Annotated in this window: 56 protein-coding genes, 1 pseudogene and 1 riboswitch (1 of these 58 running past the window's edge); of the genes and pseudogenes, 26 read left to right on the forward strand and 31 right to left on the reverse strand. The window is 72.9% G+C overall.

From position 1 onward, the window contains the following. Together AC1DW8_RS18470 and AC1DW8_RS18475 are read right to left on the reverse strand one after the other, a co-directional pair. Nucleotides 1–384, reverse strand: the 5' portion of a protein-coding gene (locus tag AC1DW8_RS18470; protein WP_478095438.1) for a YqjF family protein. Its footprint begins 375 nt before the window's first position; the window shows 384 of its 759 coding nt (coding positions 1–384); it begins with the start codon at nucleotides 382–384; its stop codon lies off the left edge, out of view. 44 nt (nucleotides 385–428) lie between these two features. After that, entirely contained in the window at nucleotides 429–911 is a 483-nt protein-coding gene (locus tag AC1DW8_RS18475) for a P-loop nucleotide/nucleoside kinase family protein (protein ID WP_478095439.1), read from the reverse strand. A 56-nt stretch (nucleotides 912–967) separates the two neighbouring features. Here AC1DW8_RS18475 and AC1DW8_RS18480 point away from each other — a divergent pair, with 56 nt between their 5' ends. The 6 genes from AC1DW8_RS18480 to AC1DW8_RS18505 all read left to right on the forward strand — a co-directional run bounded on the left by AC1DW8_RS18480 (nucleotide 968) and on the right by AC1DW8_RS18505 (nucleotide 7168). Beyond that, complete coding sequence (locus AC1DW8_RS18480) at nucleotides 968–1948, forward strand: L-lactate dehydrogenase (protein ID WP_056822669.1); 981 nt, start codon at nucleotides 968–970, stop codon at nucleotides 1946–1948. A gap of 7 nt (nucleotides 1949–1955) precedes the next feature. Then, on the forward strand, nucleotides 1956–3014 hold the full coding sequence (locus tag AC1DW8_RS18485; protein ID WP_478095440.1) for a glycerophosphodiester phosphodiesterase family protein: 1059 nt from the start codon (nucleotides 1956–1958) through the stop codon (nucleotides 3012–3014). Nucleotides 3015–3048: 34 nt separating this feature from the next. Continuing rightward, nucleotides 3049–3759: a TetR/AcrR family transcriptional regulator gene (locus AC1DW8_RS18490; RefSeq protein ID WP_478095441.1), complete on the forward strand. Its 711-nt coding sequence runs from the start codon at nucleotides 3049–3051 to the stop codon at nucleotides 3757–3759. A 30-nt stretch (nucleotides 3760–3789) separates the two neighbouring features. Continuing rightward, nucleotides 3790–4614, forward strand: a complete 825-nt coding sequence (locus AC1DW8_RS18495; protein ID WP_478095442.1) for a thioesterase family protein — start codon at nucleotides 3790–3792, stop codon at nucleotides 4612–4614. Nucleotides 4615–4798: 184 nt separating this feature from the next. Next, nucleotides 4799–6175 (forward strand): L,D-transpeptidase family protein, encoded by a 1377-nt coding sequence (locus tag AC1DW8_RS18500; RefSeq protein WP_478095443.1) that lies wholly within the window; start codon nucleotides 4799–4801, stop codon nucleotides 6173–6175. Between the two features lie 69 nt (nucleotides 6176–6244). Further along, nucleotides 6245–7168 carry a helix-turn-helix transcriptional regulator gene (locus AC1DW8_RS18505; RefSeq protein ID WP_478095444.1) on the forward strand — a complete coding sequence of 308 codons (924 nt, stop codon included), beginning with the start codon at nucleotides 6245–6247 and terminating at the stop codon, nucleotides 7166–7168. A gap of 32 nt (nucleotides 7169–7200) precedes the next feature. On the opposite strand, the gene AC1DW8_RS18510 is transcribed toward AC1DW8_RS18505, so the two are convergent. Then, nucleotides 7201–7665 carry an OsmC family protein gene (locus AC1DW8_RS18510; RefSeq protein WP_478095445.1) on the reverse strand — a complete coding sequence of 155 codons (465 nt, stop codon included), beginning with the start codon at nucleotides 7663–7665 and terminating at the stop codon, nucleotides 7201–7203. Nucleotides 7666–7714: 49 nt separating this feature from the next. Continuing rightward, nucleotides 7715–8728 (reverse strand): LLM class flavin-dependent oxidoreductase, encoded by a 1014-nt coding sequence (locus AC1DW8_RS18515; RefSeq protein WP_478095446.1) that lies wholly within the window; start codon nucleotides 8726–8728, stop codon nucleotides 7715–7717. Between the two features lie 160 nt (nucleotides 8729–8888). Here AC1DW8_RS18515 and AC1DW8_RS18520 point away from each other — a divergent pair, with 160 nt between their 5' ends. Continuing rightward, nucleotides 8889–10418, forward strand: a complete 1530-nt coding sequence (locus AC1DW8_RS18520; RefSeq protein WP_478095447.1) for a hypothetical protein — start codon at nucleotides 8889–8891, stop codon at nucleotides 10416–10418. A 51-nt stretch (nucleotides 10419–10469) separates the two neighbouring features. On the opposite strand, the gene AC1DW8_RS18525 is transcribed toward AC1DW8_RS18520, so the two are convergent. Beyond that, nucleotides 10470–10919, reverse strand: a complete 450-nt coding sequence (locus AC1DW8_RS18525; RefSeq protein ID WP_056772209.1) for a DUF732 domain-containing protein — start codon at nucleotides 10917–10919, stop codon at nucleotides 10470–10472. A gap of 15 nt (nucleotides 10920–10934) precedes the next feature. Between AC1DW8_RS18525 and AC1DW8_RS18530 the strand changes: the two genes are divergently transcribed. Then, nucleotides 10935–11216 (forward strand): hypothetical protein, encoded by a 282-nt coding sequence (locus AC1DW8_RS18530; protein ID WP_478095448.1) that lies wholly within the window; start codon nucleotides 10935–10937, stop codon nucleotides 11214–11216. Between the two features lie 10 nt (nucleotides 11217–11226). On the opposite strand, the gene AC1DW8_RS18535 is transcribed toward AC1DW8_RS18530, so the two are convergent. The 7 genes from AC1DW8_RS18535 to AC1DW8_RS18565 all read right to left on the reverse strand — a co-directional run bounded on the left by AC1DW8_RS18535 (nucleotide 11227) and on the right by AC1DW8_RS18565 (nucleotide 18942). Further along, nucleotides 11227–12441, reverse strand: a complete 1215-nt coding sequence (locus AC1DW8_RS18535; RefSeq protein ID WP_478095449.1) for a pyridoxal phosphate-dependent aminotransferase — start codon at nucleotides 12439–12441, stop codon at nucleotides 11227–11229. A gap of 186 nt (nucleotides 12442–12627) precedes the next feature. Continuing rightward, nucleotides 12628–13161: a hypothetical protein gene (locus tag AC1DW8_RS18540; RefSeq protein ID WP_478095450.1), complete on the reverse strand. Its 534-nt coding sequence runs from the start codon at nucleotides 13159–13161 to the stop codon at nucleotides 12628–12630. A gap of 75 nt (nucleotides 13162–13236) precedes the next feature. Further along, nucleotides 13237–14793 (reverse strand): polyprenol phosphomannose-dependent alpha 1,6 mannosyltransferase MptB, encoded by a 1557-nt coding sequence (gene mptB / locus AC1DW8_RS18545; protein WP_478095451.1) that lies wholly within the window; start codon nucleotides 14791–14793, stop codon nucleotides 13237–13239. Further along, nucleotides 14786–15382 carry a histidine phosphatase family protein gene (locus tag AC1DW8_RS18550; protein WP_056822682.1) on the reverse strand — a complete coding sequence of 199 codons (597 nt, stop codon included), beginning with the start codon at nucleotides 15380–15382 and terminating at the stop codon, nucleotides 14786–14788. Before AC1DW8_RS18550 ends, mptB begins: the two co-directional genes overlap by 8 nt. A gap of 1 nt (nucleotide 15383) precedes the next feature. Continuing rightward, the gene (locus AC1DW8_RS18555) at nucleotides 15384–15920 is read right to left on the reverse strand and encodes a hypothetical protein (protein ID WP_478095452.1); all 537 of its coding nucleotides are present in this window, start codon (nucleotides 15918–15920) and stop codon (nucleotides 15384–15386) included. A 54-nt stretch (nucleotides 15921–15974) separates the two neighbouring features. Further along, nucleotides 15975–18305, reverse strand: a complete 2331-nt coding sequence (locus tag AC1DW8_RS18560; RefSeq protein ID WP_478095453.1) for an ATP-binding cassette domain-containing protein — start codon at nucleotides 18303–18305, stop codon at nucleotides 15975–15977. 22 nt (nucleotides 18306–18327) lie between these two features. Beyond that, on the reverse strand, nucleotides 18328–18942 hold the full coding sequence (locus AC1DW8_RS18565) for an ECF transporter S component (RefSeq protein ID WP_056772225.1): 615 nt from the start codon (nucleotides 18940–18942) through the stop codon (nucleotides 18328–18330). A gap of 89 nt (nucleotides 18943–19031) precedes the next feature. After that, a riboswitch (TPP riboswitch) is annotated at nucleotides 19032–19148 on the reverse strand. A gap of 63 nt (nucleotides 19149–19211) precedes the next feature. Here AC1DW8_RS18565 and AC1DW8_RS18570 point away from each other — a divergent pair. After that, nucleotides 19212–19679 (forward strand): DUF4235 domain-containing protein, encoded by a 468-nt coding sequence (locus AC1DW8_RS18570; RefSeq protein WP_442276123.1) that lies wholly within the window; start codon nucleotides 19212–19214, stop codon nucleotides 19677–19679. An 18-nt stretch (nucleotides 19680–19697) separates the two neighbouring features. Here AC1DW8_RS18570 and AC1DW8_RS18575 read toward each other — a convergent pair whose 3' ends face one another. Beyond that, a complete protein-coding gene (locus tag AC1DW8_RS18575) occupies nucleotides 19698–20375 on the reverse strand; it encodes a response regulator transcription factor (RefSeq protein ID WP_478095454.1) in 678 nt (225 codons plus the stop codon). Beyond that, nucleotides 20372–21556, reverse strand: coding sequence for a sensor histidine kinase (locus AC1DW8_RS18580; RefSeq protein WP_478095455.1), 1185 nt, complete (start codon nucleotides 21554–21556; stop codon nucleotides 20372–20374). The genes AC1DW8_RS18575 and AC1DW8_RS18580 overlap by 4 nt, the downstream gene beginning before the upstream one ends. 167 nt (nucleotides 21557–21723) lie before the next feature. On the opposite strand from AC1DW8_RS18580, the gene AC1DW8_RS18585 reads away from it, so the two are divergent. Both AC1DW8_RS18585 and AC1DW8_RS18590 read left to right on the forward strand, forming a co-directional pair. Continuing rightward, a complete protein-coding gene (locus tag AC1DW8_RS18585) occupies nucleotides 21724–23136 on the forward strand; it encodes an MBL fold metallo-hydrolase RNA specificity domain-containing protein (protein WP_478095456.1) in 1413 nt (470 codons plus the stop codon). Nucleotides 23137–23227: 91 nt separating this feature from the next. After that, nucleotides 23228–23437, forward strand: a complete 210-nt coding sequence (locus tag AC1DW8_RS18590; RefSeq protein ID WP_056772237.1) for a DUF1918 domain-containing protein — start codon at nucleotides 23228–23230, stop codon at nucleotides 23435–23437. On the opposite strand, the gene hutI is transcribed toward AC1DW8_RS18590, so the two are convergent. From hutI to AC1DW8_RS18605, 3 genes are read right to left on the reverse strand one after another with little or no spacing between them, the layout of a single operon-like run. Beyond that, nucleotides 23434–24630 (reverse strand): imidazolonepropionase, encoded by a 1197-nt coding sequence (gene hutI / locus AC1DW8_RS18595; RefSeq protein WP_478095457.1) that lies wholly within the window; start codon nucleotides 24628–24630, stop codon nucleotides 23434–23436. The genes AC1DW8_RS18590 and hutI overlap by 4 nt on opposite strands. Next, nucleotides 24627–25973 (reverse strand): formimidoylglutamate deiminase, encoded by a 1347-nt coding sequence (locus AC1DW8_RS18600; protein WP_056772242.1) that lies wholly within the window; start codon nucleotides 25971–25973, stop codon nucleotides 24627–24629. The genes hutI and AC1DW8_RS18600 overlap by 4 nt, the downstream gene beginning before the upstream one ends. Then, complete coding sequence (locus AC1DW8_RS18605; RefSeq protein ID WP_478095458.1) at nucleotides 25970–27235, reverse strand: allantoate amidohydrolase; 1266 nt, start codon at nucleotides 27233–27235, stop codon at nucleotides 25970–25972. The genes AC1DW8_RS18600 and AC1DW8_RS18605 overlap by 4 nt, the downstream gene beginning before the upstream one ends. A 53-nt stretch (nucleotides 27236–27288) precedes the next feature. On the opposite strand from AC1DW8_RS18605, the gene AC1DW8_RS18610 reads away from it, so the two are divergent. Together AC1DW8_RS18610 and AC1DW8_RS18615 are read left to right on the forward strand one after the other, a co-directional pair. Continuing rightward, on the forward strand, nucleotides 27289–27822 hold the full coding sequence (locus AC1DW8_RS18610; RefSeq protein ID WP_478095459.1) for an aminoacyl-tRNA deacylase: 534 nt from the start codon (nucleotides 27289–27291) through the stop codon (nucleotides 27820–27822). A gap of 34 nt (nucleotides 27823–27856) precedes the next feature. Beyond that, complete coding sequence (locus tag AC1DW8_RS18615; RefSeq protein ID WP_056822699.1) at nucleotides 27857–28234, forward strand: DUF2256 and DUF3253 domain-containing protein; 378 nt, start codon at nucleotides 27857–27859, stop codon at nucleotides 28232–28234. Nucleotides 28235–28271: 37 nt separating this feature from the next. Here the strand turns inward: AC1DW8_RS18615 and hutU are convergent, their stop codons facing one another. Together hutU and hutH are read right to left on the reverse strand one after the other, a co-directional pair. After that, nucleotides 28272–29927 carry a urocanate hydratase gene (gene hutU, locus AC1DW8_RS18620; RefSeq protein WP_056772246.1) on the reverse strand — a complete coding sequence of 552 codons (1656 nt, stop codon included), beginning with the start codon at nucleotides 29925–29927 and terminating at the stop codon, nucleotides 28272–28274. 43 nt (nucleotides 29928–29970) lie between these two features. Continuing rightward, entirely contained in the window at nucleotides 29971–31554 is a 1584-nt protein-coding gene (hutH, locus tag AC1DW8_RS18625) for a histidine ammonia-lyase (RefSeq protein ID WP_478095460.1), read from the reverse strand. A 100-nt stretch (nucleotides 31555–31654) separates the two neighbouring features. Between hutH and AC1DW8_RS18630 the strand changes: the two genes are divergently transcribed. The 5 genes from AC1DW8_RS18630 (at nucleotide 31655) to AC1DW8_RS18650 (ending at nucleotide 35623) form a co-directional block, all read left to right on the forward strand. After that, nucleotides 31655–32428, forward strand: coding sequence for an IclR family transcriptional regulator (locus AC1DW8_RS18630; protein WP_056823824.1), 774 nt, complete (start codon nucleotides 31655–31657; stop codon nucleotides 32426–32428). Nucleotides 32429–32466: 38 nt separating this feature from the next. After that, nucleotides 32467–33183, forward strand: coding sequence for a Type 1 glutamine amidotransferase-like domain-containing protein (locus AC1DW8_RS18635; protein ID WP_056772251.1), 717 nt, complete (start codon nucleotides 32467–32469; stop codon nucleotides 33181–33183). A 10-nt stretch (nucleotides 33184–33193) separates the two neighbouring features. Further along, on the forward strand, nucleotides 33194–34171 hold the full coding sequence (locus AC1DW8_RS18640) for an NAD(P)H-quinone oxidoreductase (RefSeq protein ID WP_478095461.1): 978 nt from the start codon (nucleotides 33194–33196) through the stop codon (nucleotides 34169–34171). 110 nt (nucleotides 34172–34281) lie between these two features. Beyond that, nucleotides 34282–34893, forward strand: coding sequence for a hypothetical protein (locus AC1DW8_RS18645; protein ID WP_056772773.1), 612 nt, complete (start codon nucleotides 34282–34284; stop codon nucleotides 34891–34893). A 97-nt stretch (nucleotides 34894–34990) separates the two neighbouring features. Continuing rightward, complete coding sequence (locus tag AC1DW8_RS18650) at nucleotides 34991–35623, forward strand: proteasome activator (protein WP_478095462.1); 633 nt, start codon at nucleotides 34991–34993, stop codon at nucleotides 35621–35623. Between the two features lie 10 nt (nucleotides 35624–35633). Here the strand turns inward: AC1DW8_RS18650 and AC1DW8_RS18655 are convergent, their stop codons facing one another. Together AC1DW8_RS18655 and AC1DW8_RS18660 are read right to left on the reverse strand one after the other, a co-directional pair. Next, the gene (locus AC1DW8_RS18655; protein WP_056772258.1) at nucleotides 35634–36317 is read right to left on the reverse strand and encodes a histidine phosphatase family protein; all 684 of its coding nucleotides are present in this window, start codon (nucleotides 36315–36317) and stop codon (nucleotides 35634–35636) included. After that, entirely contained in the window at nucleotides 36314–36538 is a 225-nt protein-coding gene (locus AC1DW8_RS18660) for a hypothetical protein (protein ID WP_478095463.1), read from the reverse strand. The genes AC1DW8_RS18655 and AC1DW8_RS18660 overlap by 4 nt, the downstream gene beginning before the upstream one ends. A gap of 103 nt (nucleotides 36539–36641) precedes the next feature. Between AC1DW8_RS18660 and AC1DW8_RS18665 the strand changes: the two genes are divergently transcribed. Continuing rightward, a complete protein-coding gene (locus tag AC1DW8_RS18665) occupies nucleotides 36642–38315 on the forward strand; it encodes a metallophosphoesterase family protein (protein WP_478095464.1) in 1674 nt (557 codons plus the stop codon). Here the strand turns inward: AC1DW8_RS18665 and AC1DW8_RS18670 are convergent. From AC1DW8_RS18670 to AC1DW8_RS18690, 5 genes are read right to left on the reverse strand one after another with little or no spacing between them, the layout of a single operon-like run. Further along, nucleotides 38305–40068 (reverse strand): AMP-binding protein, encoded by a 1764-nt coding sequence (locus AC1DW8_RS18670; RefSeq protein ID WP_056772267.1) that lies wholly within the window; start codon nucleotides 40066–40068, stop codon nucleotides 38305–38307. The two genes, AC1DW8_RS18665 and AC1DW8_RS18670, sit on opposite strands and share 11 nt — an antisense overlap. Nucleotides 40069–40119: 51 nt before the next feature. Then, on the reverse strand, nucleotides 40120–40809 hold the full coding sequence (locus AC1DW8_RS18675; protein ID WP_056772270.1) for a PH domain-containing protein: 690 nt from the start codon (nucleotides 40807–40809) through the stop codon (nucleotides 40120–40122). Nucleotides 40810–40861: 52 nt separating this feature from the next. After that, the gene (locus AC1DW8_RS18680; protein WP_478095465.1) at nucleotides 40862–42562 is read right to left on the reverse strand and encodes a SulP family inorganic anion transporter; all 1701 of its coding nucleotides are present in this window, start codon (nucleotides 42560–42562) and stop codon (nucleotides 40862–40864) included. Nucleotides 42563–42605: 43 nt separating this feature from the next. Continuing rightward, a complete protein-coding gene (locus tag AC1DW8_RS18685; RefSeq protein ID WP_478095466.1) occupies nucleotides 42606–42941 on the reverse strand; it encodes an SHOCT domain-containing protein in 336 nt (111 codons plus the stop codon). Further along, complete coding sequence (locus tag AC1DW8_RS18690; RefSeq protein ID WP_156415439.1) at nucleotides 42938–43387, reverse strand: DUF6325 family protein; 450 nt, start codon at nucleotides 43385–43387, stop codon at nucleotides 42938–42940. The genes AC1DW8_RS18685 and AC1DW8_RS18690 overlap by 4 nt, the downstream gene beginning before the upstream one ends. A gap of 238 nt (nucleotides 43388–43625) precedes the next feature. Here AC1DW8_RS18690 and AC1DW8_RS18695 point away from each other — a divergent pair, with 238 nt between their 5' ends. The 3 genes from AC1DW8_RS18695 to AC1DW8_RS18705 all read left to right on the forward strand — a co-directional run bounded on the left by AC1DW8_RS18695 (nucleotide 43626) and on the right by AC1DW8_RS18705 (nucleotide 47561). Further along, a complete protein-coding gene (locus AC1DW8_RS18695; RefSeq protein WP_235508520.1) occupies nucleotides 43626–44642 on the forward strand; it encodes an AI-2E family transporter in 1017 nt (338 codons plus the stop codon). Nucleotides 44643–44807: 165 nt separating this feature from the next. Further along, complete coding sequence (locus AC1DW8_RS18700) at nucleotides 44808–45896, forward strand: SGNH/GDSL hydrolase family protein (RefSeq protein ID WP_478095467.1); 1089 nt, start codon at nucleotides 44808–44810, stop codon at nucleotides 45894–45896. 108 nt (nucleotides 45897–46004) lie between these two features. Beyond that, nucleotides 46005–47561, forward strand: a complete 1557-nt coding sequence (locus AC1DW8_RS18705) for a phytoene desaturase family protein (protein WP_478095468.1) — start codon at nucleotides 46005–46007, stop codon at nucleotides 47559–47561. A gap of 3 nt (nucleotides 47562–47564) precedes the next feature. On the opposite strand, the gene AC1DW8_RS18710 is transcribed toward AC1DW8_RS18705, so the two are convergent. Together AC1DW8_RS18710 and AC1DW8_RS18715 are read right to left on the reverse strand one after the other, a co-directional pair. Continuing rightward, a complete protein-coding gene (locus tag AC1DW8_RS18710) occupies nucleotides 47565–48152 on the reverse strand; it encodes a DNA-3-methyladenine glycosylase I (protein ID WP_478095469.1) in 588 nt (195 codons plus the stop codon). Between the two features lie 9 nt (nucleotides 48153–48161). After that, nucleotides 48162–48740: a GNAT family N-acetyltransferase gene (locus AC1DW8_RS18715; RefSeq protein WP_478095470.1), complete on the reverse strand. Its 579-nt coding sequence runs from the start codon at nucleotides 48738–48740 to the stop codon at nucleotides 48162–48164. Nucleotides 48741–49080: 340 nt separating this feature from the next. Between AC1DW8_RS18715 and AC1DW8_RS18720 the strand changes: the two genes are divergently transcribed. After that, nucleotides 49081–49575 carry a CAP domain-containing protein gene (locus tag AC1DW8_RS18720; RefSeq protein WP_478095471.1) on the forward strand — a complete coding sequence of 165 codons (495 nt, stop codon included), beginning with the start codon at nucleotides 49081–49083 and terminating at the stop codon, nucleotides 49573–49575. Between the two features lie 73 nt (nucleotides 49576–49648). Here the strand turns inward: AC1DW8_RS18720 and AC1DW8_RS18725 are convergent, their stop codons facing one another. Beyond that, nucleotides 49649–49753 carry a hypothetical protein gene (locus AC1DW8_RS18725; RefSeq protein WP_369793453.1) on the reverse strand — a complete coding sequence of 35 codons (105 nt, stop codon included), beginning with the start codon at nucleotides 49751–49753 and terminating at the stop codon, nucleotides 49649–49651. 194 nt (nucleotides 49754–49947) lie between these two features. On the opposite strand from AC1DW8_RS18725, the gene AC1DW8_RS18730 reads away from it, so the two are divergent. The 3 genes from AC1DW8_RS18730 to AC1DW8_RS18740 are packed head-to-tail and all read left to right on the forward strand — an operon-like array spanning nucleotide 49948 to nucleotide 51166. After that, nucleotides 49948–50265, forward strand: a complete 318-nt coding sequence (locus AC1DW8_RS18730) for an ArsR/SmtB family transcription factor (protein WP_056822740.1) — start codon at nucleotides 49948–49950, stop codon at nucleotides 50263–50265. Further along, nucleotides 50262–50786 (forward strand): SRPBCC family protein, encoded by a 525-nt coding sequence (locus tag AC1DW8_RS18735; protein WP_478095472.1) that lies wholly within the window; start codon nucleotides 50262–50264, stop codon nucleotides 50784–50786. The genes AC1DW8_RS18730 and AC1DW8_RS18735 overlap by 4 nt, the downstream gene beginning before the upstream one ends. Then, nucleotides 50786–51166 (forward strand): VOC family protein, encoded by a 381-nt coding sequence (locus tag AC1DW8_RS18740; RefSeq protein WP_056772301.1) that lies wholly within the window; start codon nucleotides 50786–50788, stop codon nucleotides 51164–51166. Before AC1DW8_RS18735 ends, AC1DW8_RS18740 begins: the two co-directional genes overlap by 1 nt. Before the next feature lie 6 nt (nucleotides 51167–51172). Here AC1DW8_RS18740 and AC1DW8_RS18745 read toward each other — a convergent pair whose 3' ends face one another. After that, nucleotides 51173–52633, reverse strand: coding sequence for an HNH endonuclease signature motif containing protein (locus AC1DW8_RS18745; RefSeq protein WP_478095473.1), 1461 nt, complete (start codon nucleotides 52631–52633; stop codon nucleotides 51173–51175). 33 nt (nucleotides 52634–52666) lie between these two features. After that, nucleotides 52667–52880 (reverse strand): annotated as a pseudogene (locus AC1DW8_RS18750) (IS1595-like element ISUnb3 family transposase); the annotation flags it as partial.

Genomic DNA, 52880 nt, shown 5'->3' on the forward strand with positions numbered 1-52880 from the left:
GGCGCGAGCGCCGAGGACGACGAGGGACCGCTCGGTCTCGAGCGAGCGGAAGAGCACACCGTGGTGCCCGGCGTCGTCGACCGAGTAGAGCCGGATGTTCGTCTCGAGGAAGCTGCCGAGCCAGGGCAGCCGAGGTGAGGGCGCCCGACCGAGCCGCATGCCGTCCATGACGAAGGGGACGAGCGCGACGTACGTGCGCCCGTCGGCGAAGACGTCCGGGCGCGTGCCCGCAGGGAAGAGGTGGCGCACGGAGCCCGGGTCGACGGGCCAGTGGACGAACGTCAGGTCGCGCCAGACCTGGTCGAAGACGACGGGCGGGCGCAGCGGCGGGGGCGCCACGGGATAGCCGTCCATCGACGGGACGGCATCCACGGGCAGGTCCACGACCCCATCGTCACACGCCGGGACCCGCCGACCCTCGACACGCCTCAGGAGCCCGGAGGGGCGTCGTAGCGGGACCGCTCCTCCTCGGACGGGGCGTGCCACCACGGCAGGTAGGCGTCGAGCTGCGCGCGCGTGATGGGCACGGAGCCGGGGGAACCGTCGCGGTTGCGACGCTCGATCCGCGCCCAGAGCTCCTCGACGGGCAGGTCGAGCACGTGCAGCTCGACCCCGACGCCGAGGGCCCGGGCCGCGACGCGCTTCTCCTCACGCTCGGCTTCCGCCCAGAGCCCGTACTCGAGCACGACGCTCACGCCGAGGCGCAGGAGCCGTCGGGTGTCGTCCCAGAGCCGGTGCTCGAGCAGGTCGCGGAAGGTGCCGTCGAGCGGGTCGATGCGCAGGTCGCGCAGCCACTCGTCGGGGCTCATCCGCACGGCGGGACGCTCGGTCTCGAGACGCCTCGCCAGCGTCGTCTTGCCCGCGCCGGGCAGCCCGACGACGAGGACGAGCCGCGGTCCCTCACCAGTCATGCCGTCAGGCTGACACACTCGCAGCGACGACGTGCACGAGCGACGGAGGACCGACGATGACCGTGGAGACACCGGCAGGCAGCACCCGCCGCCGCACGACGAAGCTCGGGATCGTCGGGGCCGGCGCCGTCGGCGCCACGCTGGCGTATGCCGCGTTGATGCGTGGTGTCGCCCAGAACGTCGCGCTGTTCGACGTCAACAGCGCCAAGGTGCGCGCCGAGGCGCTCGACCTCAGCCACGGCATCCAGTTCGTCCCGATGGCTCACGTCGACGGCTCCGACGACGTCGAGGTGCTGGCCGACTCCGACGTCATCGTCTTCACGGCGGGGGCCAAGCAGAAGCCCGGGCAGTCCCGGCTCGACCTCGCCGAGTCGACGATCGGCATCATGCGGGCGATCCTGCCGCGGCTCGTCGAGGTCGCTCCCGACGCCGTGCACGTCATGGTGACCAACCCCGTCGACGTCGTGACGTATGCCGCGCTCCAGGTGTCCGGGCTGCCGGCCGAGCGGCTCTTCGGATCGGGCACGGTCCTCGACTCGTCGCGGCTGCGCTTCCTCCTCGCCGGGCACACGGGCGTCGCAGCCCAGAGCGTGCACGCGTACGTCATCGGCGAGCACGGAGACTCCGAGCTGCCGCTGTGGTCGTCCGCGACCATCGGCTCCGTGCCGCTCCTGCAGTGGCGCACGTCGGACGGACGCATCGCCCTCGACGAGGAGGCCCGCGACCGCATCGCGACCGACGTCGTGCAGTCGGCCTACCGCGTCATCGAGGGCAAGGGCGCGACGAACTACGCGATCGGCCTCGCCGCCACGCGCATCATCGAGGCGGTCCTCTACGACGAGCGCCGCATCCTGCCCGTCTCGTCGCTGCTCGACGACTACTACGGCATCAGCGACGTCTGCCTGTCGGTGCCGGCGATCGTCCACGCCGGCGGCGTCGGTGACCGGGTCGAGGTGCCGATGACCGACGATGAGCTGTCGGGCCTGCGGGCGTCCGCGGATGCCGTGCGTGCGACGGCCCGGCGCTTCGGTTTCTGACGACGTGGTGGACACGCGAGGAGTGCCGCGTCCGGGTGCCGTGACGGCGCTCGGCGGCGGGATCGTCCTTGCCCTCGCTCTCGGCGTGGCCGGCTGCGCGGGCGACGGAGGGGCTCCCGCGGACGCCCCGACCAGACTGGCCCGCACCTTCGACCTCCAGGCGCACCGCGGCGGCGCGGACCTGACCTCGGAGAACACCCTGGAGGCCTTCTCGCGCGCGCTCGACATCGGCGTCACGACCCTCGAGCTCGACGCGCAGGTCACCCGCGACGGTGCCGTCGTCGTCGCCCACGACAACCGGGTCAACCCCGACACGTGCCGCGACACGTCGCCGGCGGCCCCGTCCGACGACCTCTTTCCTTACTCCGGCAAGCCCTTCCGGCTCCTGACGCTCGCGCAGGTGCGCACGCTCGACTGCGGCTACCAACCGACCCCCGAACACCCGGACCAGCGCGCCGTGTCCGGCGCGACGGTGCCCGAGCTCCGCGAGGTCGTCGACCTGCTGCGCGAGCGCGGCGCCGACGACGTCGGGCTCAACGTCGAGATCAAGGTGCAGGCGGACGACCTCGGGCTCACCGTGCCGCGTGCCGCGTACGCGGCGAAGGTGTGGGCCGTGCTCGACGAGGGCGGCGTCGCGGGCCGGGCGACGATCCAGTCGTTCGACTGGGCGAGCCTGACCGCGGTCCACCGCATCGCGCCCCGAGCCCGGCTCGTCGCCCTCGTCTCCCCCGAGCGGCTCGAGCGGGGCAAGGAGGGCGCGTCCCCGTGGCTGGGCGGCATCGACATCGACGACGTGGGCGGCGACGTCGTGCGCGCCGCCTCCCGCATCGCCGGTGTCGTCGCCCTGTCGCCGCGGCAGGACCTCCCCGTCGATGCCGCGCTCGTCCGTTCGGCGCACGCCGCGGGGCTCGCCGTCGTGCCGTGGACCGTCGACGACGAGGACGACATGGGTCGTCTCGTCGACCTCGGCGTCGACGGCCTCATCACCAACCGCCCCGACCTGCTCCGCACCGTGCTGACCCAGCGCGGCCTCGCGACACCCCCGTCCCATCCCGCAGCCGGGTGAGGCCCGCCGGGACGCCCCGGAGCATGATGGGGCTGTGAGCACGTCCGCCGCCTTCGACGCCGACCCGGCACCCGGCACGGCACCCGACCCGTCGGGCACCCCGCCGGCGCGGGCGACGTACCACCACGGTGACCTGCGCCGGGCCCTGCTCGAGGCGGGCACCGACCTCGCCCGCGAGGGCGGGCCCGACAAGGTCGTCCTGCGCGAGGCGACGCGCCGCGTCGGGGTCTCGGCCAACGCGGCATACCGCCACTTCGCCGACCGTGACGCGCTGCTGGGCGAGGTCGTCTCCCGCGCCCAGGCGCGTGCCGCGGACGTCATCGGCGCCACGATGGACGCCGTGCCCGACGACCTCGAGGCGGGCCAGCGGGCGCGTGCCCGCTTCCGGGCCGTCGGCGTCGGCTACCTGCGGTTCGCGATGGACGAGCCGGGCCTGTTCCGTGCGGCGTTCGCCGTGCCGGTCGACCTCAGCCGGGCCGCCTCCCCGGACGCGGCCGGCGCGAGCGGGCGCACCCCCTTCCAGCTGCTCGCCGACTCCCTCGACGCCATGGTCGACGCCGGCGTCATGTCCGACGACGAGCGTCCCGGTGCCGAGCTGCTCGCGTGGTCGGCCGTCCACGGCATGGCCATGCTCGCCCTCGAGGGGCCGCTGCGCGACCTGCCGCCCGGCGCCGTCGACGAGCTCGCGCCGCGTCTCGTCCGCATGGTCGACCTCGGGCTCGGCCTCTCCGACGGCGCGGTCTGAGCGGCACCCACCGACACCTAGGGTGGGCGGGTGACCAGCGAGACCCGCGACAGCACCGGCTTCGAGCTCGACCGCGACACCCCGGCCTTCTACCGCCGGCTGGACCGCGGCCTCTACGCCCCGACCGTGCACGTGCAGGGCGCCTGGCGCGACGACGAGCAGCACATGGCTCCCGTCAGCGGCATCCTCGCCCACGAGATCGACCTCCACGAGCCACGCGAGGGGATGCAGCTGGCCCGCATCTCCTTCGACATCCTCGGCATGATCCCGGCTCGACCGAGCCGGGTCGAGGTGCGCACGACGCGCCCCGGTCGCACCATCGAGCTCGTCGAGGCGACGATGCTCGTCGACGACCGCCCCGTCGTGCGCGCCCACGCGTGGAGGCTCGCCGCCCACGACTCCGAGCCCGTGGCCGGCGTCGAGCTCGAGCCGATCCCCGGACCCGACGAGATGCGCCCCTGGGAGGGGGCCGACACGTGGGAGGGCGGCTACATCGAGGGGCTTGAGTTCCGGGTCGACGCCGAGCGTCGCCCGGGCCGGACCCGGGCCTGGATCCGCGCGCTCAACCCCCTCGTCGACGGCGAGACCTGCTCTCCCACAGCCGATCTCGTGCGCCTCGCCGACACCGCCAACGGCATCGCCGTGCGCGTCTCGCCGCGGGAGTGGATGTTCCCCAACGTCGACCTCAGCGTGCACCTCTTCCGCGAGCCGGTCCGCGGGTGGGTCGGTTTCGACACCCGGGTGACGATGGGCCTGACAGGTCTCGGGCTGACCTCGACGACGTTGCACGACGAGCGCGGCCCCGTCGGTCGCGCCGAGCAGATCCTCACGGTCCGCCGCCTCCCGGGGGCCTGAGCCCCTCCCCTCCGGACCGGTCGCCGGACCGCGACAACCTTTCGGCGCGCCGACGCGTCTGGGGAGGTGTCGGCACGCCGCGCCAAAGCCCGGTCGGCCTGCCACAATGAAGGGCGCGATCGCGCCGACTCACACCCGCCGTCGCGCGGTCAGGACACCAGGGGACACCATGAGGACCATCCGCATGGACAGGAATCGCACCGTGGGCAGCGTCGCTGCCTCGCTCGCGGTCATCGCACTCGCCGTGACGGCTCCGGCCGCCCGTGCCGACGACCTGACCGGCACGCCGACACCGCCCGGCACCTCGACGTCCACGGGCTCGACCGGCTCGACCGGCGGAAGCACCGTCGCCGACGCGACGACGACCACGACCTCCAGCAGCACGGCGACGACCACGACGACGCCGTCCACCACGACGTCGACCACGACGACGTCGAGCCCCACGACGACGACCCCGCCGCCGCCCGCACCGAGCCCCGTCGTCATCGCGGCCGGCAGCTCCGGCTGGAAGGTCAAGGACCTCCAGGTGCGCCTGCGCCTCGTCAAGGCGTCGTACTGGACGTATGCCGTCTCCGGCTACTACGGGTGGACGCTCGGCCAGAAGGTCCTCGCCTTCCAGACCGACCAGTCACTGCCCCGCACCGGCGTCGTCGACCAGCGCACCTGGAGCCGGCTCGTCGCCCTCACCGCGACCACGACCCGTCTCAAGGAGGGCTCGTCCGGCTACGCCGTCAAGGACCTCCAGTCGCGCCTGCGCGCCGTCAAGGCGTCCTACTGGTCCTACGCCGTGTCCGGCTACTACGGCTGGACCCTCGGTCAGAAGGTGCTCACCTTCCAGCGCGACCAGAACCTCCCCCAGTCCGGGGTGCTCGACCAGCGCACGTGGAGCCGGCTCGTCTCGATGTCGACGTCCCCGGTCGTGCTCAGCAGCACGGCGGCCGCTGCCAACGTCCGCGAGCTCCAGCGACGCCTCGGCGCCAAGGGCCTGTGGCCGTATGCGTTCTCCGGCACCTACGGCTGGACGCTCGGCCAGAAGGTGCTCGCCTTCCAGCGCGCCTACGACGTGCCGCAGTCGGGTGTCGTCGACAGCCGCACGTGGGCGCGCCTGCGGGCCCTGACCTACACGCCCGGCACCTTCGACCAGCACCGCTACTACGCGGGCCTGCGCCCGCTCGTGCCGACGCTCTCCTCGCTCGACAAGCGCTGCCGCACCGGCCGGGTCATGTGCGTCGACAAGTCGACGCGCACCCTGACGTGGGTCGTGAACGGCAAGCCGCTCACGGCCATGTGGGCCCGCTTCGGTCGTCCGGGCAAGGAGACGCGCGAGGGCACCTTCAGCGTCTCCCGGAAGTACGAGTACGTCATCTCCAACCTCTACTTCACGCCGATGCCCTACTCGATGTTCTTCTCCGGCGGACAAGCCGTGCACTACTCGTCGAACTTCGCGCGGCTCGGCTACGCCAGCGCGAGCCACGGCTGCGTCAACATCGCCGACCACGCGCAGGTCAAGGCGCTCTTCTTCGCGGTGCGCATCGGTGACAAGGTCGTCGTCTACCCCTGAGCGGGCGGCCTTGCCGACAGAGCAAACCCGATCAAGTACGCGTGGGGCCGGGTCGCGCAGGATCGTGACGTGACCGGCTCCCGTGACACCTTCAGCGCCTGGCTGGACGTGCTCGTCGACACCCTCGACGAGCCCGATCTGACCGATGAGCAGATCGCGGGCCGGCTGCACCTGTCACGGTTCCACCTCGACCGCATCGTCAGCGCGGGCGCAGGCGAGGCGCCGAGCTCCCTGCGCCGCAGGGTGCTGCTCGAGCGTTCGGCCTACCGCCTCGCGGCGAGCCGCCTCTCCGTCCTCGACGTCGCCGTCGAGGCGGGCTACGGCTCGCACGAGGCGTTCACCCGGGCGTTCCGTCGCGCCTACGGCACGACGCCGAGCGCGTGGCGCGGACGTCCGGGGACGATCCGTCTCGAGGCGGCCAACGACATCCACTTCCACCCGCCCGGCGGCATGCGCCTCCCGGCCCAGCGAAAGGTCACTGCCATGGACCTCGTGCAGAGGATGGTCGAGCACCACATCTGGCTGACCGGCCAGCTCATCGAGTGCGCCGGCCAGCTCACCGACGAACAGCTCGACGAGCCGATCGTCATCAACGTCGACGACGATCCCGACCCGTCGACCCTGCGGCGCATCATCAGCCGGCTCGTCGGCCAGATGGCGATGTGGAACGCGACGATGGCGAGCCGCGACTACGACTTCTCCGTCGAGGAGCACGAGTCGCTGACGTCGGCGCGCCGCCGTCTCGCCGACGCCGCACCCGTCTTCCTCGGCCACGTGCGAGACGCGATCGAGGAGGGTCGGCTCGACGACGTCTTCGTCGACGCGTCGTGCGACCCGCCCTACGTCTGCTCCAACGGCGCGATGGTCGCGCACGTCCTGACGTTCGCGGCGCACCGGCGCACCCTCGCGGTGCGCGCGCTCGACAAGCACGGGGTCAGCCGGCTCGGGTGGGGCGACCCCATCGAGTGGCTCGACGCCGCCCACCACGCCTGACGGCATACGCCCCCGGGGACGGCGGGTCTCGGTCACTCGACGGTGGTCGTGACCTGCTGCCCGAGCTCGACGGTGCGGCTCACGGTGCACCACTCGTCGTGCGAGCGCTTGACGAGCTTGGGCAGCATCTCGCGCGCCGCGTCGCCGCCGTCACCCTCGGGGAAACGCACCCGGAAGCGCACCTCGATGTCCTGGAGGTGGTTGCCGTGCTCGTCCTTGACCTTGTCGGCCGTCACCTCGATCTCGAACTGCTCGGGCTCGGCGCGGCGCGTCGTCACGGTGTCGACGTCGACCGCGGTGCAGCCGGCGATGCCGGCGAGGAGCAGCTCGACCGGCGAGAGCTCCTCGGTGCCGGAGCTCAACGTGATCGAGCCTCCGCGGTCGTTGCGGGCCGTGTAGCGGCCGACGCTGTCGCGGGTCAGGGTGACGCGGCGCAGGTCCTTCGGGTCTCTCGCGGTCGTGCTCGCGGTCGTGCTCTCGGTCGTGCTCTCGGTCATGGTGCAAGCCTCTCAGAGGTGGGGGGTGGCGGCTCGTCGCGTCCGTCGCTCAGAGCCAGGCGTCGGCGAGCAGCTCGTAGGAGCGCAGCCGTGCCTCGTGGTCGTGGGCGCCGCACGTGACGATGACCTCGTCGACGCCCGTGGCCTCGACGAAGCCGGCGAGACCGTCGCGCACCTCGTCGGGCGTGCCGACGAGCGAGACCCGCGTCATCTCGCTCACGGCCTGGCGCTCGGCCGGCGACCACTGCGCCATGAGGCTCGCGATGTCGCCCTCCGGCTCGGGCAGACCGGCCCGTCGGCCGGTGACGATGCCGTGGAAGCGCTGGAGCACGCTCGTGAAGAGCCGCTCGGCCTCGGCCGTCGTGTCGGCGACCATGACGTTGACGCCGGCCATCGAGCGGGGGGCGTCGAGGCCGCCTGGCTCGGTCGACGGGGTGAAGCGGGAGCGGTAGACCTCGAGCGCGCTCATCAGCGCGGCCGGCGCGAAGTGCGAGGCGAAGGAGTAGGGCAGGCCGAGGGCGGCGGCCGCCTGGGCGCCCCCGTGGCTCGACCCGAGGATCCAGATCGGCACGTGGGTGCCTTCACCGGGGATGGCGCGGACCTTGGCGTCGGGGTCCGGGTCGCCGAGGTAGCCGATGAGCTCCTCGACCTCGCCGGCGAAGTTCATCGCGGCGGCCTCGTTGCGGCGCAGGGCGCGGGTCGTGAAGGGGTCGGTGCCCGGAGCGCGGCCGAGCCCGAGGTCGATGCGGCCCGGGTGGATCGTGGCGAGCGTGCCGAACTGCTCGGCAACGACGTACGGCGCGTGGTTCGGCAGCATGATGCCGCCGGCGCCGACGCGGATGGTCTCGGTCTGGTCGGCGACGTGGCCGATGAGCACGGCTGTCGAGCTCGACGCGACCCCGCGCATGTTGTGGTGCTCGGCCATCCAGTAGCGCTGGTAGCCCCACTTCTCGGCGTGCCTCGCGATGTCGACCGTCGAGGCGATGGCCTCACCGGCCGTGCCACCGTCGAGGACGGGGACGAGATCGAGGATGTTCAGCTGGGCTCTCGGGGCAGGACTCACGTGGGTGCCAACGGGCCGGCCGGGCCGCCGTATTCCGGGACGCGCGGTCCGGGCCGGCCCCTGCGAGCGTCTGCGAGGCGGGCACCGGATGCGGTGGAGGCACTCTTTGGGTACCTATGGATCACCGACACCGACGGCAGGTCCGTGTCGTCCCGACCCCGTGAGCGCCACCACCATGTCGACCGAGACCATCGCCCCCGCCTCCGAAGGCCGAGGTGTGCGCCTGCCGGGCGCCACGCCGCGACTCGGCGTGCGCCTGCGCGTCGTCGCCGTCATCGCCGCCGCGTTCCTCGTGACCGAGGGGGTCGCTCAGGCGGTCACTCCCTTCATCCGCCAGGACGACTGGGCGTTCCTGCTGCCCGAGGGCTCTCCGGGGGCGGTCCCCCCGTCGTACTACAACGTCAGCGAGGGGCGCTGGCTCAACTCCGGCTGGTGGTGGCTGGTCGGTCAGCACGGCACCGTCACGACCGCCGCCCTGACGTATGCCGCCGCCTACGCGCTGCTCGTGGCGGGCATCTGGCGGCTGCTCCACCGGGCCGGGGTGCGCCCGCGACCCGCCGTCGACGCTCTCCTCGGCGTGGCGCTCTTCGCCTCGCCGGTCTGGGTCCAGCTGCTCTACTGGCCCGGGGCGCTGACGCCCTCGGCCCTCGTGGCCGCCGGGGCGGTCTGGCTCCTGCCCCGAGCCGCTCGCTCGGGGCGGTGGCTCGCGGTCTGGCTCGTCCTGAGCGGCATCGCCGCCGTGCTCACCTATCCGCCGATCGCCCTCGTGCTGCTCGTCCTCGCCGTCGTGTCGCTCCGTGACGCCCCGTGGCGCAAGGTGCTTCTCGTCGTCGTCGGCTGGGCCGCCGGGTTCGCCGCTGGTGTCGCGGTGGCCTACGCGCTCAACTGGGTCGTCAACGGGCACTTCGGCATCGAGGTCGCCGCCTGGCGTCAGGCCAACCCGTTGACCTCGCTCGACGCCCTCGGCGTCAACGCCGGTCGGTGGCTGTCGGCCACGGGCTCGCTCTGGGCCGCGCAGTGGTGGGTCGCACTCGTCGCCGTCGTCGCCGTCGCCCTCGGCTGGAGGGACCCGCTCGTCCGCCCCCGGCTGCAGCGTCTCCTCCTCGCTCTCGCCGTCGCGTGCGGCGTCGACGCCGCGCAGACCCTCGCGACCGGCCTCGTCACCGAGGCCCGCGGTCAGCTGTGGACGTGGTTCGCGGCGGTGCTGGCCGTCGCGCTGCTCCTCGTCGACCGCGGTGCGGGCTCCAGGGCGCACGTCGGACCAGTGCCCACCAGGCAGCCCGGGATACCGCCCACCGCACGCGTCGCGACGGCGCTGCTCGCGGTGCTCGCCGGGTGCGGGGTCCTGACGTGGCGCGCCGACATCGGCAGGCACCAGGACACGCGCCGGCAGTATGCCGCGATGGCCGAGGCCGCGACGGCGCACCCGACCGGGACCGCCCCGCCGACCGTCGTCGTCTACCAGGACCCCGCGCTCAAGGACACCCGCTCGGGCCGGCTCATGGCGAGCACCCTGTTCATGGCCGTCCGTCTCGAGCAGGACGGCCGCGTGCCACGCTGGTGCATCGGCATCGAGTGCCGGGAGATCGCGGCGCGGTCGACGGCGGGGCCGGTCGTCGACCTGGGTCGGGCCGGGAGCCTGCCCGGCATCGTCGGCATCGTCGTGCCGGCACCGCCCGGCTGGATCTGACGATCCGGGGCCGACCTGAGCCCGACCCGAAGACGGCCTCGCGGCGTGCCCTCAGGGCAGCTTCAGCTGGGAGACCTGGTCGTCGTAGTCGGGGCAGAACGCCTGCACGCCGGCGGCCATCAGCTGCTTCGCGCGCAGCGCGTCCCCGGTGTTGCCGAGCGGCTTGTCGCCGTCGTCGACCGCGATCTGGGCCAGCTCGACGCCGCCGTTCTTCAGGGCCCAGCACGTCGTCGTCCCGGTCTCGATGTCGTCGTCGACGGTGGCGCCCGTCACCGACGCCCCGAGCTTCTGCGCGGCGAGGACGAACTGCGCCTCCTCAGCCGAGATGCTCGGCCGAGCGTCTGCGATCCCCGCCGGCAGGTCCCCGAGGGTCGGGTCCGACCCGCCACAGGCGGCGAGGGACAGGACGACCACGAGGCCGGCCCCGGCAGCGAGCGTCCCGCGCAGTGCCGAGCGGACGGCATACGGCCGCGGAGCGTGCGCCGGTGTCTTCGTGTTCATCGTTACCCTGAACGCGTGAGCGAGCCCGATCGTCCCCGCGGCGCCGCGTCCGCGCGGCTGGCCGCCGAGGCGCCGATCGCCCGGGGTGCGGTCGTCGCGTCGCTGTCGGCCGTCGTGTTCGGGTTCGTCTTCCTGCCGCAGCTGCTCGGTCTGGCGCTCGCCGGGCTCAGCCTCGTGCGCCGCGAGCCGGGCGGACGCCGACCCGCGCTGCTGGCCGCCGGCATCAGCCTGCTGCTCACCGTCGTGTGGGGCGTCGTGCTCGCCCTGCTCCTCAAGTGGTGGGCCACCTCCCGCTGACCCGACCCGCCTACTGGGAGTACGTCGAGAGGAACTTCTCGAGGCGTCCGACGGCGTCCTCGAGGTCCTCGACGCGCGGCAGGAACACGAGCCGGAAGTGGTCGGGCGTAGCCCAGTTGAAGCCGGTGCCGTGCACGATGAGCATCTTCTGGTCGCGCAGCAGGTCGAGGGCGAAGCGCTCGTCGTCGCGGATGTCGTGGATTTTGGGGTCGAGCCGCGGGAAGAGGTAGAGCGCCCCCTCGGGCTTGGTCACCGACACGCCAGGGATCTGGTTGAGCATCTCCCAGGCGACGTTGCGCTGCTCGAGCAGGCGGCCGCCGGGCAGGATCAGCTCGTTGATCGACTGGTAGCCGCCGAGCGCCACCTGGATCGCGTGCTGCGCCGGGACGTTGGCGCACAGGCGCATGTTGGCGAGGATGTCGAGGCCCTCGAGGTAGTTGCGCGCGTGCTCCTTGGGCCCGGTGATGACGAGCCAGCCCGACCGGAAGCCGGCGACGCGGTAGGCCTTGGAGAGGCCGTTGAAGGTCAGGCAGAGCAGGTCGGGCGCGAGGGCCGCGATCGAGGTGTGCGTCGCGCCGTCGTAGAGGATCTTGTCGTAGATCTCGTCGGCCATGATGATCAGCTCGTGCTCGCGCGCCACCTGGGCGATGGCGTCGAGCACCTCGCGCGGGTAGACGGCGCCGGTCGGGTTGTTCGGGTTGATGACGACGATGGCGCGCGTGCGGTCGGTGATCTTGCTGCGGATGTCGTCGAGGTCGGGCGCCCAGCCGGCCTGCTCGTCGCAGACGTAGTGGACGGCGTTGCCGCCGGCGAGGCTCGCGGCCGCGGTCCACAGCGGGTAGTCGGGGGCCGGGATCAGCACCTCGTCGCCGTTGTCGAGCAGGCCCTGCATCGCCATGACGATGAGCTCGCTGACGCCGTTGCCGAGGTAGATGTCCTCGACGCCGACCGGCGGGAAGTCGCGGACCTCGTAGTGCTGCTTGACGGCGCGCCGGGCCGAGAGGATGCCCTTGCTGTCGCTGTAGCCCTGCGCCGTCGGCAGCTCCTGGATCACGTCGACGAGGATGTCCTCGGGCGCCTCGAAGCCGAACGGAGCCGGGTTGCCGATGTTGAGCTTGAGGATGCGGTGCCCCTCGTCCTCGAGCCGCTTGGCCTCGGCCAGCACGGGACCACGGATCTCGTAACAGACGTTCTGCAGCTTCTTGCTCTGGGTCACCGCGCGCATGTGGACCAGCGTCCCACCGCCGTGTGCCGTCGGCCGCGTCATTCCCACCATGTGACCCGTGCGGTGGATCACGCATCGGTCACGGTCCGTCGTGGGACGCGTGTGACGACGCGGCCACTCGAGTGTGACTGGGCGCTCACTCGAGTGGGGCGGGGCGCTCACTCGAGTGGGGCGGCGGTCAGGCGGTCAGCGCAGGAGGCAGCCGAAGCCACCGGCCGGGCTCGTCGCCGTCAGCGACTCGACGAGCGAGGACTCGGTCGCCGCGACCACGTCGATGGTCAGCGTGTGCCCCGACGCCGTGCGCGTCAGGTGGGCGAAGGCCGGCGGGGCGGCCGGCCGGACGGTCCAGCCGGACTGCTCGAGGTAGCCGACGAGCTCGGCGGCCTGCGGCCCGGTCGAGGGCGGGTAGGTGCGGGTGATGCGCCCGTCGACGCCCTCGCGGCACGGCGGGAGCTCGCTGTGCCCGAGCGGGACGATGGAGCGGTCGAGCACGTCGACCTCGCGCGCGAGCGACTCGTAGGCGGCAACGTCGTCGGCGTGGACGCGGCTCGACCAGGCCCAGCCACCGAAGGCGACCAGGCCGACGAGGAGCACGCCGAGGACGATGGCCGCCGGGCCCGGACGCCGTCGCCTCCGTGCGACCCGCGCGCGCTCAGCGCCGTCGGAGGCGCCGTCAGGGGCGCCGATGGGGGCCTCGTCGACGAAGCCGGAGTCACTCACCGGGACAGTGTCCGGCACCGGGCCCCGTGCCGTCAGGGACCCCGGCAACTGTCGCCGATCCGTGACCCGGCGGCCTCAGCGTCGGACGAGGGGTCGGTCGAGGTCGAGCAGGTGGCGCCAGTCGGTGCGGCGGGCGGTGCGCAGGCCGCGGCGCAGCAGCAGCACGAGGACGACGAGCGCGACCGGGACGCCGACGGCCGTCGTCGTGAGGCCGAGGCTGTAGCCCTCGGGGAGCGTCGCGAAGCAGACGACGGAGGCGACGACAGCGAGGGGCCGTTCGAGCCGCTCCTGCCAGAGGGCCCCGAGCGACACCGCGAAGAACGGGAGCGCCCAGAGGTAGTACCACCCGAGGAAGACCGGGGCGAGCACGACGACGGCGAGCATGGCCCAGGCGATGCCGCGCACCGGCCGCAGGAGCGGCTCGGCCGCGGCATCCTCCGCCGCCAGGCCGCGGGTGTCCGCGGGCTTGAGCGCCGCGAGCCAGACGAGCGCGAGGAGCAGGGCCAGCACGACGAGTCCCACGGCCCGCGCCATCGCGATGCCCGGGTCGCGCCACTCGTCGTGGCCGAGCAGGTGCCCGACGGCACCGACGGCGATACCGATCGAGGTCGGCAGGGAGGTCCACTGCTCGTTCTTGCCCGGGGTCCCCGTCGGGTTGAGCCACGAGAACCCGAGCCCGGTCACGACGCCCCCGAGCGCCAGGGGGACACCCGAGCACAGCACCGTCAGGGCGCCCGCGCGCACGACGTCACCCCAGCGGGCGTATGCCGTGCCGTCCGTCCCCGGGGCCCGTACGGTCGCGACGTGGCGGGCCCAGAGGATGACGACGAACGGCAGCGCGATGACGGCAGTGACCTTGACCATGGCCCCGAGCGCGACGACGACGCAGGCGACGACGAACCGCCCGCGCAGCGCGAGGGCGAGTCCGCCGAGCGCCGCGGCCACCATGAGGGCGTCGTTGTGGGCTCCTCCGACGAAGTGCGCGCCGACGAGCGGCACCGCGACGCCGAGCCAGAGCGCCCGGACCGGTGACCAGCCGATCCGGCGGGCGACGTCGGGCACGGCCCAGGCCATGATGACGACCCCGGCGACGGCGAGCAGGCGCAGCAGCAGGAGCGCGACCCACAGCTCACCCGAGACCGACGCGGCGGCCCGGGCGAGGAGCAGCCAGACGGGTCCGTAGGGTGTCGGGCTGTCGAGCCACGTCGGCGCCGTCGAGGCGCGCCACGGCGAGTCGAGCTCGCGGACGACGTGGTCGTAGGGGCTGAGGCCCTGGTCCCAGAGCAGACCCTGGGCGGCGTAGGAGTAGAGGTCGCGGCTGTAGAGCGGCATCGCGGCGACGAGCGGCGCGAACCACAGGGCGATCGTCACCCACCACCAGCGCACCGACACGTCGGCGTCACGGAGTCGCCACCAGGCGAGGACGAGCAGGCCCATCGCGAGGACCGCGACGGTGGCGAGCAGGGGTGAGCCACCCTTCGGCGTCCACCAGGCGACGCCCGGCCAGAGCACCCCGGTGTTGAGCCGCGGCAGGGCACCCGAGCCCCACGAGGCGACCGCGAGCACGACGCCGGCGACGGCACCGGCCCAGCGCCACCGGCCGGGGGCGAGGGCAGGCCGCGCCTCAGCCATGCGTGACCGGTTCGTCACCCCACGCGAGCAGGCGCCACCCGGCCTCGGGGTCACCCTCCATCGTCACGACGTGCGCGTTGTCGAGCCTGCGACCGTCGAAGAAGTCGGCCGGCAGGCTGAGCGCGGCCGAGCACCACACGCGCATGGCGGCCCCGTGGCTCACGGCGAGGGCGGACTCGTGGCCGTCGGCGGCGATGCGCGCGATCGCCGCGTCGTAGCGCTCCATGAAGCCGGCACCGCTGTCGCCGCCGGGGATCGTGTGGTCGGGCTCGTCGCGCCAGCGGATGACCGCGTCGATGTAGGGCTGCCACTCGGTCGACATCTCGTAGTCGCCGGCCTGGATCTCGCGCAGCCCGGGCAGCACGACCATCTCGAGACCGAGCATCTCGGCGAGCGGCGCCGCGGTCTGCTGGGTGCGCACGAGGTCCGAGGTGTAGATCGCGCCGAGGTCCTCACCGCCGAGGCGGTCGGCGAGGGCCCGCGCCTGAGCCCGGCCCTCGTCGGTGAGGTCGAGGCCGGGGACGGCCGTGTCGAGCTGACGGGCGACGTTGGCGTGGGTCTGGCCGTGTCGCACGAGGTAGAGCCGCACGTCAGAGACCCTTGACGGTGACGCCGCTCAGGCACTCGACACCCTTGCTCGGCCCGGTGTGGAAGTCCTTGATGGAGACCGGCGCGGTCGCCCCGGCGGCGAGCGTGACGTCGACCTCCTTGCTGGCGACGTCGGAGCCGTCGGAGCTCTTGACGATGAAGACCGCCACGGTGAACGTGTGCTCCTGCGTGTCGGAGTTGGTGAGGGTGCCGGTGAAGCTCCACGACTCACCCGTGGGCGCACACGTCGCGCCCGTGAGGCTCGAGGCCGCGTCGAAGAGGCCACCGTCGCCGGGGTCGGTCGTGTCGACCGGGTCGGGCACGTCGTCGCTCGGGGTCTCGGCCGTGATGGTCGGCTGCACGGGGACGCTCACCGTCGGGGCCACGGAGTCGTCCGGCGACGACGGGGCGGGCTGGCCGCACCCCGCGAGCGCGAGCACGAGCGAGGTGGACAGGCCCAGCGCGACGGTCGGGACGGCATACGCCCGGGGTGTGCGGATGACCCGGGTGGCGGTGCGGGGTCGGCCTGGCATGGGCACGTGCGGCCCCTTCCTGTCGGCAGGTGTGCGCGGCCCATTGTGCCCCGCGAGTCGTCAGGGCAGCGTCAGGCGGGCCGCGACGGCCGCGGCGACCACGACCAGACCGGCGCCGACGGCCAGCGTGTCGGCCGGACGCCACGGCGCTGGACCCGCCCACGTGCGGCGGCGGGCCTCGGCGAAGCCCCGGGCGTCCATCGCGAGCGCGAGCGTCGAGGCCTGCCCGAGCGCGCCGATGAGGAGTCCACCGGTGACGACGACCGCCTCGCGGCCACGGGCCAGGGCTCCGCGGTCGGCCCGGATGCCGCGCACCCGGCGGGTCGTCATGAGCTCGCCCCACAGGGTGTCGAAGGACTGGAGCCGCTGGAGCGCCGCAGTCGCGGCCACGACGGGCCGGGCCGGGAGACGGAGCCGCTGCGCGAGGTGGTCGCCGAGACCCTCCGGGTCGATGAAGCCGACGACGAACGCGGAGGGCACGAGCAGGCAGAGGACGCGCAGGGCAGCCGCCGCGGCGACCTCGACGTCCCGGCCGCCGAGGAGCCACGCCGACCAGGCGACCCCGACGACGGCGAGCGCGGCAGGGGCGAGGCGCGCGAGGACGCCTCGGAGGCGACCCTCCGGCGCGCGGCCCCGGCCCGGGGCGAGGAGGCCGACGAGGCCGAGGACGACCTCGACGGCGAGGACGGCGAGTCCCTGGCGCCACGTCTCGAGCAGCGCGGGCAGGGGCAGGACGCACAGGGCCGCCCCGAGCAGGGCCAGGGGCCCGACCCGGGAGAGCAGCGGGTGCCGCTCGGGCTCCGGGTCGGCGGGTGGCTGGGTGGGTGCGGCGAGCCGGACGACGCGGTCGGCGTCGTCGACGACCCCGGAGTCGTGGGTCGTGACGACGACGGCAGCGCCCTCGTCGCGGGCCGCGGCGAGCACGCCGGACACGGCGGCCCACGTGAGCCGGTCCTGCCCGACCGTCGGCTCGTCGGCGAGGAGGAGGGCCGGACCGTGCGCGACGGCGGACGCCATGGCCAGGCGACGCTGCTCACCGCCGGAGAGCTGGCGCGGGTCGGCCTGCGCGAGGTGCGCGAGCCCGAGGGCCGCGAGCAGGGCGTCGGCCCGCCGGCCGGCGGCCTCGGGCTCCTGCCCGAGCGCGAGCGGGGTGGTGAGCACGTCGTCGCGCACCGTGCGGCCGACGATCGAGGTCGCCGCGCGTTGCGGCACCCAGGCGACGACGCGTGCGAGGTCGAGCGAGGACCACTCGTGCGGGGGCGTGAGCCGGTCCCGCGCGGGGGCGCCGTCGCCGGTCTCGGCCGGGGTGAGCTGCAGCGCGAGGTCGACGGAGCCGCGCGACGGCTCGACGAGCCCGCCGAGGGCGGCCATGAGCGAGGACTTGCCGGCGCCGCTCGGGCCGACGAGGGCCAGGGACCGACCGGCCCGGGCCTCGAGGTCGGCGCCGTCGACGGCGAGCGTCGTGCGGGACCGCTCCCCCAGTCGCCGGCTCCGGTGCTCGACCCGGACGTCGGAGGCGGCTGCGACGACGCGGCCTTGGGGCACGCGCCCGGCTGCCGCGTGCGGCGCCGGCTCGAGGTCGAGCGGCAGCGGCTCGGGGTCCGGCACCCCGGGGACCCAGATGCCCTGCGCCACAAGGGACTCACCGTGGGCGGCAAGGACCGCGTGTGGCTTGCCGTCGGCCACGACCGAGCCGGTCGCGTCGAGGACGACGAGCCGGTCGACGAGGTCGAGCCACCCGTCGAGACGGTGCTCGACGACGACGAGGGTGAGACCGCGCCGCTCGACGACGTCGGCCACGACGGCCCGCACGTCCGCAGCCGTGTCGGCGTCGAGCATGGCCGTCGGCTCGTCGAGCAGGAGCACCGAGGGCTCCATGACGAGCGCCCCGGCGAGCGCGAGCCGCTGGGACTCGCCCCCGCTCAGGGTCGACGGCGCGCTGTCGGGCGACATCGTCAGCCCGACCTCGCGCAGCGCGGCCGCGACGCGGGACGGCATCCCGTCCCGCGGCAGCACGACGTTCTCCAGACCGAAGGCGACGTCACGACCGATGCTCGAGGCGACGGTGCCCGCACCCGGGTCCTGCAGGACGAGGCCCACCGATCCCGGAACCTCCTGTGGCGCATGGCCGCCCACGGTGACCGTGCCCGAGAGCTCGCCGGCGTCCGCGGTGAGCAGCAGCCCGGCGACGCCCCGGAGCAGGGTCGACTTGCCCGACCCGCTCGGCCCGGCGAGCAGTACGCGCTCGCCGGGCTCGAGGGTGAGGTCGAGGCCGTCGAGGACCGGACGGGAGCGCCCGAAGGGTCTCCACGTCAGGTCCTCCACGCGCACGCCGACGCCCGAGGACACCGACGGCGACCGCGCGTCGAGGTGTTCGGTTTCTCGTGCCACCGGCGCCTCCGTCCCCGACGGGTCAGACGGCCCGCTGCTCCCGGACCTCCTGGCCCGGCGGGAACGGGTTGAGCGCACCCGCGGCCGCGAGCAGGCGCGTCAGGCCGACGGCGAGGAGCGAGCCGAGGACGGCGACGGACGCACCGAGCAGGAGCAGGTAGGAGAGCTTGTAGCCCCAGCCCCAGTCGGTCCAGTAGGAGTACCACTCGTAGACGGCCTCGAACGCGCCGCCGAGGAAGCCACCGAGCAGCAGCGGCGCCCAGCTGTAGACGGCATACGCGAAGACGGCGAAGCCGAGCTCGACACCGAGGCCCTGCACGAGGCCCGACACGAGCGTGGTCAGGCCCCACTGCGTGCCGATGAGGGCCGACACGACGGCCGCGAGGAGCTCGGTGAAGACGGCCGCGCCGGGGCGTCGGATGATGAGCATGCCGACGATGCCGGCGACGAGCCAGGGCCAGTTGAAGAGGGCACCGAGGGGCGGGAAGGCCGCCGACACGGCGTTCGACGGGACGGCGTAGACGAGCCCCCAGGCCCAGTACGCGACGCCGAAGGCGACGCCGAGGAAGGCGCAGGTGAGCAGGTCGATGGTGCGCCAGCGGGTCAGCGGACCGCTCGCGGTGATGGTCGTGGACATGGTGTGTCTCCCGGGTTCCAGTGGATACGTGTGGATACCTGGGGGAAGCCAGCCGGACGGCACGCGTCGATGACGTGTGCCGTGCGGTGGCCTGAGAAATACCGACTTCCTTCGCCGGTGCTAACCGGAGCAGGTTCGAGGGTCTGCGGCTCGGCCCTTCGGGCTGCCGCACTCTCAGCGCGTGACGCGCTCCCCTGTCGTGATGGGTGGGTGGTGCTCTTCAGTTGTCGGGGTGACTCTACTCCGCAGCACGTGGGTACAGTCACGGCATGGGATCCAAGGACTCGAAGAAGGCCACCAAGGCGCTCGGCAGGGCGAAGGCCAAGGCCGAGGACGCCGCCACACCCCGCACGCCGCTCGGCGGCCCGGTGTGGAAGATCCTCAGCGTCGGCTCGACGATCCTCGCCACGAAGATCGCGACGGACGCGACGCAGAAGGGCTGGAAGCTCGCGACCGGCCGCAACGTGCCCGTCAAGGGTGACTTCGAGCGCGAGCGCACCCGCGACGTCATCCTCTTCACGGCGCTCTCGTCGATGGCCGTGGCCACGGCCCGGGTCGCCGTCGAGCGCGGCGCCGCGAGCTACTACCGCCGCTCGACCGGTCACCTGCCCAAGGCTCTCGAGGACGAGAAGGTGTCGCCCACCGACAAGAAGGCCTCGAAGAAGGTCGCCAAGGGCAAGGCCAAGGCCGAGCGCGCCACGAAGAAGGCCATCGACAAGGCCACCGGCGGCCGCTGAGCCCCGAGGCGTCGTCCCTCAGGGGTCGCCGACGCGGACGAGCCCCGTCTCGTACGCCAGCACGACCATCTGCACCCGGTCGCGGAGTCCCAGCTTGGCGAGGATGCGCCCGACGTGGGTCTTGACCGTCGCCTCGGCGACGAAGAACGTGGCGGCGATCTCGGTGTTGTTCAGGCCCTTGCCGACCGCCTCGAGCACCTCGCGCTCTCGCTCGGTCAGGACGTCGAGCCGCTCGAGGCCGGACGGCTGCGCCGGGCTCGCGAGCACCGGCAGGAAGCGGTCGAGCAGCCGCCGGGTCGGGCCCGGGGCGACGACGGCGTCGCCGGTGTGGACGGCCCGGATCGCCGAGAGCAGCTCCGACGGGCCGGCGTCCTTGAGCAGGAAGCCGGCCGCCCCCGCCCGCAGGGCCGCGTAGACGTACTCGTCGAGGTCGAAGGTCGTCAGGACGAGCACCTTGGGGGTGTCGCCGCGCTCGACGACCCGGCGCGTCGCCTCGATGCCGTCGAGCCGCGGCATCCGGATGTCCATGAGCACGACGTCGACGTCGCGGCCGGGCAGCGCGTCGAGCGCGGCCAGCCCGTCGGCGCACTCCGCGACGACGTCGATGTCGGGCTCGGCGTCGAGGACCATGCGGAAGCCGGCCCGCACGAGGGCCTGGTCGTCGACGATCATGACCCGGGTCGGTGGGTCGGTCATCGCTGCCCCTCCGTCGGCATCGTCGCGAGCACCTCGAAGCCGCCACCGGCACGCGGCCCTCCCGTCAGCGTGCCACCGTGCACGGCGACCCGCTCGCGCATGCCCGGCAAGCCGTGTCCGCGCCCGTCGTCGACGCTGCGCGCACCGACCCCGTCGTCGCACACCGAGATCCGCAGCGCCTCGTCGGTCTGCTCGACGTCGACGACGGCGCCCGCGGCCGGACCGGCGTGCTTGATGACGTTGGTCAGCGCCTCCTGGACGACGCGGTATGCCGCGAGGTCGAGTCCCACGGGCCGGGCGCGCTCGGTGCCGCGGACCGTCAGCGTCACCGGGACCCCGGCCGCGCGGACTCCTGCGACGAGGTCGTCGAGCTGGGCGACCCCACCCGTCGGTGCCAGCTCGACGCCCGACTCCGGGTCGCGCAGCACGCCCACGAGACGGCGGGTCTCGGTGAGGGCGTCCCGGGCCGTCGACCCGATGGTCTCGAGCGCGCCCACCGACCGGGCGAGCGCGCCCTCGGGACTGCGCTCGGCCGCATACGCGGCGCCGTCGGCCTGCACGACGATGACCGACAGCGCGTGCGCCACGACGTCGTGCATCTCGCGGGCGATGGCCGCGCGCTCCTGCTGGGCGGCCAGCCGGAGGGCCTGATCGCGCTCGCGCTCGACCCGCTCGGCGCGGTCCTGGAGGTCGGCGAGGCGCTGGAGGCGAGCGCGCTTGAGGTCGCCGAGCGCCCACGCCGCGAGGGAGGCCGCGGCGCACGCGACGAAGGTGAAGACGAACTCGCCGGGACCGGGCACGCGGCCGCTGACGGCGGTGAACCGTGCACCGGCGATGGCCGACCCGAGCGCCGCGACGCCGAGACCGGCGAGGCGCACGGCGCGACGACGGTCGTAGGCGGCGAGCGAGTAGAGCGCGACGAGGAAGGCGATGTCGCCGGGCAGCAGGCTGCTCGTCGGGACGACCCGGATCGCGAGCGCGATGCTGACGACCGAGAACGCCGTGGCCGGGTGGGAACGCCTCCAGATGAGGGCGAGGTCGGCGAGGCCCACGACCGCCCAGCCGATGCCCTGGCCCTCGCCGAGCACGACGAGCCCGAGGAGCGCGAGGAAGACCGCGAGCGGGACGTCGAGGAGCAGCGGCCGGCGCTGCAGCCAGTCGTAGACGCTCCCCTCGCTCACGTCCCGAAGCCTACGAGGACGACGGGGTCGGGTCGTCAGACCGTGGTCGCAGATGCCGGCACCGACACGCGGGCACGGACGGCGCGGGTGTCTCCATCGTCACGCCCCGAACCCGGGTCGTCGGCTCCGGGCCGGGAGGACGATGGAGGTGGACCCGAGGAGGGGCCATGAGCAGTCACGGGAGACCCGAGCGGCACGGACCGGCGCCGGCACTGACGTTCCTCGGCGCGGCCGGGACCGTCACCGGCAGCAAGTTCCTCGTCGAGGGCGAGGGGGCGAGACTCATGGTCGACTGCGGCCTCTACCAGGGCGAGCGGCGCTGGCGGTCGCTCAACTGGGAGCCGCCTCCCGTCGACCCGGCCTCGGTCGACGCCGTGGCCCTGACCCACGCCCACCTCGACCACTGCGGCTACCTGCCGGCGCTCGTCCGGGGCGGCTTCGACGGGCCGGTGCACGCGACGTCCGGGACCGCGGCGCTCGCGGCCGTCATCCTGCGCGACAGCGCGCACCTGCAGGAGGAGGAGGCCGAGGGCGCCCGGCGGGGAGGCTGGTCGCGGCACGACCCGCCACTGCCGCTCTACACCGTCGGCGACGCCGACGTGGCCGTCGCGGCACTGCGCCCCGTCGGCGACGACGCAGCAGTCCGCGTGGGCGGCTCGAACGGGTCGACCGTGACCTTCGTGCCGGCCGGCCACATCCTCGGCAGCTCGAGCGTGCTCGTCGAGGTCGACGGGGCGAGCGTCCTCTTCTCCGGTGACCTCGGGCGGCCGGACCACCCGGTGCTGCTGCCCCGGGCCCGACCGCCGGCTGCCCGCACCGTCGTCGTCGAGTCGACGTACGGCGACCGCGCCCACCCCGAGGTCGACCCCGAGCACCACGCCATGGCCGACGCGATCCGGCGCACGATCAGGCGAGGCGGCAGCGTCGTCGTGCCGGCCTTCGCCGTCGACCGCACCGAGATCGTCCTGCTCGCGATCGCCGACCTCGTCGCGAGCGGCGCGATCCCCGACGTGCCGGTGTGGGTCGACAGCCCGATGGCCCTCGCGGCGCTCGAGATCTACCGCGACCCGACCCACGCAGCGGAGGTGCGGCCGGGCGCCCTCGACCGGCTGCGCCGCCTGTCCGGTCTGCGGACCGCGCACAGCGCGGAGGAGTCGATCCGGCTCAACACCCCGGGCACGCCCTGCATCATCGTGTCGGCCTCCGGCATGGCGACCGGCGGACGCGTCGTGCACCACCTGCGCCACCTGCTGCCCCAGGCGCGCAACACCGTGCTGCTCACCGGCTACCAGGCCATCGGCACCCGAGGCCGCGACCTGCAGGCGGGGGCGCGCGAGCTCAAGATGGCCGGGCGCTACGTGCCGGTCCGGGCCGAGGTCGTCACCCTCGACGACTTCTCGGTCCACGCGGACGCCGACGAGCTGCTCACTTGGATCGGCGAGATGCCGCACCCTCCGGAGAGCGTCCACGTCGTCCACGGGGAGCCCGCGGCCGCGCGGGCGCTGGCGGACGGCATACGCGAGCGGTTCGACTGTGCCGTCTCGGTGCCGCGCCTCGGCGAGCGGGTCCTGCTCGACTGAGGTCTCGTCGGTCACTCGGCCCGCGAAGTCCTTCCCGCCGGGGCGAAGAGGTGGTGTCCTTGGAGGACAGCCCAGCGCGAGGAGGTGTGCCATGGAGGCACGGGTCGGTGACCGCATCACGATGGCCGCGGAGCACGTCGGTCAGAGCACGCGCGAAGGGACCATCCTGGAGGTGAAGGGTGAGGGCGGCGGCCCGCCCTACGTCGTCGAGTGGTCCGACGGGCACACCGGGATCATCCATCCCGGACCCGGTTCGGTGCTGCGCTGTGAGCACCCCGCCGACGACGCCGCCGGTTCCTAGAGGTCGAGCGCTCGCACGATCGGCACCCCGGCCCGGTAGGCCAGGTGCAGGTGGCTCGGCGCGTCGATGACGGCCAGCTCGGCGGGCTGCCCCGGGGCGATCCGACGGTCGAGGCCGAGCGAGCGCGCCGAGACGGCCGTCGCGGCGTGCAGCGCCTCAGCGGGCGTCATCCCCATCTCGCGCACGGCGAGGGCGATGGCGAAGGGGATCGACGACGAGTAGCACGTGCCGGGGTTGCAGTCGGAGGCGAGCGCCACGTCCACACCGGCGTCGATGAGGGCCCGCCCGTCGGGGTAGGGCGATCGCGTCGAGAACTCGACGCCCGGCAGCAGGGTCGCGACGGTCGTGCCCCGGGCGGCGGCGAGCGCCTCGACGTCGGCGTCGTCGAGGAACGTGCAGTGGTCGACGCTGCGCGCGCCGAGCTCGCAGGCCAGACGGACGCCCGGGCCGGGGCCGAGCTGGTTGCCGTGGACGCGAAGGGCGAGTCCGGCCGCGCGGCCCGCCTCGAGGATCGTGCGCGCCTCGTCGCCGTCGAAGGCGTGGGCCGAGTGCGGCTCGCAGAAGACGTCGATGCTCTCCGCGAGGCTCGTCGGCCCGTCCGCGGTGACCGCGTCGAGCATCGGGCCCGTGACGAGGTCGACGTAGGCCGCCCGGTCCGACGCGTACTCGGGCGGCACGACGTGCGCGCCGAGGAAGGTCGTGTGCGGGGTGACCTCACGGGCGATGCGGAGGCTGCGCAGCTCGTCATCGAGGGTGAGGCCGTAGCCGCTCTTGATCTCGACGGTCGTCGTGCCCTGGGCGCGCATCTCGGCGACCCGGGCCGCGACGAGGGCTCGCAGCTCGTCGTCGCTCGCGGCCCGGGTGGCGGCGACCGAGACGGCGATGCCGCCACCGTCGTAGGGCGTGCCGGTCATGCGCGCCGCGAACTCCGCCGAGCGGTCACCGGCGAAGACGAGGTGCGTGTGCGAGTCGACGAAGCCGGGGATGACCGCGCGGCCGCCGAGGTCGCGGCGGGTGTCGGCGTCGGGGGCCTCGTCCGCCGGTCCGACCCACTCGACCAGGCCGTCGGTCGAGACGACGAGGGCCGCGTCACGGACGACGCCGAGGAGGGCGTCTCCGCGGTCGGCGTGGCCGTCACCGCGGGCCGGGTCGTTCGTCGTCAGCTCCGCGATGCCCGTGAGGAGCAGGCTCACGCGTGCACCCCTCCGACGACCCCTCCCGCGACGCGGTCGATGGCGCCGACGAGCATCCGGCCGACGTCGCCCATCCGGTGGTGGCCGTCGCTGACGACGACGTCGCCCCCGACGACGACGGTCGACACGTCGGACGCGACGCATGCGTAGATGATCTGGTCCTGCGCGGCGCCCGCGGTGTTGACCGTGTCGGTGCGCACCGTGACGAAGTCGGCGAGCGCCCCCTTGCTCAGGTGGCCGCCGTCGGACCAGCCGAGGGAGCGGTAGCCGTTGAAGGAGGCCGCGAGGAGCAGGTCGTTGGCCGAGAAGCGGTCGCGCTCGTTCGTGACGAGCCGCTCGTGCATCTCGAGCCCCCGCAGCTCCTCGAACGGGTCGATGACGACGTGCTGGTCGGAGCCCAGCGAGAGCGGGCTGCCGGCGTCGTGGAGCGCCCGTGCCGGGCCGATGCCGTCGGCGAGGTCGCGCTCGGTCGTGGGGCAGAAGCACGCACCCGTGCCGGTGCCGCCGAGCAGGTCGATGTCGCGGTCCTCGAGGTGCGTGGCGTGCACGGCCGTCGAGTGGGCACCGAGGGCGCCGGCCTCGTCGAGCAGCTGGGTCGGGCTGGCGCCGTAGAACATCTGGCAGGCAAGGTTCTCGCCGTGCTGCTCCGACAGGTGCACGTGCAGCGGCAGGTCGCCGACCGCCTCGACGACGCGCGGGAGGTCCTCGCGGCGCACCGCACGGACCGAGTGGATCGCCGCACCGAGCCGCACGCGGTCGGTCTCGGGGCGTCGCTCGGACATCCGGGACGCCCAGGCCTCGACGGTGCCGTCGCTGAACCGGCGCTGGCCCGGGTGCAGCTCGACGTGGCCACCGCCGTTGAGGCCGCCCTCGAGGTAGCACGTGTCGAGCAGCGTGAGCCGGATGCCGGCCTCGTCGGCGGCCTGACGCACCGCGAGCCCCATGGCGTTCGGGTCGCGGTAGGGATGACCGCCCGGGCGGTGGTGGACGTAGTGGAACTCCCCCACGACCGTGATCCCGGCCTGCACCATCTCGGCGAACACGGCCCGCGCGAGCGCGAAGTAGGTGTCGGGGTTGAGCTGCTCCGCGGCGGCATACATCTGCTCGCGCCAGCTCCAGAAGTTGCCGCCACCGCCGTTGACCCGGCCCCGGAGGGCGCGGTGGAAGGCGTGGCTGTGCGCGTTGGCCATGCCGGGCAGCGTCACGCCGGCGAGGCGGACGTCGTCGGGCTCGGGGTCAGCGTCGACGAGGACCTCCTTGAAGAGGCCGTCCTGGGTCACGAGGCGGACCCGTCGCGCGAATCCTCCTGTGAGCCAAGCACTCTCGCACCAGAACGCAGTCATCGGGCGTCGCTCATCGACTCGGGGTCCTTCCCTGTGCACAGCTCGGTCACGACGGCTGTCAGGGCCGTGACCCCATGGTGACAGTCATCCGTGCTCGCGAGCTCGGCGGGTGAGTGTGAAACTCCTGTGGGGTTGCGGACGAAGAGCATCGCGCTCGGCACGCCGTGCGTCGCGAGGATGCCCGCGTCGTGCCCGGCGCCCGTCCCGAGCAGGGGCGCGTCGGGGAGGACACCGCGCAGCCTGCCGACGAGTCCGGTGTCGAAGGTGGTCGTCGGCGTCCACGACTCGGGGGTCGTCGTGGCGCCCAGGCGGCCGGCCTCCGACGACACGGCATCGACCGCCGCGTGCACGACGTGCTCGCTGCGGCCGCGGACGTCGAGCCAGGCCGTGACGTGGCTCGGGATCGCGTTGACGCCTCCCGGGACGACGTGGACCTTGCCCACCGTGGCGACGCAGCCGAGCCCGACGGCATACGACCGGGCTGCCTGGATGACCGTGGCGAGGCCGATCATCGCGTCCTGCCGATCGGCGATGCGCGTCGTGCCGGCGTGGTTGGCCTCGCCCGGGATGTCGACCCGCCAGCGGCCGTGCGGCCAGATGTCGGTGCCGATCGCGACGGCCCGGCCCGGGTCGGTGAGGTCCTCGCTGCCGTCGGGGGCGAGCGCGAGCGCCTTGCCCTGCTCGACGTGCAGCTCGATGAAGCGGCCGACGCGTCGCACGGTGTCGTCGTCGCGGCCGAGGGTCTCGGGGTCCCGGCCCGCGCTGCGCCAGGCCTCGGCCATCGACACGCCGTCGGCGTCGGTCAGCGAGCGGGCCCGGTCGGCGTCGAGGGCCCCGGTGATGATGCGGGAGCCCGCACAGGCGATGCCGAAGCGGGCCCCCTCCTCGTCGACGAAGTTGACGACACCGAGCGGCACGTCGGGCTCGAAGCCGGCGTCGCGCAGCGCGTCGACGGTCGCGAGCGCGCTGACGACGCCGAGCGGGCCGTCGAACGCGCCGCCGTCGGGCACCGAGTCGAGGTGGGAGCCGATGACGACGCCGGGCGTCGTGTCGGGGTCGCCCCACCAGCCCCACTGGTTGCCGGCCCGGTCCTCGACGAGGTCGAGGCCGCGGGCCGCGCACTCGGCGGCGAACCACTCCCGCAGGTCGTGGTCGGTCCGGGTCCACGCGTAGCGGCGGTAGCCACCCGAACCGGCGTCGCGACCGACGGGCTCGAGATCAGCCCACATCCGGTCGAAGCTCGTCGTCGTCACCTCGATCACCACTCCTCGCAACGCCGGCGTCTGCGTCCGGCTGTGTAACTAGGCTCTGTCCCATGGATCCTGACCGCGATGACACCGCCGAGCGTAGTGACTCGGGCCCGGAAACGCCGATCCGCACGCCGGCGGTCGACGCGATCCTCGCGGCGGGCATCGAGCACACGGTGACCCGGCACGGGCGCGTCTCGAGCCTCGAGGAGGCGGCCGCCGCTCGGGGCATCGAGCCGCGTGACCTCATCAAGACCCTCGTCGTGCGCCGGGCCGAGGACGACCACGTCTTCGTCCTCGTACCCGGCGACCGCACCTTCTCGTGGGCCAAGGTGCGTGCCCTGCTCGGCACGAACCGCATCTCGATGCCCGACGCCGCGGCCGCGAAGGCCGTCACCGGCTACGAGCGCGGCACCATCACGCCCTTCGGCTCGGCCGCGCGCCTTCCCGTCATCGCCGACACGCACCTCGTCGGGCGCCGCATCTCGCTCGGCGGTGGCGGCCACGGGATCGGCCTCACCGTCAACGGCGACGACGTCATCCGTCTCTTCGACGCGACGGTCGCCGACATCTCCGACGAGGAGGTCCGCAAGGACCGTTGACGCCCCCGCGGTCCCGAGGGCGCAGACTGTGCACATGTCACGCACCCCGCTGCCCACCAAACCGTGCGCTCGATGCGGTCGCACGATCACGTGGCGCAAGGCCTGGGAGCGCGACTGGGCCACGGTGCGCTGGTGCTCCGACAACTGCCGCAAGCACGGCCTGACCCCCGTCGACCTCGAGCTCGAGGACGCCCTCACCAAGCTCGTCAGGGCGCACGCCGCCTCGGCCACGGTCGACCCGTCGGAGGCGGCTCGAAAGGTCGGCGGCGCGGACTGGGAGGCGCTCGTCGAGCCCGCCCGGAACGCCGCCCGAAGGCTCGTCGCCGCCGGGCGCGCCCAGATCATCCAGGGTGGCCGGGTCATCGACCCGGACCACGCGAAGGGCCCGATCACGGTGCGCCGCCCCCGCTGAGCGGTCCGCACGACCCCACCGGACGGCATACGCCCTCTCAGCCCTCCTGCATCGGGACGCGGACACCGCGTTCGTGCGCGACGCGGTCGGCGATGTCGTAGCCGGCGTCGACGTGGCGGATGACTCCCATGCCGGGGTCGTTCGACAGGACGCGCGCGAGCTTCTGCGCGGCGAGGTCGGTGCCGTCGGCGAGGGAGACCTGGCCGGCGTGGAGGCTCCGGCCGATGCCGACGCCGCCGCCGTGGTGGATCGAGACCCAGCTCGCGCCCGAGCTCGTGTTGACGAGCGCGTTGAGCAGCGGCCAGTCGGCGATGGCGTCGGAGCCGTCGGCCATCGACTCGGTCTCGCGGTAGGGGCTCGCGACGGAGCCGCTGTCGAGGTGGTCGCGCCCGATGACGATGGGCGCCGAGATCTCGCCCGTGCGCACCATCTCGTTGAACTTCAGGCCGGCCTTGTCACGCTCGCCGTAGCCGAGCCAGCAGATGCGGGCAGGCAAGCCCTGGAAAGCGATCCGCTCCTGCGCACCCCGGATCCACTTGTGCAGGCGGTCGTTGTCGGGGAAGAGCTCGAGCACGGCCTTGTCGGTCGCGGCGATGTCGCGTGGGTCACCCGAGAGCGCGGCCCAGCGGAACGGGCCCTTGCCCTCGCAGAAGAGCGGGCGGATGTAGGCGGGCACGAAGCCGGGGAACTCGAAGGCGCGGTCGTAGCCGCCCTGGCGGGCCTCGTCGCGGATCGAGTTGCCGTAGTCGAAGACCTCGGCGCCGGCGTCCTGGAACTCGACCATCGCCTTGACGTGCTTGGCCATCGAGGCGCGGGCGCGGTCGGTGAAGTCCTCGGGCTTCTTCTCGGCGTACTCCGCCCAGTCGGCGACGTCGACGCCCTCCGGCAGGTAGCTGAGCGGGTCGTGCGCCGACGTCTGGTCGGTGACGATGTCGATCTCGACACCCCGGCGGAGCAGCTCGGGGAAGACCTCGGCCGCGTTGCCGACGACACCGACCGACCAGCCGCGACGCTCGCGCTTGGCGGCCATCGCCTTCTCGATCGCGTCGTCGAGGTCGGTCGCGACCTCGTCGAGGTAGCGGTGCTCGACGCGCCGGTGCAGGCGGGCCGGATCGACGTCGACGATGAGGCAGGCGCCGTCGTTCATCGTGACGGCGAGCGGCTGCGCGCCGCCCATGCCGCCGCAGCCGCCGGTCAGGGTCAGCGTGCCGGCGAGGGTCCCGTTGAAGCGCTTCTCGGCGACGGCCGCGAAGGTCTCGTAGGTGCCCTGGACGATCCCCTGGGTGCCGATGTAGATCCACGACCCGGCCGTCATCTGGCCGTACATCGTCAGGCCGAGGTGCTCGAGGCGGCGGAACTCGGGCCACGTGGCCCAGTCGCCGACGAGGTTGGAGTTGGCGATGAGGACACGCGGCGCCCACTCGTGCGTCTGCATGACGCCGACGGGACGACCGCTCTGGACGAGCATCGTCTCGTCCTGCTTGAGCGTGGTCAGCGTGCGGACCATCGCGTCGAAGGACTTCCAGTCGCGGGCCGCGCGACCGGTGCCGCCGTAGACGACGAGGTCGTCGGGGCGCTCGGCCACCTCGGGGTCGAGGTTGTTCATGAGCATCCGCAGCGGGGCCTCGGTGGCCCACGACTGCGCCGTCAGGGTCGTCCCACGCGCCGCGCGGACGGGTCGTGCACCTTCCATGTCACTCTCCTTCGAGGTGGAAAACGTTGGTATGCCGGTTCGCTCAGCGGAGCGGGCCGGTGACGGACTCGGCGGCGGCAAGGACGTCGCCGTCGGTCACCGCCCCGTGGGCGCCCTCGATGTCGGGGGCGAGGAAGCGGTCGGGCCCCGGGGCCGCGTTCGTGCGAGCGGACAGCGCGGCGATGACCGCGCCGGTGGCGGGGGACGGCTCGAGCGGGGACCGCAGCTGGATGCCGCGCGCCGCCGTCAGCGCCTCGATGGCGAGGACACGGCCGAGCGCGTCGACGGAACGGCGCAGCTTGCGGGCACCCGACCAGCCCATCGACACGTGGTCCTCCTGCATGGCCGAGCTCGGGATCGAGTCGACCGACGCGGGGACGGCGAGACGCTTCATCTCCGAGACCATGGCGGCCTGGGTGTACTGCGCGATCATGAGGCCCGAGTCGACGCCTGGGTCGTCGGCGAGGAAGGGCGGCAGCCCGTGGTTGCGGGCCTGGTCGAGGAAGCGGTCGGAGCGGCGCTCGGACATCGACGCGACGTCGGCCGCGACGATGGCGAGGAAGTCGAGGACGTAGGCCACCGGGGCGCCGTGGAAGTTGCCGTTGGACTCGACCCGACCGTCGGGGGTGACGACGGGGTTGTCGACGGCCGAGGCCAGCTCGGCGGCGGCGACGCGGGCGGCGTGCTCGACCGTGTCGCGGGCGCCACCGTGCACCTGCGGCGCGCAGCGGAGGGAGTACGCGTCCTGCACGCGGGTGCACTCCTCGGTGCGGTGCGACTCACGGATCGGCGAGTCCGCCATGACGGCAAGGATGTTCGCCGCCGAGTCCCCCTGACCCACCTGGGGGCGCAGCGCGTGCAGGTCCGGCGCGAAGACGCTGTCGGAGCCGAGCAGGCCCTCGACGCTCATCGCGGCCGACACGTCGGCGACCTTGAGCAGGTGACGCAGGTCGTGGATGGCCAGCACGAGCATGCCGAGCATGCCGTCGGTGCCGTTGATGAGGGCGAGGCCCTCCTTCTCGGCGAGGACGACGGGCTCGATCCCGTGGTCGCGCAGGGCGGTTGCCGCGTCGGTGAGCGTGCCGTCGGCGAGGCGCACCGGCCCCTCGCCCATCGCGGCGAGCGCGCAGTGCGACAGCGGCGCGAGGTCGCCGGAGCAGCCGAGCGAGCCGTACTCGTGCACGACGGGGGTGATGCCGGCACTCAGCAGGGCGGCATACGTCCGCGCCGTCTCGAGGCGGACGCCGGTCCGGCCCGTCGCGAGGGTCGACAGACGGAGCAGCATGAGGGCGCGCACGACCTCGCGCTCGACCTCCGGACCGGCGCCGGCGGCGTGCGAGCGCACGAGCGAGCGCTGCAGCTGGGCGCGCAGCGCCGTCGGGATGTGACGGGTCGCGAGCGCGCCGAAGCCGGTCGAGACGCCGTAGTGGGCGACGGTGTCGTTCGCGAGGTCCTCGATGACGGTGCGGCTGCGGGCGATCTCCGCCTCGGCACCGGGGGAGAGCTCGACCCGGGCGTCGTGGCGGGCGACGGCGACGACGTCCTCGAGGGAGAGCGGACCGGTGCCGACCGTGACGGTGCCGGCGCCGGTCACCGAGTGGGCGGCGGTGGCGGGTGCTGCGTTCATGGACCCATCGAACCGCCGAACGGCTGGCGTGTCGGCCCGCGAGGGAGGACAATTGTCTCGGATGCGAGACTTCCTCGATCGCGGACCGGAGGTGGCCCACATGTCCAACGCCCCCGCCGCCGCCAACGCGCTCGACGTCCTCGAGCACCTCTCGCGCCACGCCGAGCCGGTGCCTGCCGCGTCGATCGCCCGCGACCTCGGCCTGCCCCGCAGCTCGGTCTACCACCTGCTCAAGGTGCTGCACAGCCGGGGCTACGTCACCCACTACGTCGAGGAGCGACGCTTCGGGCTCGGCCAGGCGGCGTACGAGCTCGGGTCGGCCTACCAGCGGCAGGCGCCGCTGGCCCGTGTCGCGCGGGCGGCCATGCGCCGGCTCGTCGACCAGTGCGGCCGCAACGCCCACTTCGCCACCCTCGACGGACGCGACGTCATCTACCTCCTCGAGGAACGCGCCCCCGGGCAGCCGATGCTCGTCACCGACGTCGGTGTGCGCCTGCCCGCCCACCTGACGGCCAGCGGGCTCGCCATGCTGTCCGCCCTCCCCGCGACGCAGGTGCGGGCGCTCTACCCCGACCGGGCCTCGTTCGTGCAGCGCAGCGGAGGGGGGCCGCGGTCGCTCGGCGAGCTGCGGAGCGTGCTCACCCGCACGCGCACCGACGGCTACGCCCGCGAGGAGGGCACCGTGACGGCCGACCTGTCGTCGGTCGCCGTGCCGGTGCTCGACCGCGCCGGCCGGCCGCTCGCGGCGATCGCCCTGACGCTGCGGACACCCGACGCGAGCACGGAGCACGTCGCCGAGCTCGTGGGCCGGGCCCGTCTCGCCGCCGAGGACATCGCCCGCCGTCTCAGCCCCAGCCCGACCGGTCGCCGCTGAGCCCCCCACCGGGCACCGGGGTCTCCTAGGGTGCCGACATGGACGTCCACCTCATCGGCGGCGGCTGGGACGACGCCCTCGCCCCCACGCTCTACGGACCCTTCGTCGAGGCCGCCGCGCGTCGCGCCGGCGGCACCCCGCGCATCCTGCTCGTCGTCATGGGCACTGACCCCGAGTCGCTCGAGTACCACGAGAAGTACGTCCACACGCTCGGCCTCGTGGGTGGCCACGACCTCGTCGTGGAGCGGGTGTCCGAGGGCACGCCGCTGGAGCCGGCCGTCCTCGACGGGATCGACGGCCTCTTCGTCGGCGGCGGCCCCACGCCGGAGTACCACGCGTCGCTCGCGGGCAGCTACCACCGGATCCGAGCCCTCGTGTCCGCAGGTGTGCCGTATGCCGGGTTCTCCGCGGGGGCTGCGATCGCGGGCTCCCACGCGGTCGTCGGCGGCTGGCTCCTCGACGGGCGGCCCGTCTGCCCCGAGGACAGCAACGAGGAGCTCGACGACGTCGCCGTGGTCGGGGGCATCGGCCTCGTGCCGGGAGCCGTCGACGTGCACGCCGCCCAGTGGGGCAACGTCTCGCGCCTCGTCGCCGTGGTGGCCGCGGGGCTGGCCCCGAGCGGTGTCGCGATCGACGAGGGGACGCTCCTGCGGTCGGACGGTGCGGTGGCCGGCGCCGGACGCGTGTGGCACGTCACGCCGGACACGGCGACGCCCGGCGGGGCGCTCGTGCGGGCTCGGGCCGGAGGTCAATAGGCTCGGCCCCATGCGCGCGATCACGATCCCCGAGGCCGGAGACGCCGACAGCCTCGTCCTCGACGAGGTGCCCGACCCCGAGGTGACGGCCGGCCACGTGCTCATCGACGTCGCCGCCGCGGGCGTCAACCGCGCCGACGTCATGCAGCGCCTCGGTCACTACCCGCCGCCAGCGGGCGCGTCGGAGTATCCCGGCCTCGAGGTGAGCGGCACCATCGCGGCGCTCGGCGAGGGCGTCGAGGACTGGCAGGTCGGCGACGAGGTGTGCGCCCTCATCGACGGCGGTGGCTACGCCGAGCGTGTCGTGGCGCCGGCCGAGCAGCTCCTGCCGGTGCCGCGCGGCGTCTCGCTCGTCGACGCGGCCGGCCTGCCCGAGGTGACGTGCACCGTCTGGTCCAACGTCTTCCTCGTCGCCAACATCCAGCCGGGCCAGGTGCTCCTGGTCCACGGCGGCAGCTCGGGCATCGGCACCATGGCCATCCAGCTCGCCAAGGCGGTCGGCGCGCACGTCGCCGTCACGGCCGGCAGCCAGGCCAAGCTCGACGTGTGCCGCGACCTCGGTGCCGAGTTCCTCGTCAACTACCGCGAGGAGGACTTCGTCGAGCGCGTCCGCGAGCTGACGAAGGGTCACGGTGCCGACGTCATCCTCGACAACATGGGCGCGAAGTACCTCTCCCGCAACGTCGAGGCCCTCGCCATCAGCGGACGCCTCGTCACGATCGGCCTCATGGGCGGCCGCACGGGCGAGCTCGACATGGGCATGCTGCTGGCCAAGCGCGCCGCCGTCATCGCCACCTCGCTGCGGGCCCGCCCCGCGACGGAGAAGGCCGCCATCGTCGCCGCCGTCCGTGAGCACGTCTGGCCCCTCATCGAGGCCGGCGCGGTGCGTCCGGTCGTCAACTCGCGCCACCCCCTCGAGCACGCCGCCGAGGCGCACCGCGAGATGGAGGCCTCGGGCCACATCGGCAAGATCCTGCTCACCACGTGAATCCGGTCGTGTCGGACTCGTCCCCTGACGCGTCCGACGCGACCGGCGTACCGTCGATCGATGGACCACTTCGGCTCGAAGCGGCCCCCGATCGCAACGGGAGGTTCACGGTGTTCATCCAGGTCATCCAGGGTCGGTGCACTGACGCCGACGCCCTCCACCGGCAGATGGACCGGTGGAGCGAGCAGCTCGAGCCCGGCGCGTCCGGCTGGCTCGGGGGGACGTACGGCATGACGGACGACGGCGAGTTCGTCGGGGTCGTCCGCTTCGACTCGCGGGCCTCGGCCGAGGCCAACTCGGCCCGGCCCGAGCAAGGCGCGTGGTGGGAGGAGACGGCCCGGCTCTTCGACGGCGAGGCCAGCTTCCACGACTGCGACGACGTGACGATGATGCTCGACGGCGGCAGTGACGACGCGGGCTTCGTCCAGGTCATCCAGGGCCGGCTCAGCGACCCGGAGCGCTTCCGCCACATGATGGAGGGGCCGATGGACATGCTCCACGAGGCCCGGCCCGAGATCATCGGCGGCACCATCGCGATCGCCGCCGACGGGTTCTTCACCCAGACGATGGCCTTCCGCACCGAGGACGCCGCCCGCGAGGGCGAGCAGAAGAGCCCGCCGCCCGAGGCCCAGGCCGAGATGGACCAGATGATGGCGTTGATGAGCGACGTCAGCTACCACGACCTCCACCACCCGTGGTTCGCCACAGCCGGCGCGCACTGACGCCCGGCACCTGAGCACGCCAAGGGGCCCGTGCGACCTGACGGGGGACGCACGGGCCCCGCCCCTCTGCCTCTTCGGGTGAGGCAGGATGGAGCGCATGAGCGACGACGCGAGCCGACAGGGCAAGGGCACCGACACCGACTCCCAGCGCGACGAGCCGCGCATCGTCGTCGTCACGCCCGATGGGATGGGGGTCGCCGATGCCCAGGGCGAGGACCGCCCCGACGGCCAGGGCGCCCACCCGGAGGGCCGCGAGGAGCGACGCGAGCGCGAGCGCACCAACCCGGCCGACCTCGTCGAGGAGCCGGCCAAGGTCATGCGCATCGGGTCGATGATCAAGCAGCTGCTCGAGGAGGTGCGCAACGCGCCCCTCGACGAGGCCGGGCGCCGTCGCCTCGCCGACGTGCACCACCGCTCCATCGAGGAGCTCAAGGACGGTCTCGCGCCCGAGCTCGTCGCCGAGCTCGACCGGATCGCCCTGCCCTTCCGCGACGACTCCCCGACCGACGCCGAGCTGAGGATCGCCCAGGCCCAGCTCGTCGGCTGGCTCGAGGGACTCTTCCACGGCATCCAGACCGCGCTCGTCGCGCAGCAGATGGCGGCGCAGCAGCAGCTCCAGCAGATGCGCGCCCTGCCGCCCGGCCCGGGGACCACCTACGGCACGCCCCCCGGCGTGCAGCCCGGCGAGCACCACCCGGGCGAGCCCGGCCCCACCGGCCAGTACCTCTGAGCCGAGGCGGTCAGATCCAGCTCGAACGCTCGCGCTCGGTCGGCGCGACGTCGGTGTTCCACTGCGTGAACGGCGCCTCGAGCTTGAACCGGAAGTCCTTCTGGCGCAGCAGCACGACGGGCTGGGCGTTCTCGGGGTTGTCGAGCGACTCGAAGTAGTCGACGCTCCAGTGGAACCACCGCATGCAGAAGAGGCGCATCGTCAGGCCGTGCGTCACGATGACGACGTTGCGCGGCGCCGCCGGCGTCTCGAAGTTGCGGTGCATCGACTCGAGGAAGGTCGACACCCGGTCGTAGACGTCCGACCCGGACTCGCCGTTGCTGAACCGGTAGTAGAAGTGGCCGTAGCGGTCGCGCTCGGCCTTCTGCTCCGCGATGTCGACGGGGTCCTGGAAGTTGGCCCAGTCCTGCTCGCGCAGGCGTGGCTCGACCCGCACGTCCCGCTCCGCCACCGGCAGCGCGAGCGCCTCGAGGGTCTGCCGGGTGCGCACGTAGGGCGAGACGTAGGCCTCCACCGACTCCCCGTCGAGCACCTCCCGGATCGCGGCACCCGTGTCGCGGGCCTGCTCGAAACCCTTGGGCGTCAAGCTGATCCGGTGGTCGGGCACGCGCTCGTAGACAGTGTCGTCGAGGTTGCCCTCGGACTCGCCGTGCCGCACGAGGATGATCCGGTTCGGTCGGTGCTCGAGGCTCACCGCCTCAGACTACGATCGCGACCGCGTGCCGCCCCGCGTGCCGCTCCGCGAGCCGCCCACGGAGCGACGAGCAGCACGAGCCAGGCGAAGCCGACGACGAAGCTCGCGACGAGGATGACGACCCCGGCCGACCCGCCGAGGACCCGCGGGCCGACAGCGAGCAGGACGGCATACGCCATGAGCGCCGTGACGACGACGGCCCTGCGACGAGTCGACCCCATGACTCCCCCTCGCTGCGATGCGCTGACCACCCCATCGCACCACCCGCACGTGAACGGGCGGTGCCGTCCGGGTGACACGTCCCGGTCCGGTTAGGGTGAGGCGATGCGACAGGTGGGCGACCTGCTGACCGGTGACAGCCCCTGGCTGCGCCGGGCCTCGCACGTGCTCAAGTGGCTCGCGGTCCTCGTGGCCTGCTACCTCGGTGGCGTGGCCGCGACCAACCTCGCGCCCACCGTCGCCGAGACCTCCCAGTACCGCGCGGTCCTGCGCCTCGACCCGGTGCCGCGTCACTCCCCCGTGCTCCACGCGCCGACGATCGTCGGTGACGTCGACGTCCAGTTCGCCTCTCCCATCGTCGCGCCCGGGCTCGACGTGCAGGTCGCGGTGCGCGAGGAGATCACCAACCTCTTCACCCGGCCCAACGTCGACATCAAGGCGCTGCAGCCCTCGCCCGACGAGATCTCGTCGGCGATCGCGCAGGCGGCCGTCGGCGTCGGCATCCGCTTCGTCCTCGGCGCGACGGCGATCGCGGTGCTTCTAGCCCTGGCCTCGCACTACATCAGGCAGCGCACCACCCGTCGCCACCATGTGCTCTTCGTCGCGTCCGCGATGGTCGTGGCGACCGCCGTGACCTTCGGCGGGATCGCCCTGACCTACCAGCCGGGCCGCTTCGCGGAGTACCGCACGAGCGGCGTCCTCGGCGTGGTGCAGCGCAACGCCGGCCTGCTCGCCGACGTCGAGGCGCGCGCCACCCAGGTGACGCCGTACTTCCGCAACCTCCTCGCGGTGACGCAGGCGCTCCAGCAGAAGTACGTCGCCGGCAACGTCAACGAGCCCGTCTCGGCGCGCTTCCTGCTCGTCTCCGACATCCACGGCGCGAACCAGTACGCCCTGATGCGCACGATCATCGCGGAGGAGGACATCGACGCCGTCATCGACAGCGGCGACCTCGTCAACTTCGGCCGGGTCCAGGAGGGCGACGCCGCCGGGCTCTACCGCTCGATCCAGTCCCTCGGCGTGCCCTACGTCTTCACCAGCGGCAACCACGACCAGTCCTCGGCGAGCGACCGGGCCGTCCTGGCTCGGCTCGCGCGCATCCCCAACGTCGTGCTCCTCGAGGACGCCGCCGGGTCGCTGCGCCAGGTGACCTTCCACGGGCTGCGCATCACCGGCTTCAACGACCCCCGCTACTTCGGCGACGACAACGCCGACCCGACGGCCAAGGCCAAGCCCGCGGCCGACCGCTACAACGCGGCCGTCGCCGGCCAGCCCGAGCCCGACCTCGTCGTGACGCACGAGCCGTATGCCGCCGAGCAGGTCGAGCGGGGACGCCTGCTCATCAACGGGCACATGCACACCCCCGCGATCGAGGGCAACCGGATCCAGGTCGGCACCTTCACCGGTGGCGGGGTCGTCTCGCACTACTCCGAGGGTCCGGGGCAGGAGCTCGACGGCCAGCCGTACTCCTTCGACATCGCGCAGTTCGGCACGTCGTGCGAGCTGACCTCGCTGACCCGCTACTCCTTCCGCAACCTGCTCGAGGGCCGGCCTGCCTACGACAGCGTGCAGGTCATCAGCGGAGCCCGCATCGACCCCTACCGGCCCGCCGCACCGACCGTCCAGCAGCCGGGTCAGGACCAGCCGGACCCGGCCAAGCGCATCTGCAGCCGCATCGACGAGACGACGGTGCGATCGCTGCCGCTCGCCCCGGACGACCCGACATCGTCGGGCACCACGACCCCTGCCGTGCCGTCCGGGCTGTCGGTCACCCCTTGAGGTCGGGGAACTGGTCGTCGCGCCACTCGTTCGCGGGCTGGTCGGCGCCGGTCGCCTCGAGGTCGGTCTCGCGGCCCCGCAGCTCGACCCGGCGGATCTTGCCCGAGATCGTCTTGGGCAGCTCGTAGAACTCGATCCGCCGGACCCGCTGCCACGGCGCGAGCTTCGCACGGGCGTGGGCGAGGATCGAGCGCGCCACGTCCTCACCGGGCTCGTGGCCCGGGGCGAGGGCGATGTAGGCCTTGGGCACGGCCAGGCGCACGGGGTCGGGCGCGGGCACGACGGCGGCCTCGGCGACGGCCGGGTGCTCGATGAGCACCGACTCGACCTCGAACGGGCTGATCTTGTAGTCGCTCGCCTTGAAGACGTCGTCGGTGCGTCCGACGAAGGAGATGTAGCCGTCGGCGTCGACCGACGCGACGTCGCCCGTGTGGTAGAAACCGCCGGCCATGGCGTCGGCGTTGCGCTGCTCGTCGCCCTGGTAGCCGGTCATGAGCGGGACGGGGTGCTGGGACAGGTCGAGACAGATCTCGCCCTCGCGGTTGCCATCCGAGTCGGCCTCCGTGACAAGGACATTCGTGATCGGGTCGACGACGACGACCGGACAGCCGGGGAGCGGCCGGCCCATCGAGCCCGGCTTGACGGTGGAGCCGGGGGTGTTGCCCACCGCTGCGGTCATCTCGGTCTGTCCGTAGCCGTCGCGGATCGTCAGGCCCCACGCCTTCTCGACCTGCGCGATGACCTCGGGGTTGAGCGGCTCGCCGGCGCCGATGACCTCGCGCAGCGACCCCGGGCCGCCGGTCAGGTCGCTCTTGATGAGCATCCGCCACACCGTCGGCGGCGCGCAGATCGAGGTGACCTCGTGCGTGCGCAGGACCCGCAGCAGTGCGGCCGGGTCGAACCGGCTGTAGTTGTAGACGAATGCCGCCGCCTCGGCCGCCCACGGCGCGAAGAACGACGACCATGCGTGCTTGGCCCAGCCGGGGCTGCTGATGTTGAGGTGCACGTCGCCGGGCTGCAGCCCGATCCAGTACATCGTCGACAGGTGCCCGACGGGGTAGGAGCGCTGGGTGTGCTCGACGAGCTTGGGCCGGCTCGTCGTGCCGGACGTGAAGTAGAGGAGCATCCGGTCGTCGGGCGCCGTGCCCGGGTGCTCGGTGGGCGTGACCTCGAGGTCGTAGGCCGCCTCGTGGCGTTCCCAGCCAGCCGTGGCGGTCCCGGCCGGATCGGCCCCACCGACGGCGACGCGCAGGTAGTCGCCCGGCACGTCGTCGAGCTTGTGCACCTCGGACGCGTTGGTGATGACGGCGCGGGCCGCGCCGCGCTCCATCCGGTCGACGAGGTCGCCGGGGCCGACGGCGGTCGTCGTCGGCATGACGACGGCGCCGAGCTTGATGACGGCGAGCATCGACTCCCAGAGCTCGACCTGGTTGCCGAGCATGAGGATCACCGAGTCACCGCGGCGCACACCGAGCGCGGCGAGGTGCGCGGCCACCTGGTCGGAGCGGCGGGCCATCTCGTCCCAGGAGTACGACGCCGACGACTCGTCCTGCTCGACGATCGTCAGGCAGGCGCCACCGTTGCCCCGGGCGATGGCGTCGAACCAGTCGACGCCCCAGTTCCAGCGGTCTCCCACGTCGGGGAAGGTGAACTCGCGGACGGCTCTGGCGTGGTCGCCGCGCAGGGCGAGGAGCTCGTCACGGGCGGCCCGGTAGGTCGCGGTCACACCGGCTTCGTCGACAGTGGAGGTCATGACCCGACGATGCCACACGCGCCTGCCGTGCGGCAGGGGACGGCGACGGGCTCAGAGCGACTGGTCGCTGCTGTCACCGAGGTCGCGCGGGCGGCGGCGCTCCTCCGCGAGCTCGGGTCGGTCGGGCCGGTCGGACCGCTGGCGCGGGATCGCCGTCGTGTCCTCGCTGTAGTCGTCGTCGCCGGCCGCGAAGGCCGGGTCCGAGCCGGGAGCGTCGGCCATGCCGCGGCCGTGGGTGCGGCGGCGCAGGTCGTCCTCGTCGATGAGGCGGTTGATGAGCTGCTGGACCTCGTTGCTGCGCGGGATGTTCGTGAGGTTCTCGTCGGGGCTGTCGCCGGCCGACTCGATGTGCAGCGAGCCCGCGCCGATGATCCGGTCGACCACGGTCTGCTGGAAGCTCACGTCGGTGATCTTCGAGAGCGTGATGTCCTTGCCGTTCTTCGTCAGGATGCCTCGGCGCACCATGACGCGGTGCGAGGTGATGACGTAGTGGGTGGTGCGCCAGCGCAGGTAGGGCACGAAGACCGCCGGGACGGCGACGAGGACGAACACCGCCACGGCGATCCACTGGATCCGGTTGCCGGTGTCGTCGTCGGGGGTGGCGCGGGCGACGGTGATGCAGGCCGCGGCCAGCAGCAGGCCGAAGATCGTGGGCACGACGACGGTGAGCCAGTGCGGGTGCAGGTCGCGCTCGACCTTCTCTCCCTTGGCGAGCACGTTCTCCGGGAACCCCACGGTCATCCTCCTGTCGTCAGGTCCGCTCGGACCACGCGTTGCCACTCAGCCTAGGCGGTCACGACTCCCCGTCGGTCGGGTCGGACTCCGCGAGCAGCCGCAGGCCGTCGGCCCGGGCCCGGCGCGTGGTCTCGCCGAGCCACTCGGTGCCGAGGTAGACGTGGTCGGGTCCGACGAGCCCGACGAGCCCCTCGGCCTCCATCTGGTGCAGCACCTGCCGGTTGTCGACGACGAGCTTGAGGACGCCACCGTGGGCCTGGAGCTCCCTCGCGTAGCCGCGGAGCACGTCGATGAGGGTCAGGCCGATCTGGTCGACGCCGCGGAGACGGAGCACCACGACGGCGTGCCGCGACCCGTCGTCGACGCGTGGTAGCAATGCGCGGAACGTCGGGGCGCTGGCGAAGAAGAGGGAGCCGTACGGCTGGAGCACGAGCACCTCGCCGCCCGGCACGGTGACCGGTGGCTCGCCCTGACGCACCCTCCCGTCTCCGTCGAGGTCGAGGCGCGTGACCCGCACCCGGTTGGACTGCTCGACGACGTGGAGCACGATCGCGAGGGCGACCCCGACGAGCACGGCGTACTGCACCGGGATGAGGAGGGTCAGCACGAAGGTGAGTGCGAGGACGACGGTCTGGACGGTCCCCGTGCGCATCACCGACTGCACCCTCGCCGGCTTCACGGCGCCGGCTCCGACGACCATGAGCAGCGCCGCGATGGACGGCAGGGCGACGAGGGCCACGACGTCGGCGAGCACGAGCACGACGAGCGCCATGACGCCGCCGGCGAAGCCGAGCGAGAGGCGCGTCCGGGCGCCCGCGGTCGCGACGAGCGAGGACGCCGACATCGAGCCGCCGACCGGCATACCCCGGAAGAGACCGGAGACGATGTTGCCGACTCCCTGCCCGATGAAGTCGCGCGAGGCGACGGACGGGCGCCCGTCGGGGTTGGGCACCGCAGCCGACACCGCGGCGCCCTGGACGAGTCCGATGAAGGCCAGAGAGACCGCGGGCAGCGCGAGGTAGGGCACGTCGCCGAGCGACGGCAGCGCCGGCAGCGGCAGGGAGTGCGGGACCGCGGCGATGTCGCCCACGACCGCGACGTGCGCGTCGAAGAGCGACCCCAGCACGCCGGCGAGGAGCGAGCCGACGGCCATCGCCACCACGAGGCCGAGCGCGCCCAGGCGGGTGCGCTGGAGCCCGACGATGAGGACGAGGGTCACCGCCCCGACGAGCAGGGTCATGAGGTCGATCCGCGACGGATGGAGGACCAGGTCGAGGGTGCGCATGACCCGGTTGGCGCCGGACGTCTCGGCTCCCGTGAAGTCGCCGAGCTGGCCGAGCACGATGTTGACGCCGACGGCCGTGACGAAGCCGGTCATGACCGAGCTCGGCACGAACCGCAGCAGCACCCCTCCCCGCAGCAGGCCGGCCGCGATCATGACGACGCCGGTCAGCGCGGCCAACGTCCAGAGCGCCCGCTCCGGGTCAGGTCGAGACCCCAGGTCGGCGTCGGCGACGACGAGTGACATGGCGCCCGTCGCCTGGACGGCCATGAGCGTGCTGCTCGTGAAGAGCGCCGCGCCGACCATGCCGTAGAGGTAGCCGTAGAGACCGGCGAGCGGGTTGACGCCCGCGAGGACGCCGCTCGCCAGACCGTCGGGGACGCTCTCGACACCGAGCACGACCCCCGCCTTGACGTCGGCGCCCCAGGGCCGGCTCCTCAGCCGAGCGAGGGCTCCCCGAGCCGCCCCGCCCGTCACGGTGCCGCCGGCGTCGTCACCGATGGCGGCGCCAACATCCGGATCAGCCGCCTAGGATGCGGGCCTTCTGCTGCGCCAGCTCCTCGTCGGTGAGGATGCCCTGCGCGTGCAGTGCCGCCAGGCGCTCGAGCGAGTCCAGCATGTCGTCGGCTGCGGGCGCGGCAGGCGGGGGCGGCGGGGGCGGCGGGGGCGGGGGCGCCTGGGCAGCCATGTCCTGGGCCTCCTGCTGCTGCCGGTAGGCCTCGGCATCCGCGGCCTGCTGCACCTTGGCCTGCTGGCCCTGGTGCACCTTGCCGCTCACAGCGGTGGCGGTGCCGGCGACGACGGCCGTACGGGCGGCCACCCCCAGCAGACCGGGCCGGCCCCTGCGTCCTCTCATGACCCCTCCTCGTTCGATGCGATGGCGCTGAGCGCCACCTCGATGTCCTCACGCGGCAGGCGTTCCATGACGAGCAGCTGCCCGTCCAGCTCGCGCACCTCGGCAGCGATCTCGGACGCCCACACGTTCTCCCAGGCGATGACGAGCACCGTCGTGCCAGGATCCATCTCGGCGGCGATGGCGAGGGCGTCCTCCTCGCCGACGAGGTCGGGCATGACGGTCGGGAAGCCGAGCAGCTCCTCGGCACCCTCGGGTGACTCGGCGTCGTACATCAGCACGCTGCCGTCGTCGTCCTTGCGGACGAGCAGCACGTCGAGCACGCGGACCGCGCCCTTGTCGACCGCTCGCGCCACCGCATCGCGTATGCCGCCCTGCCGCAGCTCTCCGCGGAAGCCGATGACCGCCAGGTCCACTGGCCCGATCGGCCCTGTCGTCGCAGTCGACATGGGACTCCTCCCGGTTCGTGGCGGAGTCGTGACCGGCACCGCTCGCCTTCATGCTCCGGTGCGCCCGCGCCGTGGGCATCACCCCGACGGGGTGACGCCCGCCGTGCGCGCCGGTGGTGACATGACAGGCATGAGCGGAACGGACGTGCCGAGGGCCGGAGATCCTGGGGATCCGGTCCCCGGGGCGCCGTCCGGGCTCGTTCCGGCGAGGCGAGCACGCCCCGCGATCCCGCGGGGCGTGCTCATCCTCGTGGCGCTGGCGGCCGGCTTCGTCGTCGCCTTCGGCATCCACCTCGTGTCGGGCATCCTCGGGCCGCTCTTCCTCGCCCTCGTCCTGACCATCGCGGCCTTCCCGGTGCGCAACGCCATGGTCCGGCGCGGCCTGCCCCACTGGTTGGGCACGCTCGCGGTCGTCTTCGTGATCTACCTCGGCATCGTGGGGCTCGCCCTGCTCGTCGTCGTGTCCGGCGCCGAGCTCGCAGGCCTCCTCCCCCAGTACGCCGACGACCTCGCGGCCCTCGTCGCCGACGTGACCGACTGGCTCGCCGCCCGTGGGGTCAAGCCCGAGCAGACGCAGGCGATCGCCTCGTCCTTCGACCTCGGGCGCGTCAGCGCGCTCATCACCTCGCTCCTCTCGGACATCTTGTCGCTCGTGACGAACCTCGTCTTCGTCCTCGCGCTCGTGCTCTTCTCCGCGATGGACGCCCGGGGCTTCTCCGAGACCCTCACGACCCTCCGCACCGAGCGCCCTGCGTTCGTGTCGGCGATGATGTCCTTCACGCACGGCACGCGCCGATACCTCGTGGTGGCAACGGTGTTCGGTGCCATCGTCGCCGTCTTCGACACCATGTTCCTCTGGCTCGTCGGGGTGCCGGGCGCGCTCCTCTGGGGCCTGCTTGCCTTCATCACGAACTACATCCCCAACATCGGCTTCGTCATCGGCCTCGTGCCACCGGCGATCCTCGCGCTGCTCGAGGGCGGGTGGAGCCTGTTCGCCCTCGTCGTCGTGGTCTACAGCGTCATCAACCTCATCATCCAGTCGGTCATCCAGCCGAAGATCGTCGGCGACGAGGTGGGCCTCTCAGCGGTCGTGACCGTCCTGTCGCTCGTCGTCTGGTCCGTGCTGCTCGGCGGCATCGGCGCCGTGCTCGCCATCCCGCTGACGCTGCTCGTCAAGGCCCTGCTCGTCGACGTCGACCCCCATGCGCAATGGCTCGGCAGCCTCCTCGGGGACCGTCGCGAGGCGCCGTCCTGACGAGCCGGACCGTCCGGCTGCAGTTCGGCTCGCGGGTCGGGCACGGTGCCCCTACTGTCCGGTAGTGGGACGTGTGACGCAGGGCACAGCGTGGCCGGCGGGCGGCGCCCCGGCAGGTTGCAGTGCTCGGCGTCAGCAAGCCTTCCACCCACAAAGGAGTGTGTCGTGAAGAGCAGGTCCGTCATGTCATCCACCCGCCGGCGTGCCCTCGGGGCCGGTCTCTCCGCCCTCATCGGAGCCGGAGCCGCCCTCGCCCTCGGCGCCCCGGCCGTCGCCGCGGGCACGGGCTACGTCGCCCTCGGCGACTCCTACTCCTCGGGCACGGGGACCCGGACGTACATCAGCGACGGCACGTCGTGCCAGCGCTCCGTCTACGCCTACCCGTCCCTCGACGCCTCGGCCCTCGGGCTGGCACTGAGCTTCCGCGCGTGCTCCGGCGCGACGGTCGCCGACGTCACGAACACCCAGCTGTCCGCGCTGTCGAGCACGACGGCATACGTCACGATCTCGGTGGGCGGCAACGACGCCGGCTTCGCGAGCGTCCTGACGACGTGCGCGCAGCCGAGCTGGCTCAGCAACTGCAACGGCGCCATCGACACGGCCCAGGGCACCATCACCAACACGATCCCGGGCCGGCTCGCGACGCTCTACTCCTCGATCCGCGCCAAGGCCCCGAACGCCCGCGTCATCGTCGTCGGATACCCACGCATCTTCAACGGCGAGGACTGCAACGCGTTCACGTGGTTCTCCCCCACCGAGGAGTCGCGCCTCAACGCGACCGCCGACCTGCTCAACGCGAAGACGGCCACGGCCGCCTCGAACGCCGGCTTCACCTTCGTCAACCCGACCTCGAAGTTCGTCGGCCACGCCGTGTGCGACAACGTCGAGTGGCTCAACGGCCTGTCCAACCCGGTCGGCGAGAGCTACCACCCCAACATCGCCGGGCACCGTGACGGCTACGCGGTCGTCACCAAGCCCGCCTTCGGGCTCGCCCTCACGCTCTCGGCGTCGCAGGCCGAAGCCAGGGCCGTCGCGTCCGCCGACGCGCTGGCCCGGGACGCGAGGAGGTATGCCGCCGTCGACCGCACGATCACACCGGAGCGTTTCGTCGCTCCCGACCTCACGACCCCCGCGGCCCGCGCCGCCGCCGCGCGCGCCGGGGTCGACCTGAGCAGCCGCGCCAGCATCGACGCCGCGGACCGGCTCTACTCGGCCCGTCAGGACGCCGCGAGGAGGTCCGTGGCTCCGCGGTGAGCCCGCGGTGAGCCCGCGGTGAGCCCGCGGTGAGCCCGCGGTGAGCCCGCGGTGAAGAAGTGGTGAGGTCGTCGGGCGTCGCCCGGGCACGGCACCTAGTCTGACCGGGTGCGCTACGACGACATCATCATCGGGGCCGGTCACAACGGCCTCACGGCCGCCGCCTACCTGGCCCGCGCGGGAAGGACTGTCCTCCTCCTCGAGCGATCGGACCGGGTGGGCGGCGCTGCCGTGTCCGCCCGCGCCTTCGAGGGGGTCGACGCACGACTGTCGCGCTACTCCTACCTCGTCTCGCTGCTGCCACGTCAGGTGCTCACCGACCTCGACCTCGACCTGCGGCTCATCCGGAGGCGGTACTCGTCCTACACGCCGGTCCCGTCGGACCCCGCCCGCGGCCTCCTCGTCGACCACGGTGACGCCGCGGCGACCCGAGCGGCCTTCCGCGCGCTGACCGGTGGCGACGACGCGTACGCCGGGTGGAGCGACTTCTACGGCCGGATGGCCGACGTCGCCGCGCGGGTCTTCCCGACGGTCCTCGAGCCGCTGCGCTCCCGCGACGACGTGCGCACGCTCTCCGGGGACGGCGACCTCTTCGACGCACTGACGACGCGGCCCATCGGCGAGCTCATCGAGTCGGTCACCGACGACGACACGCTCCGCGGCATCATCGCCACCGACGCCCTCATCGGCACGTTCGCCTCGCTCGGCGAGGGCGACCTGCGCCAGAACGTCTGCTTCCTCTACCACCTCATCGGCGGCGGCACCGGAGACTGGGACGTCCCCGTCGGGGGCATGGGCGCGCTCACGGACTCCCTTGCGGCAGCGGCGGTCTCGGCCGGCGCGACGATCGTCACGGGCGCCGAGGTCACGTCGGTCGACCCCTCGACGGGCGAGGTCGCCTGGTTCGGCGGGAGCGCCGGCACCGGCAGCGCCGTCGGCGGCACCCTCGTGGCCGGTTGCGCACCCACTGTCCTCAACCGCCTCCTCGCCGCTGCGGGTGCGGCACCGGTCGACACCGAGCCCGACGTCGAGGGCGCCCAGCTCAAGGTCAACATGCTGCTGACGCGCCTGCCGAGCCTGCGCGACGCCGCCGTCGATCCCGCCGCCGCGTTCGCCGGCACCTTCCACATCAACGAGGGCTACGGCCAGCTCGAGCAGACGTATGCCGTCGCGCGCGACGGGAGCATCCCCGACCTTCCCCCGTGCGAGATCTACTGCCACACCCTCTCGGACCGCTCGATCCTCGGAGCGGATCTCGCCGCCACGGACGCACAGACGCTGACCCTCTTCGGCCTGCACCTGCCGGCCCGGCTCTTCCGCGCCGACAACGAGACCGCGACGAAGGAGGCCCTGGCCGCCACCCTCCGCTCGCTCGACTCGGTGCTCGGCGAACCGATCGAGTCGGTCCTCGCCCGCGACGCCGACGGCAACCCCTGCATCGAGGTCAAGAGCCCCGTCGACCTCGAGCAGTCGGTCGGCCTGCCCGGCGGCAACATCTTCCACCGCTCGCTGCAGTGGCCCTGGGCCGAGCGGGACGTCGAGGTGGGCACGTGGGGCGTCGAGACGGCATACGACAACGTGCTGCTCGGCGGTGCGGGCGCCCGGCGGGGCGGCGGGGTCAGCGCGATCCCCGGCCACAACGCGGCGCGGGCGATCCTCGGCTGAGGGCTAGGCGGGCCAGACGCCCGAGCTGCCGCGCCGGTGGCTGCCCATGAGATGGGTGTCGACGATGCCGACGGCCTCCATCAAGGCATACATGGTCGTCGGTCCGACGAACGCGAAACCCTTCTTGCGCAAGGCTTTTGAGAGCGCCTTGCTCTCGTCGGACACGGTCGGCACGTCGGAGTGGTCCTCCGGGCGCGGGGTGTCGGGCGGCTGGAAACCCCATACGAAGTCGACGAGGCCGCCCTCGTCGCGCATGGCGATGGTGGCCCGGGCGTTGGTGATCGTCGCCCGGATCTTGCCGCGGTGGCGGATGATGCCGGCGTCACCGAGCAGCCGCTCGACGTCGGCGTCGGTGTAGGTCGCCACGACGTCGGGGTCGAAGTCGGAGAAGGCCGCCCGGAAGTTCAGGCGCTTGCGCAGGATCGTCGCCCACGACAGGCCGGCCTGGAAGCCCTCGAGGCAGATCCGCTCGTAGAGGCCTCGCTCGTCACGGATCGGCACCCCCCACTCGGTGTCGTAGTAGTCCATGAGGAGCGGGTCGACCGACGCCCACGTGGGGCGGGCGAGCCCGTCAGCGCCAATGACCGTCATGCCGCGACCCTAGGACAGGGCCCGGCGCATGATGACGCGGGGGAAGCCCCCGGACACGGAGTCGGTGTCGGCCGCCTTGGCGAAGCCGGCTCGCTCGAAGAGCACGCGCGTGCCGACGTAGGCCATCGTCAGGTCGACCTTCTGGCCGCGGTTGTCGACGGGGTAGCCCTCGACGGCGGGCGCGCCCTGGTCGCGGGCGTAGCCGACGGCGCCCTCGAGGAGCGGTTGGGCGATGCCCTGGCCGCGGTGACCGGGGCGGACCCGGATGCACCAGATCGACCACACGGCGACGTCGTCGACGTGCGGGATCTTCGCCGACCGCGCGAAGGGCAGCTCGGACCGGGGCGCCACGGCGGCCCAGCCGACAACCTCGGCGCCGTCGTAGGCCAGCACTCCCGGCGCGACGGCGCGGCGCGTCAGGTCGCGGACGAACTCGCCGCGCTCAGGACCGACGAGCGCCCTGTTGGTCCTCGAGTCGAGCCGGTGGCTCAGGCACCAGCACACGGTCGAGGCCGGGCTCCTCGGGCCGAGCATCGTCGCGACGTCGTCGAACCGCGCGAGCGTCGCGGGGCGCACCTCGAAGGTCATGGCGCCAACGCTAGCCAGAGGCGGTGACGGTGGCCGGTCCACCGCGCGGGCATGATGGGCCCGTGACGCCGGACCCGCATGCCGGACTCGACCTCGAGTCGCTCGACCTGCGCGAACCACCCCGGAGGACGAGGTCACGGCCGCGGCGGCCCGGGTGTTCAAGGCCGCCTGGGACGCCGTGAAGGAGGTCACCGAGTATACCGACTGGCGCGCGCAGCACCGGGAGCGCCACGGCTGACATCGTCGTCGCGCGGTTGATATGTCCGATTTGTCGACCGGCGGCCACCGACCTCCGTACCGTGGCCGGACGGCATACGCCCGCAGTCATCTCGGAGGACCCATGCAGCCCAACGGCACTTCCACCCGCACCCGCGTCGGCCTCGTCATCGCCGCCTCGGCCGCGCTCGCGGCCACGCCGGCGATCGGCTCGTCGCGGCCGGCCGAGGCGGCCACGGTGAGCGTCCAGAACCAGGTCATCCAGCTCGTCAACGTGCAGCGGGCCAAGGTCGGGTGCCGCGCCCTCGTGCTCGACGCGCACCTCTCACGAGCGGCGCAGGCGCACTCGATCGACATGGCGAAGCGCCGCTACTTCTCGCACACGAGCCTCGACGGCCGCACTTTCGCGCAGCGCCTCCGGGCGCAGGGCTACACCGGCTCGCTCATCGGCGAGAACATCGCGGCCGGCTACCCCACGCCCAAGGCCGTCATGGACGCGTGGATGAAGAGCCCGGGACACAAGGCCAACATCCTCAGCTGCCGCTACAAGGCCATCGGCGTCGGCTCGGCGGTCGGCGGGCCCTACCGCTACTACTGGACGCAGGACTTCGGCGGCTGAGGCCGAAGCACCTCAGTCGTCGAAGACGTGCCAGCAGATGGCACTGCGGCGACGCTGGTCGTCGAGCACGAGCTCACGGATGGCGCATGCCGCCGCGCCCAGCTCGTGCGCGGGCGACCTCCATGGCGTCCTGCGGACGGGTGTCGTCCGGGTGCGCGGACTCGAAGAGCGGCAGCACGTGCGTGGCACACCCGAGGGCCCACTCGGCGAGGAGCCGGTGGTGCTCGTCCGTCAGCGTGCCTCCGCGCCGGATCGTGATGACCGCGGGTCACGCTCGGTCGGCAGGATCGGCACGCTTCGTTCCTACCATGCAGAGGGCCGTGGTTGTTGATTACCCTTGCGGGTACATACCAGGTTGGGTACATTCACTACATGGACGCGGTACTGCAGGCCTTGAGCGACCCGAGCCGACGCACGGTGCTCGAGATCCTGCGCAACCACGAGGCGACCGCCGGCGAGCTCGCCGACGCCCTGCCGATCGCCCGGCCGGGCGTGTCCCGGCACCTGCGGGTGCTCCGCGAGGCCGGGCTCGTCGACGTGCGCCAGGAGGCGCAGCGCAGGATCTACACCCTGCGCCCGGAGGCTCTCGTCGAGGTGGACGAGTGGCTGGACGGCTACCGCGCCCTGTGGCAGAACCGGCTCGATGCCCTGCACACGGAGATCGCACGAGGAAAGAAGGCACGGAAGTGAAGATCATCGGCACGATGCGCGCCCTCGACGACACCCGCGGCGCAGTCCGCGTGGAGGACGTCTACGACACGGACATCGACGACCTCTGGGAGGCGTGCACGAAACCCGAGCGGCTGGCCCGATGGATCGCCGAGGTGTCCGGCGACCTCCGGGTGGGCGGGACGGTGCAGGCCGTCTTCACGAGCACGTGGACCGGACCGGCGACGGTCGAGGTCTGCGACGCACCGCACCACCTGCTGCTGACGACCGAGCCCGGCACCGACGACGAGAGCCAGATCGAGGCCTGGCTCACCGTCGAGGGGGCGCAGACCCGACTCGTCGTCGAGGAGCGCGGCCTGCCGGTCGGGCAGCTGCACTTCTACGGAGCCGGCTGGCAGGTGCACCTCGAGGACCTCGGGCGTTCACTGGTCAGCGGCGGCTCGGCCCACGCCGGTGGCTGGTCGCAGGAGGTGCCCGCACCGGCCTGGAAGGAGCGCTGGACGGCGCTGACCCCCGCCTACGAGAACCTGTCGGACCACTGATGTCCGGCACGATCAGGTTCGACGGGACCACGGTCAACGCTCCCGACGCGCTCGCGCTGGCGACGTTCTACGCCGAGATCACCGAGGGCGTCGCGAAGGGCTCGGCGCACTGGGCTGCGGTCAGCACCGGTGGTGCGCTCATCGCCTTCCAGCAGGTCGAGGACTTCGCGCCACCGACCTGGCCGGGCGGGTCCGCGCCGATGCAGCTGCACCTCGACTTCTTCGTCGACGACCTCGCGGCGAGCGGGGCACGCGCGACCGCGGCCGGGGCCCGACTCCTCGAGGTCCAGCCCAACGACCACTGCCGCGTCTATGCCGACCCGGCCGGCCACCCGTTCTGCCTGTCGACGTGGAAGGGACAGCAGCTCTTCGACAGGTGATCCGCGTCAGGTCGGGGTGAAGTCGACGAGGTGCAGGTGCAGGGTGCCACCGGAGGGGGCGGGGTAGCGCCGCCCGAGCCGGGTTGGTGGTCTGCGACGGTCCGGCTGGTCCGGCTGGTCCGACCCGTCCGGTTGGTTCGGGTCGGGGGCCACGGCGAGGCGGGGCGGCGCGTGGGGTGGGGGTGGTTGCTGGGGTGGGCCGATGAGCAGGCCGGTGTCGGTGTGGAAGGTGAGCCCGTCGGGGCGGGTGGGGTCGCCGGTGAGGGTGAACTCGCCGCGGTGGTGTCCGTCGTGGTGGAAGGTGCACAGGGCGAGCAGGTTGGTGGTGTCGGTGGGGCCGCCGTCGCGCCAGTGGGTCAGGTGGTGGATCTCGAGGTGGTGGGTGGAGGCGCAGCCGGGGAAGCGGCAGCCGCGGTCGCGGTCCAGGACCAGGATGCGGGTGCGGTGTGGGACGACGCGGTGGGCGCGGCCGACGTTGACGGGGTGCCCTTGCGTCTCCCAGACCGGGGTCAGGGTGCCGTCGCAGGTGAGCTGGTTGGTGATGTGCTGGGGCAGGCGGGGGCGGCCGGTGAGCCAGCCACCGTCCGTGTCGAGGTGGACCTGCACCCGGTAGCGCGCCCGCCGGGCTGCACCACCAGCCCTGTCACTGCCTGCGGCGTCGAGGGAGCGGGTGGCGAGCACGAGCAGGGCGTCGGCCCACGTGACGCGGGGCCGGCCGCCGTCGATCTCGGTCCAGGTCGGGTGCAGGACGTCCCCGTTGAGGGCCTGCTTCTGCTCGTGGCTCACGCTGCCGTCAGCGTCGTGGTCGCTCTCGGGGGTGAGGGTGTGGAAGAGGTGGTCCTTGGCCTCGGCCAACGCTGACTCGACGAGGGCACCGACCTCGGCCGGGGCGTCGTAGCGCAGCCGGAACCGGCCGTCGACGTCGAGGCCCATGCTCAGGTGCGCCGGCTCGACCGGCATCCGCTTCCGTGACCCACCGCGTCCGTCCTCCCCGCCGCTCTCGTCACCGGGCGGCATCTCGCCGGGCAGGCCCCGGCCGCGGTCGTCGACGCTGTCGGGCTGCAGGGTGAAGTCGTAGCGGGTCACCGAACGCTGCAGCTGGGTCACCGTCGCGTGCTGGGCGAACTGCGCGACCGTGGGGTCGAACGCGGCCGGGGTGTGCCGGGCCACGACCGCCGCCTGGTCCAGGCTGATCCGCCCCTCCCGCAACGCGGCAACGGTCGCGGGCAGCTCCCCCGCCCGGCGGGCCAGCAGCACCACCGCACCGGCCTGACCCCGGGACAGCCCCGCCCGGAGCATCAGCCAGTGCTCGGGCGAGCGCAGCCCCGCGGCCTGCCACGACCCGTCGGCCAGGACCGCGACGACGAAGTCGACGAGCCGGGCGTGCGCGTCGTGCAGGTCGGCGGCCAGGGACGCGACGTGGTCCCAGTCCTGCTCGATCCGCTGCGTGCTCCGGCTCTGCTCCATACCCACAATCGTACAGGTGTTCTGCATATCTGCTTAGGTGAAGTCCGGTATGCCGGTTTCTGGCTTGAGCAGGCCCTTGAGCGGGTGCGGGTCGGTGTCGACGGCTTGCTCGAGCAGCCGATAGAAGAGCAGTCCTCGTGACTTCGCGTTGCGGCGGTTGAACCGGAAGGTGTACTCGTCGAGGTAGTAGGGCAGGTGTGCCTCCTCGACGCGGAAGTGCAGGGTGCCGATCAGCCAGCGCTTGAGC

It is taken from the genome of Terrabacter sp. P2_E3, assembly GCF_056403915.1.

Bases quoted from the DNA above. Each gene is read 5' to 3' on its own strand.
- AC1DW8_RS18475 (WP_478095439.1), bottom strand. From the start codon at position 911: ATGACTGGTGAGGGACCGCGGCTCGTCCTCGTCGTCGGGCTGCCCGGC.
- AC1DW8_RS18480 (WP_056822669.1), top strand. From the start codon at position 968: ATGACCGTGGAGACACCGGCAGGCAGCACCCGCCGCCGCACGACGAAG.
- AC1DW8_RS18500 (WP_478095443.1), top strand. From the start codon at position 4,799: ATGGACAGGAATCGCACCGTGGGCAGCGTCGCTGCCTCGCTCGCGGTC.
- AC1DW8_RS18510 (WP_478095445.1), bottom strand. From the start codon at position 7,665: ATGACCGAGAGCACGACCGAGAGCACGACCGCGAGCACGACCGCGAGA.
- AC1DW8_RS18525 (WP_056772209.1), bottom strand. From the start codon at position 10,919: ATGAACACGAAGACACCGGCGCACGCTCCGCGGCCGTATGCCGTCCGC.
- AC1DW8_RS18535 (WP_478095449.1), bottom strand. From the start codon at position 12,441: ATGCGCGCGGTGACCCAGAGCAAGAAGCTGCAGAACGTCTGTTACGAG.
- mptB (WP_478095451.1), bottom strand. From the start codon at position 14,793: ATGGCTGAGGCGCGGCCTGCCCTCGCCCCCGGCCGGTGGCGCTGGGCC.
- AC1DW8_RS18565 (WP_056772225.1), bottom strand. From the start codon at position 18,942: ATGTCCACGACCATCACCGCGAGCGGTCCGCTGACCCGCTGGCGCACC.
- AC1DW8_RS18570 (WP_442276123.1), top strand. From the start codon at position 19,212: ATGGGATCCAAGGACTCGAAGAAGGCCACCAAGGCGCTCGGCAGGGCG.
- AC1DW8_RS18575 (WP_478095454.1), bottom strand. From the start codon at position 20,375: ATGACCGACCCACCGACCCGGGTCATGATCGTCGACGACCAGGCCCTC.
- AC1DW8_RS18585 (WP_478095456.1), top strand. From the start codon at position 21,724: ATGAGCAGTCACGGGAGACCCGAGCGGCACGGACCGGCGCCGGCACTG.
- AC1DW8_RS18590 (WP_056772237.1), top strand. From the start codon at position 23,228: ATGGAGGCACGGGTCGGTGACCGCATCACGATGGCCGCGGAGCACGTC.
- AC1DW8_RS18600 (WP_056772242.1), bottom strand. From the start codon at position 25,973: ATGACTGCGTTCTGGTGCGAGAGTGCTTGGCTCACAGGAGGATTCGCG.
- AC1DW8_RS18610 (WP_478095459.1), top strand. From the start codon at position 27,289: ATGGATCCTGACCGCGATGACACCGCCGAGCGTAGTGACTCGGGCCCG.
- AC1DW8_RS18615 (WP_056822699.1), top strand. From the start codon at position 27,857: ATGTCACGCACCCCGCTGCCCACCAAACCGTGCGCTCGATGCGGTCGC.
- hutU (WP_056772246.1), bottom strand. From the start codon at position 29,927: ATGGAAGGTGCACGACCCGTCCGCGCGGCGCGTGGGACGACCCTGACG.
- hutH (WP_478095460.1), bottom strand. From the start codon at position 31,554: ATGAACGCAGCACCCGCCACCGCCGCCCACTCGGTGACCGGCGCCGGC.
- AC1DW8_RS18630 (WP_056823824.1), top strand. From the start codon at position 31,655: ATGTCCAACGCCCCCGCCGCCGCCAACGCGCTCGACGTCCTCGAGCAC.
- AC1DW8_RS18635 (WP_056772251.1), top strand. From the start codon at position 32,467: ATGGACGTCCACCTCATCGGCGGCGGCTGGGACGACGCCCTCGCCCCC.
- AC1DW8_RS18640 (WP_478095461.1), top strand. From the start codon at position 33,194: ATGCGCGCGATCACGATCCCCGAGGCCGGAGACGCCGACAGCCTCGTC.
- AC1DW8_RS18650 (WP_478095462.1), top strand. From the start codon at position 34,991: ATGAGCGACGACGCGAGCCGACAGGGCAAGGGCACCGACACCGACTCC.
- AC1DW8_RS18660 (WP_478095463.1), bottom strand. From the start codon at position 36,538: ATGGGGTCGACTCGTCGCAGGGCCGTCGTCGTCACGGCGCTCATGGCG.
- AC1DW8_RS18665 (WP_478095464.1), top strand. From the start codon at position 36,642: ATGCGACAGGTGGGCGACCTGCTGACCGGTGACAGCCCCTGGCTGCGC.
- AC1DW8_RS18670 (WP_056772267.1), bottom strand. From the start codon at position 40,068: ATGACCTCCACTGTCGACGAAGCCGGTGTGACCGCGACCTACCGGGCC.
- AC1DW8_RS18675 (WP_056772270.1), bottom strand. From the start codon at position 40,809: ATGACCGTGGGGTTCCCGGAGAACGTGCTCGCCAAGGGAGAGAAGGTC.
- AC1DW8_RS18685 (WP_478095466.1), bottom strand. From the start codon at position 42,941: ATGAGAGGACGCAGGGGCCGGCCCGGTCTGCTGGGGGTGGCCGCCCGT.
- AC1DW8_RS18690 (WP_156415439.1), bottom strand. From the start codon at position 43,387: ATGTCGACTGCGACGACAGGGCCGATCGGGCCAGTGGACCTGGCGGTC.
- AC1DW8_RS18710 (WP_478095469.1), bottom strand. From the start codon at position 48,152: ATGACGGTCATTGGCGCTGACGGGCTCGCCCGCCCCACGTGGGCGTCG.
- AC1DW8_RS18715 (WP_478095470.1), bottom strand. From the start codon at position 48,740: ATGACCTTCGAGGTGCGCCCCGCGACGCTCGCGCGGTTCGACGACGTC.
- AC1DW8_RS18720 (WP_478095471.1), top strand. From the start codon at position 49,081: ATGCAGCCCAACGGCACTTCCACCCGCACCCGCGTCGGCCTCGTCATC.
- AC1DW8_RS18730 (WP_056822740.1), top strand. From the start codon at position 49,948: ATGGACGCGGTACTGCAGGCCTTGAGCGACCCGAGCCGACGCACGGTG.
- AC1DW8_RS18740 (WP_056772301.1), top strand. From the start codon at position 50,786: ATGTCCGGCACGATCAGGTTCGACGGGACCACGGTCAACGCTCCCGAC.
- AC1DW8_RS18745 (WP_478095473.1), bottom strand. From the start codon at position 52,633: ATGGAGCAGAGCCGGAGCACGCAGCGGATCGAGCAGGACTGGGACCAC.